This window comes from Sphingomonas sp., assembly GCF_019746665.1.
GTDB lineage: Bacteria > Pseudomonadota > Alphaproteobacteria > Sphingomonadales > Sphingomonadaceae > Sphingomonas.
Window position 1 is genome coordinate 1 of the sequence record NZ_JAIERS010000016.1, and the last position, 48,455, is coordinate 48,455.

At 67.8% G+C, this 48,455-nt stretch carries 53 protein-coding genes; 31 read left to right on the forward strand and 22 right to left on the reverse strand.

Annotated elements, in window-relative coordinates; genetic code table 11:
* Positions 1 to 41 precede the first annotated feature (41 nt).
* From K2X73_RS10895 to flgB, 10 genes are read right to left on the reverse strand one after another with little or no spacing between them, the layout of a single operon-like run.
* Positions 42 to 407 (reverse strand): flagellar basal body protein, encoded by a 366-nt coding sequence (locus tag K2X73_RS10895; RefSeq protein ID WP_294110781.1) that lies wholly within the window; start codon positions 405 to 407, stop codon positions 42 to 44.
* Positions 404 to 739, reverse strand: coding sequence for a rod-binding protein (locus tag K2X73_RS10900; protein ID WP_294110783.1), 336 nt, complete (start codon positions 737 to 739; stop codon positions 404 to 406). Before K2X73_RS10900 ends, K2X73_RS10895 begins: the two co-directional genes overlap by 4 nt.
* A complete protein-coding gene (locus tag K2X73_RS10905; protein WP_294110785.1) occupies positions 736 to 1,842 on the reverse strand; it encodes a flagellar basal body P-ring protein FlgI in 1,107 nt (368 codons plus the stop codon). The genes K2X73_RS10900 and K2X73_RS10905 overlap by 4 nt, the downstream gene beginning before the upstream one ends.
* A 14-nt stretch (positions 1,843 to 1,856) precedes the next feature.
* Positions 1,857 to 2,720 carry a flagellar basal body L-ring protein FlgH gene (locus tag K2X73_RS10910; RefSeq protein WP_294110786.1) on the reverse strand — a complete coding sequence of 288 codons (864 nt, stop codon included), beginning with the start codon at positions 2,718 to 2,720 and terminating at the stop codon, positions 1,857 to 1,859.
* Positions 2,701 to 3,489 (reverse strand): flagellar basal-body rod protein FlgG, encoded by a 789-nt coding sequence (flgG, locus tag K2X73_RS10915; protein ID WP_294110788.1) that lies wholly within the window; start codon positions 3,487 to 3,489, stop codon positions 2,701 to 2,703. The genes K2X73_RS10910 and flgG overlap by 20 nt, the downstream gene beginning before the upstream one ends.
* Positions 3,490 to 3,501: 12 nt before the next feature.
* Positions 3,502 to 4,251, reverse strand: a complete 750-nt coding sequence (gene flgF, locus K2X73_RS10920) for a flagellar basal-body rod protein FlgF (protein ID WP_294110790.1) — start codon at positions 4,249 to 4,251, stop codon at positions 3,502 to 3,504.
* Positions 4,252 to 4,277: 26 nt separating this feature from the next.
* Positions 4,278 to 5,528 (reverse strand): flagellar hook protein FlgE, encoded by a 1,251-nt coding sequence (locus K2X73_RS10925; protein ID WP_294110792.1) that lies wholly within the window; start codon positions 5,526 to 5,528, stop codon positions 4,278 to 4,280.
* Positions 5,529 to 5,554: 26 nt separating this feature from the next.
* Positions 5,555 to 6,253, reverse strand: coding sequence for a flagellar hook assembly protein FlgD (locus tag K2X73_RS10930; protein WP_294110794.1), 699 nt, complete (start codon positions 6,251 to 6,253; stop codon positions 5,555 to 5,557).
* A gap of 2 nt (positions 6,254 to 6,255) precedes the next feature.
* Complete coding sequence (gene flgC, locus K2X73_RS10935; protein ID WP_294110796.1) at positions 6,256 to 6,666, reverse strand: flagellar basal body rod protein FlgC; 411 nt, start codon at positions 6,664 to 6,666, stop codon at positions 6,256 to 6,258.
* Between the two features lies 1 nt (position 6,667).
* Positions 6,668 to 7,018 carry a flagellar basal body rod protein FlgB gene (gene flgB, locus K2X73_RS10940; protein WP_294110882.1) on the reverse strand — a complete coding sequence of 117 codons (351 nt, stop codon included), beginning with the start codon at positions 7,016 to 7,018 and terminating at the stop codon, positions 6,668 to 6,670.
* Positions 7,019 to 7,251: 233 nt separating this feature from the next.
* Between flgB and K2X73_RS10945 the strand changes: the two genes are divergently transcribed.
* The 10 genes from K2X73_RS10945 to K2X73_RS10990 all read left to right on the forward strand — a co-directional run bounded on the left by K2X73_RS10945 (position 7,252) and on the right by K2X73_RS10990 (position 15,653).
* On the forward strand, positions 7,252 to 7,917 hold the full coding sequence (locus tag K2X73_RS10945) for a MotA/TolQ/ExbB proton channel family protein (RefSeq protein ID WP_294110798.1): 666 nt from the start codon (positions 7,252 to 7,254) through the stop codon (positions 7,915 to 7,917).
* Positions 7,914 to 8,450 carry a hypothetical protein gene (locus K2X73_RS10950; protein WP_294110800.1) on the forward strand — a complete coding sequence of 179 codons (537 nt, stop codon included), beginning with the start codon at positions 7,914 to 7,916 and terminating at the stop codon, positions 8,448 to 8,450. The genes K2X73_RS10945 and K2X73_RS10950 overlap by 4 nt, the downstream gene beginning before the upstream one ends.
* A gap of 35 nt (positions 8,451 to 8,485) precedes the next feature.
* On the forward strand, positions 8,486 to 9,004 hold the full coding sequence (locus K2X73_RS10955) for a flagella basal body P-ring formation protein FlgA (RefSeq protein ID WP_294110802.1): 519 nt from the start codon (positions 8,486 to 8,488) through the stop codon (positions 9,002 to 9,004).
* 160 nt (positions 9,005 to 9,164) lie between these two features.
* Positions 9,165 to 9,458 carry a flagellar biosynthesis anti-sigma factor FlgM gene (locus K2X73_RS10960; RefSeq protein WP_294110804.1) on the forward strand — a complete coding sequence of 98 codons (294 nt, stop codon included), beginning with the start codon at positions 9,165 to 9,167 and terminating at the stop codon, positions 9,456 to 9,458.
* Entirely contained in the window at positions 9,455 to 9,781 is a 327-nt protein-coding gene (locus tag K2X73_RS10965; RefSeq protein WP_294110806.1) for a flagellar protein FlgN, read from the forward strand. The genes K2X73_RS10960 and K2X73_RS10965 overlap by 4 nt, the downstream gene beginning before the upstream one ends.
* Before the next feature lie 114 nt (positions 9,782 to 9,895).
* Entirely contained in the window at positions 9,896 to 10,744 is an 849-nt protein-coding gene (locus tag K2X73_RS10970; RefSeq protein ID WP_294110808.1) for a lytic transglycosylase domain-containing protein, read from the forward strand.
* The gene (gene flhA / locus K2X73_RS10975; RefSeq protein WP_294110810.1) at positions 10,744 to 12,822 is read left to right on the forward strand and encodes a flagellar biosynthesis protein FlhA; all 2,079 of its coding nucleotides are present in this window, start codon (positions 10,744 to 10,746) and stop codon (positions 12,820 to 12,822) included. The genes K2X73_RS10970 and flhA overlap by 1 nt, the downstream gene beginning before the upstream one ends.
* Entirely contained in the window at positions 12,819 to 13,556 is a 738-nt protein-coding gene (locus K2X73_RS10980) for a sigma-70 family RNA polymerase sigma factor (protein ID WP_294110812.1), read from the forward strand. The genes flhA and K2X73_RS10980 overlap by 4 nt, the downstream gene beginning before the upstream one ends.
* A gap of 315 nt (positions 13,557 to 13,871) precedes the next feature.
* Positions 13,872 to 14,735, forward strand: coding sequence for a flagellar motor stator protein MotA (gene motA, locus K2X73_RS10985; RefSeq protein ID WP_294110815.1), 864 nt, complete (start codon positions 13,872 to 13,874; stop codon positions 14,733 to 14,735).
* Positions 14,736 to 14,750: 15 nt separating this feature from the next.
* Positions 14,751 to 15,653, forward strand: coding sequence for a flagellar motor protein MotB (locus K2X73_RS10990; RefSeq protein ID WP_294110818.1), 903 nt, complete (start codon positions 14,751 to 14,753; stop codon positions 15,651 to 15,653).
* Here the strand turns inward: K2X73_RS10990 and K2X73_RS10995 are convergent, their stop codons facing one another.
* The 3 genes from K2X73_RS10995 to K2X73_RS11005 form a co-directional block, all read right to left on the reverse strand.
* Positions 15,654 to 16,967 (reverse strand): NAD(P)/FAD-dependent oxidoreductase, encoded by a 1,314-nt coding sequence (locus K2X73_RS10995; protein WP_294110820.1) that lies wholly within the window; start codon positions 16,965 to 16,967, stop codon positions 15,654 to 15,656.
* A gap of 74 nt (positions 16,968 to 17,041) precedes the next feature.
* Entirely contained in the window at positions 17,042 to 17,674 is a 633-nt protein-coding gene (locus K2X73_RS11000) for a TetR/AcrR family transcriptional regulator (protein ID WP_294110822.1), read from the reverse strand.
* A gap of 184 nt (positions 17,675 to 17,858) precedes the next feature.
* Positions 17,859 to 18,326 carry a DUF2721 domain-containing protein gene (locus K2X73_RS11005; protein WP_294110824.1) on the reverse strand — a complete coding sequence of 156 codons (468 nt, stop codon included), beginning with the start codon at positions 18,324 to 18,326 and terminating at the stop codon, positions 17,859 to 17,861.
* A 67-nt stretch (positions 18,327 to 18,393) separates the two neighbouring features.
* On the opposite strand from K2X73_RS11005, the gene K2X73_RS11010 reads away from it, so the two are divergent.
* The 3 genes from K2X73_RS11010 (at position 18,394) to K2X73_RS11020 (ending at position 20,291) form a co-directional block, all read left to right on the forward strand.
* The gene (locus tag K2X73_RS11010) at positions 18,394 to 19,128 is read left to right on the forward strand and encodes a hypothetical protein (RefSeq protein ID WP_294110826.1); all 735 of its coding nucleotides are present in this window, start codon (positions 18,394 to 18,396) and stop codon (positions 19,126 to 19,128) included.
* The gene (locus tag K2X73_RS11015; RefSeq protein WP_365980598.1) at positions 19,125 to 19,502 is read left to right on the forward strand and encodes a GNAT family N-acetyltransferase; all 378 of its coding nucleotides are present in this window, start codon (positions 19,125 to 19,127) and stop codon (positions 19,500 to 19,502) included. Before K2X73_RS11010 ends, K2X73_RS11015 begins: the two co-directional genes overlap by 4 nt.
* A 90-nt stretch (positions 19,503 to 19,592) precedes the next feature.
* Positions 19,593 to 20,291 carry a 2OG-Fe(II) oxygenase gene (locus tag K2X73_RS11020; protein WP_294110830.1) on the forward strand — a complete coding sequence of 233 codons (699 nt, stop codon included), beginning with the start codon at positions 19,593 to 19,595 and terminating at the stop codon, positions 20,289 to 20,291.
* A 7-nt stretch (positions 20,292 to 20,298) separates the two neighbouring features.
* Here K2X73_RS11020 and trmB read toward each other — a convergent pair whose 3' ends face one another.
* The 6 genes from trmB to K2X73_RS11050 all read right to left on the reverse strand — a co-directional run bounded on the left by trmB (position 20,299) and on the right by K2X73_RS11050 (position 27,553).
* Positions 20,299 to 20,979: a tRNA (guanosine(46)-N7)-methyltransferase TrmB gene (gene trmB / locus K2X73_RS11025; RefSeq protein ID WP_294110831.1), complete on the reverse strand. Its 681-nt coding sequence runs from the start codon at positions 20,977 to 20,979 to the stop codon at positions 20,299 to 20,301.
* 145 nt (positions 20,980 to 21,124) lie between these two features.
* A complete protein-coding gene (locus K2X73_RS11030) occupies positions 21,125 to 22,192 on the reverse strand; it encodes a hypothetical protein (RefSeq protein ID WP_294110832.1) in 1,068 nt (355 codons plus the stop codon).
* Positions 22,193 to 22,251: 59 nt separating this feature from the next.
* Complete coding sequence (metK, locus tag K2X73_RS11035) at positions 22,252 to 23,472, reverse strand: methionine adenosyltransferase (protein ID WP_294110834.1); 1,221 nt, start codon at positions 23,470 to 23,472, stop codon at positions 22,252 to 22,254.
* Positions 23,473 to 23,553: 81 nt separating this feature from the next.
* Positions 23,554 to 25,110 (reverse strand): apolipoprotein N-acyltransferase, encoded by a 1,557-nt coding sequence (gene lnt, locus K2X73_RS11040; RefSeq protein WP_294110837.1) that lies wholly within the window; start codon positions 25,108 to 25,110, stop codon positions 23,554 to 23,556.
* 324 nt (positions 25,111 to 25,434) lie between these two features.
* Entirely contained in the window at positions 25,435 to 27,102 is a 1,668-nt protein-coding gene (locus K2X73_RS11045) for a thiamine pyrophosphate-binding protein (RefSeq protein WP_294110839.1), read from the reverse strand.
* Between the two features lie 40 nt (positions 27,103 to 27,142).
* Complete coding sequence (locus K2X73_RS11050; RefSeq protein WP_294110841.1) at positions 27,143 to 27,553, reverse strand: hypothetical protein; 411 nt, start codon at positions 27,551 to 27,553, stop codon at positions 27,143 to 27,145.
* An 82-nt stretch (positions 27,554 to 27,635) separates the two neighbouring features.
* On the opposite strand from K2X73_RS11050, the gene K2X73_RS11055 reads away from it, so the two are divergent.
* The 8 genes from K2X73_RS11055 (at position 27,636) to K2X73_RS11090 (ending at position 35,884) form a co-directional block, all read left to right on the forward strand.
* Positions 27,636 to 28,544: an SMP-30/gluconolactonase/LRE family protein gene (locus K2X73_RS11055; RefSeq protein WP_294110885.1), complete on the forward strand. Its 909-nt coding sequence runs from the start codon at positions 27,636 to 27,638 to the stop codon at positions 28,542 to 28,544.
* 107 nt (positions 28,545 to 28,651) lie between these two features.
* Positions 28,652 to 29,359, forward strand: a complete 708-nt coding sequence (locus K2X73_RS11060; RefSeq protein WP_294110843.1) for a CoA transferase subunit A — start codon at positions 28,652 to 28,654, stop codon at positions 29,357 to 29,359.
* Between the two features lie 32 nt (positions 29,360 to 29,391).
* The gene (locus tag K2X73_RS11065) at positions 29,392 to 29,676 is read left to right on the forward strand and encodes a type II toxin-antitoxin system prevent-host-death family antitoxin (protein WP_294110845.1); all 285 of its coding nucleotides are present in this window, start codon (positions 29,392 to 29,394) and stop codon (positions 29,674 to 29,676) included.
* Positions 29,673 to 30,056, forward strand: a complete 384-nt coding sequence (locus tag K2X73_RS11070) for a type II toxin-antitoxin system VapC family toxin (protein WP_294110847.1) — start codon at positions 29,673 to 29,675, stop codon at positions 30,054 to 30,056. Before K2X73_RS11065 ends, K2X73_RS11070 begins: the two co-directional genes overlap by 4 nt.
* Before the next feature lie 13 nt (positions 30,057 to 30,069).
* On the forward strand, positions 30,070 to 30,738 hold the full coding sequence (locus tag K2X73_RS11075) for a CoA transferase subunit B (protein WP_294110848.1): 669 nt from the start codon (positions 30,070 to 30,072) through the stop codon (positions 30,736 to 30,738).
* A gap of 49 nt (positions 30,739 to 30,787) precedes the next feature.
* Positions 30,788 to 31,702, forward strand: coding sequence for an NAD(P)-dependent oxidoreductase (locus K2X73_RS11080; protein WP_294110850.1), 915 nt, complete (start codon positions 30,788 to 30,790; stop codon positions 31,700 to 31,702).
* 162 nt (positions 31,703 to 31,864) lie between these two features.
* The gene (locus K2X73_RS11085; protein WP_294110851.1) at positions 31,865 to 32,488 is read left to right on the forward strand and encodes a response regulator; all 624 of its coding nucleotides are present in this window, start codon (positions 31,865 to 31,867) and stop codon (positions 32,486 to 32,488) included.
* Between the two features lie 306 nt (positions 32,489 to 32,794).
* Entirely contained in the window at positions 32,795 to 35,884 is a 3,090-nt protein-coding gene (locus K2X73_RS11090) for a PAS domain S-box protein (RefSeq protein ID WP_294110854.1), read from the forward strand.
* A 138-nt stretch (positions 35,885 to 36,022) separates the two neighbouring features.
* Here K2X73_RS11090 and K2X73_RS11095 read toward each other — a convergent pair whose 3' ends face one another.
* Together K2X73_RS11095 and K2X73_RS11100 are read right to left on the reverse strand one after the other, a co-directional pair.
* Positions 36,023 to 37,354, reverse strand: coding sequence for an ATP-binding protein (locus K2X73_RS11095; protein WP_294110858.1), 1,332 nt, complete (start codon positions 37,352 to 37,354; stop codon positions 36,023 to 36,025).
* Positions 37,344 to 38,753, reverse strand: coding sequence for a sigma-54 dependent transcriptional regulator (locus K2X73_RS11100; protein ID WP_294110860.1), 1,410 nt, complete (start codon positions 38,751 to 38,753; stop codon positions 37,344 to 37,346). The genes K2X73_RS11095 and K2X73_RS11100 overlap by 11 nt, the downstream gene beginning before the upstream one ends.
* Positions 38,754 to 39,042: 289 nt before the next feature.
* On the opposite strand from K2X73_RS11100, the gene K2X73_RS11105 reads away from it, so the two are divergent.
* The 9 genes from K2X73_RS11105 (at position 39,043) to K2X73_RS11145 (ending at position 46,913) form a co-directional block, all read left to right on the forward strand.
* Positions 39,043 to 39,177 carry a hypothetical protein gene (locus tag K2X73_RS11105; protein ID WP_294110863.1) on the forward strand — a complete coding sequence of 45 codons (135 nt, stop codon included), beginning with the start codon at positions 39,043 to 39,045 and terminating at the stop codon, positions 39,175 to 39,177.
* Positions 39,178 to 39,204: 27 nt separating this feature from the next.
* Positions 39,205 to 39,336, forward strand: a complete 132-nt coding sequence (locus tag K2X73_RS11110; RefSeq protein ID WP_294110865.1) for a hypothetical protein — start codon at positions 39,205 to 39,207, stop codon at positions 39,334 to 39,336.
* 26 nt (positions 39,337 to 39,362) lie between these two features.
* Complete coding sequence (locus tag K2X73_RS11115) at positions 39,363 to 39,491, forward strand: hypothetical protein (protein ID WP_294110867.1); 129 nt, start codon at positions 39,363 to 39,365, stop codon at positions 39,489 to 39,491.
* Between the two features lie 26 nt (positions 39,492 to 39,517).
* Positions 39,518 to 40,822, forward strand: a complete 1,305-nt coding sequence (locus tag K2X73_RS11120; protein ID WP_294110869.1) for an efflux RND transporter periplasmic adaptor subunit — start codon at positions 39,518 to 39,520, stop codon at positions 40,820 to 40,822.
* 25 nt (positions 40,823 to 40,847) lie between these two features.
* Positions 40,848 to 41,528, forward strand: a complete 681-nt coding sequence (locus tag K2X73_RS11125; protein ID WP_294110870.1) for an ABC transporter ATP-binding protein — start codon at positions 40,848 to 40,850, stop codon at positions 41,526 to 41,528.
* A 29-nt stretch (positions 41,529 to 41,557) separates the two neighbouring features.
* A complete protein-coding gene (locus K2X73_RS11130) occupies positions 41,558 to 44,056 on the forward strand; it encodes an FtsX-like permease family protein (RefSeq protein WP_294110871.1) in 2,499 nt (832 codons plus the stop codon).
* Between the two features lie 159 nt (positions 44,057 to 44,215).
* Complete coding sequence (locus K2X73_RS11135; RefSeq protein WP_294110873.1) at positions 44,216 to 44,770, forward strand: carboxymuconolactone decarboxylase family protein; 555 nt, start codon at positions 44,216 to 44,218, stop codon at positions 44,768 to 44,770.
* A gap of 72 nt (positions 44,771 to 44,842) precedes the next feature.
* Positions 44,843 to 45,808, forward strand: coding sequence for a DMT family transporter (locus K2X73_RS11140; protein ID WP_294110875.1), 966 nt, complete (start codon positions 44,843 to 44,845; stop codon positions 45,806 to 45,808).
* Positions 45,809 to 45,812: 4 nt separating this feature from the next.
* Positions 45,813 to 46,913 carry an alkene reductase gene (locus K2X73_RS11145; RefSeq protein ID WP_294110878.1) on the forward strand — a complete coding sequence of 367 codons (1,101 nt, stop codon included), beginning with the start codon at positions 45,813 to 45,815 and terminating at the stop codon, positions 46,911 to 46,913.
* Between the two features lie 14 nt (positions 46,914 to 46,927).
* On the opposite strand, the gene K2X73_RS11150 is transcribed toward K2X73_RS11145, so the two are convergent.
* Complete coding sequence (locus K2X73_RS11150) at positions 46,928 to 47,815, reverse strand: LysR family transcriptional regulator (protein WP_294110879.1); 888 nt, start codon at positions 47,813 to 47,815, stop codon at positions 46,928 to 46,930.
* A gap of 32 nt (positions 47,816 to 47,847) precedes the next feature.
* Between K2X73_RS11150 and K2X73_RS11155 the strand changes: the two genes are divergently transcribed.
* On the forward strand, positions 47,848 to 48,455 hold a 608-nt coding region (locus K2X73_RS11155; protein ID WP_294110880.1), incomplete at its 3' end, for a peroxiredoxin-like family protein.

Genomic DNA, 48,455 nt, shown 5'->3' on the forward strand with positions numbered 1-48,455 from the left:
ACCTCCGACCGGCAATGGCGGCGGAGACGACAATGCACTAACTATATACCCGGACCACCCGGTGGGGGCTGCTCACGCGAGCCGAGCTGGTTGCCGGTCAACGCGTCCTGGATGCGCGACAGCCAGGTGATGCCCGACTGCGTCTTGGCGAGGTCGGCGCCCGTCGAGCGCACCGCGCTGTTGCGCAGATCCTCCGACAGGCGCTGCACGCCGATAACGGCGACGCCGTTGCCCACGGTCGAGCGTTCCTGCGCCAGCGCGCCGTTGGTGGAAGCGTTTTCAGACAGCTCGACCCGCCGCCGCGCATAGCCCGGCGTCGATGCGTTGGCGATGTTATCGGACACGGTGGTGAGCGCCGATTGATAGGCGCGCAATCCACTCGCTCCGATGGCCAGCAGGTCGCTCATGGCACCGCTTTGTCCCCGGTATCGTTAAGATCGGGTTGCGCTTTCGCCAAAAAATCGACCACCGCCTTGCCGATACCCAGCGGCTTGGCCGAAGTTATTGCAGCGGAAAGCTTTTCATCCTGCATGTCACGGAAAGTGTCGAGCGCCTTGCTGCCGAAAATATCCTCGGCGAGGTGGGTCTGGCGCATCGATTTGACCATCATCTGGACGAAAACCTGCTCGAACTGGCGGCCCGCGCCCTCCAGGTTCGCGCGGTTCGCCAGCCGGCGCGAATCGGGGCCGGTGACGGCGTCGATGGCGGCGCCGGCGCGGGGGGCGACCGGGCTCGTCACAGGATCACCAGTTCGGCCTTGAGCGCGCCGGCTTCCTTCAGCGCCTCCAGGATCGCGACAAGGTCGGCCGGCGAGGCGCCGATCGCGTTCATCGCCTTCACCACATCGGCGAGCTTCGGTCCGGGCGCGAGCAGGAACACCGGCTTCACTTCCTCGCCCACCGAGACGCCCGAGCGCTGCTCGACCGCGGTCTGGCCCTGGCTGAACGGCGCGGGCTGGCTGATCCGCTGCGATTCATCGACGCGCACGGTGAGCTTGCCCTGCGTCACCGCCGCCGGCCCCAGCCGCACCGCTGAATTGATCACGACGGTGCCGGTGCGCGCGTTCACGATCACCCGCGCGGCGGGCTCCGCCGGCGTCACGACCAGATTTTCGATCGCGCTCATCAGCTGCGCGCGGACATCGGCGCCGCCCGGTGCGCTGATCGCGATCGACACCGCGTCCACCGCCTGCGCGCGCCCCGGCCCGAGCCGGGCGTTGATCGCCGCCGCTACGCTTTGCGCGGTCGTGAAATCGGCGCGCATCAGGTTGAAGGTCATCACCGGGCTGGTATCGAAACCCGTATCGACCGCGCGTTCGACGCTCGCTCCTTCCGGGATGCGGCCCGAGGAGGGGATGTTGACGACGATCTTGGAACCGTCCGCCCCGTCGGCGCCTAAACCCCCGACCGCGAGATTGCCCTGCGCCATCGCGTAAATCTGGCCATCGGCGCCTTGCAGCGGGGTGAGGATCAGCGCGCCGCCGCGCAGCGACTTGGCGCGGCCGAGCGCGGCGACGGTCACGTCGATCCGCTGGCCAGGCTTGGCGAAGGCCGGCAGTTCGGCGGTGACGAGCACGGCGGCGGCGTTCTTCAGCGCCGGGTTTATCCCCGCCGGCAGCTGAAGGCCAAAGCGCGAGGCGACCGCCTTCATCGACTGGACGGTATATTCGAGATTGTCGTCGCCCGTGCCCGGCAGGCCGACGACGATGCCATAGCCGGTCAGCTGGTTGCTGCGGATGCCCTGGAAGCTGCCGAGGTCCTTCACCCGCTCCGCCCAGGCGGGGCCGGCGGTGGCGGTCAGGCTCATCAGCGCGAGCAGCAAGGCGATCAAGCGGCGGATCATGGTTCGGCCCCCACTCAGAACGGACTGATTACGGAGAAGAAGCGGCTGAGCCAGCCCTGGCGCGCCGCGCGCGCGACATCGCCCTTGCCGGTATATTCGATCTGCGCGTCGGCCACCCGGGTGGAGGGGACGCGATTGTCCTGATCGACATCGGCCATGCGGACGAGCCCGCGAATCTGCATGAATTCGTCGCCGCGGTTGAGCACGACGCGCTTGGTGCCCTGCACTAGCATCGTGCCGTTGGGATAGACGGCGGCGACGGTGACGCTCATCTCCCCCGAGAGCGAGTTCGATTGGTCGGCGGTGCCTTGGCCCTTGAAACCGCGATTACCCCCCAGCTTCGCCGCGCCCGGATCGAAGGCGAGCGGCCCCGAGCTTGGCGGGGTGATCGCCATATTGCCCTGGCTGTCGAGCTGCGAGCTCGACGATTTGGTCGCGAGCGTGCGCTCGACCAGCACGATCGTCAGCGGATCGCCGACGCGCTTGGCGCGCCACCCCTCGTAAAGCGGGGCATAGCCGTTCACCGCCTGGAAAATCGCGCCGTTCGCCTGAGGCGGCGGCGGGGTGAACACCGGCGGCGGGGGTGGTGGCAGCGGCTGCGCGCTTGGCATGGTGGTGGTGAAGTCGGTCTTGGGCTTCTTTTTGCCAAACAGGCTGGCCTCGGCCGGCGCCGGCAACGCGATCGCGGCAGCGAGCGCGGCCAGGCCGAGCAGCGCGGCGATCCGCTCGGCGAGCGTCCATGATGGGGTCGCGGCGGGCACGCTCGCCAGGAACGGCGGCACGAACGCTTCCTCGGCGCCGGCGAAGGCGATCGGATCGCGGCTTTCGGCCGGATGGCGGCAGGCGGCGCGGCCGGGCTTAGATGTTCTGGTTGACATATTTCAGCATCTCGTCGGTCGCGGCGATCATCTTGGAATTGACCTCATAGGCGCGCTGCGTCTCGATCATGTCGACCAGTTCCTCGACGACATTGACGTTCGAGCCCTCGAGCATCCCCTGGCGGACATTGCCGCGCCCCTGGTCGCCCGGCACGCCGAGCACCGCCGCGCCCGAGGCGGCGCTCTCGAGCATGTAATTGTCGCCGCGCGCCTGCAGGCCGGCGGGGTTGGGGAAGGTCGCGACCTGCAACTGCCCCAGCTGCTGTAGCTCGGCCTGGTTGGGGATCGCGGCCGAGACGGTGCCGTCGGTGCCGATCGTGATCGAGGTCGCGTTCTCCGGGATGGTGATCCCGGGCTGCACCTGATAGCCGTCCGCCGTCACCAGCAACCCTTGCGCGGAGCGGCTGAAATTGCCGGCGCGGGTATAGCCAAGCTGCCCGCCCGGCAGCTGCACCTGGAAGAAGCCCTGCCCATCGAGCGCCAGATCGAGCGAATTGCCGGTCTGCGCGAGCGAGCCCTGGGTATCGATCCGCGCGGTGCCTTGGATGCGCACGCCGGTGCCGAGGTTGAGCCCGGTCGCATATTGCGTTTGCTGGGTGCTCGCGGCCCCCGGCGCGGTCACCGTCTGGTAGGCGAGCGTCGCGAAGGCGGCACGGTCGCGCTTGTAGGCGGTGGTGTTGACGTTCGCCAGGTTGTTCGAAATCACCCGCATGCGCATGTCCTGCGCGTCGAGTCCGGTACGGGCGATGTGAAGCGCGGCGCTGCTCATCGGGTGGCTCCTTTAGCTGGGCATGCGCATCAGGGATGCGCTGCTTTCGTCGAGTTGCTTGGCCTCTTTCATCAGATTGGCCTGGACTTCGTAGCTGCGCTGGTTCTGGATCATGTCCACCAGCGCCTCGGTAAGGTTGACGTTGGACCCTTCGAGCGCGCCCGATTGCACGCTCGCGGTCAAATCCTGGGGCAGGGCGCCGCCGCCCTTCACATAGAGCAGATTGTCGAGCCCCTTGATCGTCTTGCTGCCCTGGGTGTTCACCAGCTTGATCGTCTCGATCGCTTGCGGCGCCGTGCCGGGCGGTGACCCCTGCGGCACGAACTCCACCTGTCCGTCGGTGCCGATCGTCACGCTATCGGCCGGGGGCACGGTGATCGGCGCTCCCCCAGCGCCGATCACCGGGAAACCGTCGCCGGTTTCCAGCACCCCCGTCGTGGCGACGCGAAGATCGCCGCGGCGGGTATAGGCTTCCTGGCCGTCGCTCGCCTGCACCGCGATCCAGGCGTCTCCCTGAACCGCGATGTCGAGCGACCGGCCGGTCTGCACCACCGTGCCCGAGCGCCGATCGATATCGGTGATCTCCTCGGACGCCGGCTGGCGCGATTGCAGGCCGGGGCCTTTGACATTGAGCTGATCGAACACCACCCGGTCGGCGCGAAAGCCGATGGTCGAGGCATTGGCCATGTTGTTCGCGATCGCGGCCTGCGCCGAAAGATGCGCCTTGAGGCCCGATGCCGCGGTGTAAACCAGCTTATCCATTCAAACGCCCCCGATTTCCCTTGCGATCAGCGGATGTTGAAGATCGTCTGGCTGATCGAATTGTCGGTCTCGAGCGCCTTGGCATTCGCCTGGAAGTTGCGCTGCGCGGCGATCAGGCCGACCAGCTCTTCCGTGATGTCGACGTTCGAGCGTTCGATCGTGCCCGACAGCAGGTTGCCGAAGCCGTTCGAGCCCGCCTCGCCCGTGATCGCCGCGCCCGACAGGCCGGTCGACGCCCAGGTCGAGTTGCCGAGCTGGCGCAGGCCGGTGGGGTTCGAGAAGTTCGCGAGCAGCACCTTGCCCAGCACCTGCGACGTGCCGTTCGAGAAGCTGACCGAGATCAGGCCTTCGGAGTCCACCGTCACGCCCTGCAGCTGGCCCACGGCCTCGCCGTCCTGGCTGCGCTGCGGAATGTCGAACGGCGACGAGCTCTGCTTGGTGAGGCTGCCGAAATCGATCGAAATCTGCTGCTGGTTCGGGCTGCCCGAGGGCGTGAACGCCGGCAGCGTGGTCGGCGTCGTCGGCGAGGTGAGCGCGCCGGTCGGGTCGAAGGTCAGCTGGAAGCCCGAGCCGACCTGCTGATTGCCGACATAGGAAAAGACGCTCCACTGGCTGTTGCCGGTGGTGCCGCCCACCGTATCGCGGCGGAAATAGTTGGTCAGCGTCTGGGCGTTGCCTTCCGCGTCATAGATCGTCGTCTGGGTCGAATAGTTGAAGCTGTTCGGGTTGAAGCGGTCGAAGGTCGTAACCGACGGCACCGCCGCGCCCGAGGGCAAGTTGGCGGTCAGTTGCACATTCGCGGTCGGCACCGGGGTGCCGCTGGTCGCGGGCAGGCGCAGCGGCGTCGCCGAGTTGATGCCCGCGGCGACCACCGCGCCCGAACCGTCCGCCGGATAAGCGAGCAGGTGCGCGCCCTGGCCATCGACCACATAGCGATCGGCATCGACCAGGAAGGCGCCGTTGCGGGTATAGTTGATGGTGTTGCCGTCAAGCTTGGGCTTCACCGCGAAGAAGCCGTCACCCGAGATCGCGATGTCGAGCGAGCTCTGCGACTGCACCAGGTTGCCCTGGCTGAACTGCTGGCGGTTCGCCTTGACGACAGTGCCCGAGCCGACCGCCGAAGTCGGGTTGCGCGACACCGACGAGGCGATGACGTCGGCGAATTCCGAACGGCTCTTCTTGAAGCCGTTGGTGGTGACGTTCGCAAGGTTGTGCGAAATCACCGAAAGATCGGTCTGGGCCGCTTGCAGGCCGCTCAAGGAAGTGAAGAACGACATGGCTTATACTCCTCTATTCAAATGACTCAGCTTGCCTTGCGCACTTGACTGGGGTCGATCTGACCCAGGCCAACCAGGTTGAGCTTCGGCGCCCCGCCCGAAGGCAGCGACACCGATTCAACCGGCGCCCAGACAAGCCCGGTCGTGCCCACCGACTTGCCGTTGTTGCTTGCGGTAACCGCGATCTTGTACGGCCCGGCCGGCGCGGGATCGCCCGCCGCGGTCTTGCCGTCCCATTTCCAATCGACGCTGCCCTTCTTCTGCGCGCCCAGGTCGACGACCTTCAGCAGCTCGCCCGAGGGTGCCTGGATCGCGACCCGGACCGCGCCCGCGTCCGCCGCCAGCTCGACGGTGCCGTTCAGCGTACCGTCGGTATTCGGCGAGGCGGTGTTACCGGGGGCGAGCACGGCGCGGCCGACATAGCCCATCGCGTCGGTGCTGCTGGTGCCGTTCAGGCGATCGGCGACGGTCTTCAGCGTCTTGTTCATCTCCGCGATGCCGCTCACCTGGGTGAACTGGGCGAGCTGGGTGATCTGCTGCATCGGATCCTGCGGCGCGGTCGGGTCCTGGTTCTTCAGCTGCGCGGTGAGCAGCGTCAGAAAATCCTTCTGCGTCAGCTGATTGGCTTCCTCGGGCGTCTGCACCTTGGCCGCCGTCTTGTTGGCGGTGCGGGTGATGCCGAGGTTCTTCAGCGTGCTATCGAAGGCGGTGGTCGTCGCGGTCATGATCAGCGTCCCAGCTTCAGGGTGTCGATGATCAGCGACTTGGCGGTCTGCATCACTTCGACATTGTTTTGGTAGGTCCGCGCGCTCTCGAGCATGTCGACGAGTTCGCGGGTTTCATCGACCGCCGCTTCGAAGACGTTGCCGTCCTTGTCGGCCATCGGGTTCGACGGGTCGTAGCGCTTCACCGGCGCGTTGCCGGCGCGGACGATATTCTCGACATGCACCGAGGACAGGCCGCTGGCCTTGTCGAACTCGCTGCGGAACACCGGCTTCATCGTCTTGTAGGCGCCCGCCTCGGTCGAGGAGACGACGCCGACATTGGCGAGGTTGGACGCGGTGGTGTTCATCCGCACCAGCTGCGCGGTCATCGCGCGGCCGGCGACTTGGAAGATGGTCATGGGACGGTCGGCCATCTCACTCCCCCTTCAGCGCGCGAGTGATCTGGCCGATGCGGCCGTTGAGGAACGACAGCGTCGTCTGATAGGCGACGGCGTTCTCGGCGAAAGCGGTCTGCTCGGTGGCGAGCTCGACGGTGTTGCCATCGAGCGAGGGCTGCACCGGCACGCGGAATTTGGTGGCGGCGTCGATCGCGCCGTCGCTCAGGCTGCCATCGCTCGCCTGGCGCATCGCGGCGTCAAAATCGATGTCGCGCGCCTTGTAGCCGGGGGTGGAGGCATTGGCGATGTTCGACGCCAGCATACCCAGGCGCCGCGAGCGCACTTCCAGCGCCGCGCCATGTACCCCGAAAAGCTGTTCACCAGACATCATGGGCATTCCCCACAATCGACATTGCTCCGCCAGCAAAGAAGCAAGGGGCGTGCCAATTCTGTGGGGGTGGTTCTCGGGCTTGTACGGAGGCTCGGCGCCGAAGCGAAAGGCGGGTCGCCAGGATGGCCGGCGCGGCGAGAGGAGCGTGCTTCCCCTGATATAATAGAGCGTCGCGGCCTTATGCGCGGCGGTCGCCGCCGACTTGGCCCGCGCCTTGCTTAAAGTGGGGCATGGACCTGGTTTCGCTGCAGCCCTTGTTCGATCCCACCGCGTTCGTGCTCGTCGCTGGCGGCACGCTGCTCGCGGTGGCCCTGCGCACCCCGCTTGGCGATCTCGCCCGCGCGGGTGGCGCGTTGCGCCTGTTGTGGCGCAAGCCGTTCAGCGCCGATCCCTTGCTCGCGCAGATTTCGGCGTTCGGCCGCATCGCCGCGCGCCACGGCGTCGTCGCGCTCGAACGCTCGGTGATCGAGGATAAGGAGCTTGCCGGTGTCGTCGCGATGATCGTCGACGGTGGTGACGGGGTGGCGGTGAGCGAGACGCTCGCCACGCTGCGCCGCGCCCGCACCGAGCGCCACCTGAACGCCGCCGACACCTGGGCCAGCGCCGCCGACCTGGCGCCCGGCATCGGCATGATCGGTACGCTGCTCGGCCTGGCCGGCATGTTCCGCGCGATGGATGATCCGATGGCGATCGGCGGGGCGATGGCGGTGGCTTTGTTATCAACGCTTTACGGCGCGGTGATCGCCAATCTCGTTGCCCTGCCCGTGGCCAATCGGTTGCGCCAGGCGGCGCGGCGCGAGGCGATCGAGCGGCTGCGGCTCGACGCGCCGCTGATCGCGCTCGCCGAGCGCGAGGCGCCCCGGATGCGGCGATCCAATACGGCGGAGGCGGCATGAACGAACTGTTCGCCGAAGCGCGCCCGACGCGGCCGATCTGGCTGGTGACGCTCGCCGATCTCGCGCTGCTGTTGCTCGGCTTCATCGTGCTCGTGCTGTCGCACCAGGGCAATCAGCGCGCGCTGGCGGCGGGGTTGCGCGATCGTTTCGGCGGCCACGCGCAGGCCGGAGCTCCCGCCGCGGTCGCGACCGAGCCCGGCGTACTGCCGCTCGCCGCCGCGAGTATGCTCGATTTCGCGCCCGCGAGCGCCGCGCTGCCCGACGATCCCGCCGCGCTCATCACCTGGGCCAAGCGCCAGGCGGGCGATCCGCGCGTGCGGTTGACGATCACCGGCCTCACCGACGGCAGCGCCGCCGATCTCGACCCGCTGTCGCGTAGCGCGCCGCTGCTCGCCGCCGATCGCGCGCGGATGATCGCCGCCCGACTGGTCGCGGCGGGCATCGCCGGGCGCCAGATCGCGATCACCACCGCCGTCAGCCCCGGCAAGCGCGGCGCGATGGTGACGGCAGGCTTTGCCGGAGACCGGCAATGATTTGCCGGCAATCGAATTTCGTAAGGGAGTTCAACATGTTGCGCTTTGCCGCTTTGCCGCTGCTGCTTGCCGCCGCGCCGGCGAGCTTTCAGGATACCGCGCTGATCGACCAGGCGGTGCAGAATTTCACCGGCCATCCGGTCGGCGTGGAGGGCGGGGCACGGACCCCGGTCGATGCGCGGCTGCGGCTGGCGGCGTGCCCGATGGTCTCGCTCAACTGGATGAGCGACACGCACGATGCGGTGGTCGTCAGCTGCACCGCGCCCGCCTGGAAAATCTATGTGCCCGTCATCAGCGTACCGCGCGCGATGCCGGCGGCCGGCGCCCCGGTGCGCGCCGCTGCCCCGGTCGCGGCCGCGCCGGTGATCAAGCGCGGCGATCCCGTGACCGTGTCGGCCAACGCCGCCGGCTTCGCGATCACGCGGGAGGGCGTGGCGATGGGCGACGCCGCGCCCGGCGCGCGCTTCCTGGTCGACATGGACGGCAGCCGCAAAGGTGTTCAGGCGGTGGCGATTGCCGCCGGCCAGGCGATCTTGCCGGGTTACGAGCCCTGATTGCCGTTTCATGTTCGTACTTGAATCAATAGCTTATCCCGCCACCCGGCAGCTTGCCGGCAAAAAACTGCCGCCCGGCAAAATTTTTTTGAACAAACCCCTAAAGTCCGCCGCGCGCCGGTCGTTGCTTCAATCGTGGCAGCAGCGAATAGGTGGCGACATGGTTGATCCCATCGGGACTTCCACGGTGACAAGGCGGACGACGCAGGCGGCAGCGCCGGTGCAGGGCGGTGTGCCCGCGGCGGTTGCGAGCACCGAACCGGCGGCCGATACCGCGGCCGCGCCCGAACTCGGGCTGCAGAGCCTTGCCCGTACCCTGGCGACGAAGGCGCCGGTCGATGACGACCGAGTGGCGCGCATTCGCGCGGCGATCGCCAACCGCACTTATCCGATCCTCCCCGAGACGATCGCCGACCGGCTGATCGCGCTCAAGCTCAACTGGAGGCCCGAATGACCCGGCGGGACGCACTGGTCAGCGTGATCGAGGCGCTCCATGCCGAGATCGCCGCGCTGAAGAGCAACGACGTTGCCGCGCTCGAGCGGGCGACGCAGGAGAAGCTCGGCTATCTCGATACGGTCGCGGCGCATGACCATGAGCCGGTGACCCCCGAGCTGCGTGGCCTGGCCGAGGAAGCGCACCGGCTGAACGAGACCTGTCGCATCTACGTGAACCTGATGAGCGCCAATGTCCGCCGTCGCCTGCAAGCGCTTGCCGGCGAACCGGCAGGCGGTTACCGCGCCGCCGCCAGTGGCTTCGGGGGTTACGCACTCGCGTAACACCCTGAAGACATTGCGCTAACCCGGCGGCCTGCGCGGCCGTTCCTGTTAGTTTCAAATTGGCACGGGCCTTGCTGATGTTCCCGGGAACAGGGGAAAGTCAGTGGGCCGGCAATGAGCATTACGCCAATCGCCAATCGCCAGGGGGCCGTGCAATTCGCGATCGCGCAGGCGTCCGCGAAGACCGGGATCGATTTCAACTATCTGCTCGGCCAGGCGCAGGTCGAAAGCGGGATGCGCCCCGGCGCGCGCGCGGCCACCTCCAGCGCGAGCGGGCTTTATCAGTTCGTTGAGCAAAGCTGGCTCGCGGTCGTCAAGAAGCACGGCGCCGAACATGGCCTCGGCTGGGCGGCGGAGGCGATCGAGCCCGGTCGTGGCGGGCGGATGACGGTGAGCGATCCTGCCACCCGCCGCGCGATCCTGAACCTGCGCGGCGATCCGCAATATGCCTCGCTGATGGCGGCCGAACATGCCGCCGACAACAAGACGCATCTCGAAGGCGCGCTCGGCCGCCCGGCGACCGGCACCGATCTTTACATGGCGCATTTCCTGGGGCTGGGTGGCGCGCGGCGCTTCCTGCAGGCGCTGCAAAACAATCCCGATCGCAGCGCGGCGGCAATGTTCCCGGCGGCGGCGCACGCCAATCGCGGCGTCTTCTACGGCGCCGATGGCCAGCCGCGTAGCGTGAGCGAAATTTATCAGCGCTTCGCCACTAAGCTGGACAAGGGCGCCGATGTCGCGGGCGGCACCGGCCGCGCTTCCGCCGTGCTCGGCTTGAGCGTGGGCGACAATGAAGTGATCGCCGGCAATGGCGAGGATCAGGGCGACGCGCTCGCCTGGGCGCGCAGCACGCTCGATCAGCTCGGCGGGCGCGGCGCCGCCAAGGCGGGCAATCTGCTCCGCCCGACGCCGGACAATGCCCGGCTGGCCTATCTGATGCTCGCGCGGCTGGGGGGTAATTGATGGCGGGTCTCGCTCTGCCGCGTCCCGCCGTATGGGCGCGGGGTGCCGCGCTGCCGGTCGCGATCCTGCTGCTGGTGCTGCTGATGGTCGTGCCGATTCCGGCGGCGATGCTCGACCTGTTTTTCGTGATGAACATCACCATCAGCCTCGCCGTGCTGATGGTGTCGCTCAACACTCAGAAGCCGCTCGATTTCTCGGCCTTTCCCAGCGTGCTGCTGTTCGCGACGCTGTTCCGCCTGGCACTGAACGTCGCCTCCACCCGCGTCGTGCTGGTGCATGGGCACGAGGGCGAAAGCGCCGCCGGCCATGTGATCGAGGCGTTCGGCACCTTCCTGATCGGTGGCGACTATGTCGTCGGCCTGTTCGTGTTCGCGATCCTCGTGATCATCAACATGATCGTGGTGACCAAGGGCGCGGGCCGCGTTTCCGAAGTCTCGGCCCGTTTCACCCTCGATGCCTTGCCCGGCAAGCAGATGGCGATCGACGCCGATTTGAACGCGGGGCTGATCACGCCCGAGGAAGCCAAGGCGCGCCGGATCGAAGTCGGCACCGAGGCCGATTTCTACGGTTCGATGGACGGTTCGTCCAAATTCGTGAAGGGCGACGCGATCGCCGGCCTGTTGATTCTAGCCGCCAACGTGATTGGCGGTTTGATTCTGGGGCCGCTCAGCCACGGCCTCACCATTCAAGACGCGGCGCAGAAATATGTGCTGCTCGCGATCGGCGACGCGCTCGTCGCGCAGCTGCCCTCGCTGATGCTGTCGATCGCGGCGGCGACGATCGTGACGCGCGTCAGCTCGTCGATGGACCTGGCGGGCCAGATCGGCAGCCAGTTCGGCTCGGCCAAGACCTGGACGCCGGTCGCCGCGATCCTGACGTTGCTCGGCGTGCTGCCGGGGATGCCGCATCTGGTGATCCTGCCGGCCGCCGCCGGCTGCGGTTACCTCGCTTATGCGGCCCACAAGGCGGCGCAGCGCCCGAAGCCCTTGCCCGAGGCGCCCGCCGCGCCGCCGGTCGATCCCAGCCGGATCAGCTGGGAGGAAGTGGCCGACACGATCCAGGTCAATCTCGATATCGGCTATGGCCTGGTGCCGCTGGTCGACGAGCGCCGTGGCGCGCCGCTGATGGGGCGGATCACCGGCGTGCGGCGCCAGCTGTCGAAGGAGCTGGGCTTCGTCGTGCCGCAGGTGCGGGTGCGCGACGACATCAATCTGGGGCCGTACAGCTACCGGATCATCGTTGGCGGCGTCGTGCTGGGCGAGGATCTGGCGAGCCCCGACGAGATGCTCGCGCTCAACACCGGCCAGGCCTATGGCGAGCTGCGTGGCAAGCCCGCGAAAGACCCGACCTTCGGGCTCGACGCGACCTGGATCTCGCCCGGCGACGCCGATGCCGCGACCGGCATGGGCTATCTGGTGGTCGATGCGAGCACCGTGATCGCGACGCATCTCAACAATCTGCTGAGCGCCAACGCCGCCGAACTGCTCGGCCCGGACGAGGTGCAGAGCCTGCTCGATGGACTGAAGGAGCGCGCGGCGAATCTGGTCGCGTCGCTCTCGCCCAACCCGGTGCCGCTCACCACGCTGACGACGGTGCTGAAGGGCCTGCTGAGCGAGGGCATTTCGCTCAAGGAATTCCGCCGTATCGCCAGCGCCATCGCGGTGAACGCGCAGCGCTCGCTCGATCCCGAGGAACTGGGCGAACTGATCCGCCCCGAGCTCGGCGCGCTGATCATCCAGAAGCTCGCCGGGGTGCGCGATCCGCTGCGGGTGATGACGCTCGAAGGCCAGCTCGAAGGGCTGCTTGCCCAGGCCGTGCGCAGCGATCCGGCGCGGCGCCATGTGATCGATCCCGATCTCGGCCGCCGCATCCTGGAGGCGCTGCAACGCGCCGCGCAACCGCTGATCGCTGAAGGGAAACCCTTCGCGCTGGTGGTGCAGCCCGTGATCCGCCTGGCGATCCGCAAGCTGGTGAAGACCGCGATGCCCGACACGCCGGTAATGAGCTTCTTCGAGGTGCCCGAGGACAAGGCGGTCGAAGTGGTCGCGGTGATCGGCGCGCCGGGAGCCTTGCAATGAGCGCGCCCGCCCGCTTCCCCGGCGCCCAGCCGCTCACCTATGGCAAGGCCGGGGCGCCGCTCGATCTGAACGCGCTCGCGCGGCGCCACGCGCCACTGGTGCGCCGGCTCGCCTGGCACGTCCACGGCATGGCGAGCGCGATCGAGGTCGAGGATCTGGTGCAGATCGGCCTGGTCGCGCTGGTCGAGGCGGCGACGAGTTTCGAGGATCGCGGCACCGCGACGTTCGAGAATTATCTCGTCACCCGCGTGCGCGGGGCGATGATCGACGCGCTGCGCCGCCAGGCGACGCTCACGCGCGGCGCGATGCGCCGGCGCAAGGCCTATCAGGAAACCCTCGCCAGCTTGACCGCGCAAGGCGGCAAGCGCCCCAGCGAAGCCGCCATCGCCGATCGGCTGGGGGTGAGCATCGAGAAACTGCGCACCGACTATGCGACCGCGGAGCCCGTGATGATGGAATCGATCGACGAGGTATATGCCGACGACCTGCCGCTGTTCGCGAGCGATGATCCGAGCGCGTTCGACCAGCTCGCCGAGGCCGACCAGCGCCGCGCGCTGATCGAGGCGATCGCCGCGCTGCCCGAGCGCGAGGCGCAGGTGATCCAGCTTTATTATGTCGAGGAAATGAACCTGGAGGAGATCGGCCAGGTGCTCGGCGTCGGCAGCGCGCGGGTGTGCCAGATCAAGAAGGCGGCGCATGATCGGCTGAAAAAGGCGCTGGGACGGCTGGGGTAGGGGCGCCGCCGTTACGCTGCCACGTGCTCGCCATTTCTACGATCGCCCAGATCATAGCGTCCGCCCGATCCCCTGCTTCCTCGGCCAGGGCGGGGGGCCAGCATCCCGCCCGCATCCACCGAAGAGCCCGACACCGCAGCGTCGCGCGGCTCTATCCGGGCCTTCGGCGGGCAAGGTGTTTGGCGCCGGATCATCGCATTTCTACCGCCTGATTGCCGCGTGGTAACCGAATGGCGAGGAAATTGGGTGAATAAGGGCCGGAAGAGGTCGTTTCTCCCCATCGGGGGTCAGCGGCCAGGCTTTTAAGGGATCACCATGTTTCCAGCGATCGGTCTCGTCATCCTTCTCGCGATGGTGTTCGGCGGCTTCGCCATCACCGGCGGTGCGCTGGGCCCGGTGATGGAAGCGATTCCGCACGAAATGCTCATCATCGGCGGCGCCGCGATCGGCGCGCTCGTCATCGGCAATTCGATGAACGAGCTGAAGGCGATGGGCGGCGGCCTAGTGAAAGTGCTGAAAGGCCCCAAATATAAGAAGCAGGATTATCTCGACACCATCTTCCTGGTGTCGAAGCTGATGAAGATGCTGCGCACCGAGGGGCCGATCGCGCTCGAACCGCATGTCGAAGACCCGAAGTCGAGCGCGGTCTTCGCCGAATATCCGCGCCTCGTCGCCGACCATACGCTGGTGAACCTGATCGCCGATACGCTGCGCCTTGTCGTGGTGTCTTCGGGCACGCTCGACGTTCACGCGGTCGAGGAAGTGATGGATAACGCGATCAAGACGCACCATCACGAGGTTCAGGGCCCGCAGACGACGCTGCAGAATCTCGCCGACGCGCTGCCCGCTTTGGGTATCGTCGCCGCGGTGCTCGGCGTGGTGAAGACGATGGGCGCGATCGACAAGCCGCCGTCGATCCTGGGCGCGATGATCGGCTCGGCGCTGGTCGGCACCTTCATGGGCGTGCTGCTGGCCTACGGGATCGTCGCGCCGCTCGCCGGGCGGTTGCAGCAGATCATCGACGCCGACGCCGCGATCTATCACACCGTCAAGCAGATCATCATCGCCTCGCTCCACGGCCATCCGCAGCCGCTGGTGATCGAGGCGGCGCGCTCGGGGATCGCGCACCACAACCAGCCGGGCTTCGCCGAAGTGTTCGACGGTCTGCGCGGCCGTTAAGGGGGGACCGACACCATGGCCGCCCGCGCGCCGCACGGCAACAATCAGCCGCCGAAGATCATCGTCAAGAAAATCTATGTCGAAGGGCATGGCGGCCATCATGGCGGCGCGTGGAAGGTCGCTTACGCCGATTTCGTGACGGCGATGATGGCGTTCTTCCTGCTGATGTGGCTGCTGGGGGCGACCAACGAAAAGCAGCGCAAGGCACTCGCCGACTATTTCGCGCCGACCCTGGTGGACTTCAAGCAGAGCAGCGCCGGCTCGACCGGGCTGTTCGGCGGCGCGTCGATCACCGATCTCGATAATTATCCGCACAAGGCGCAGCAGACCGGCACCAAATCGATGACGGTGCCGATCGACTCGGTCGGCGGCGCGCAGGTCGGTTCGGGCCAGAAGGGGACGCTCAAGGAAAAGTCCCAGATGGCCGAGGACAAGAAGAATTTCGACAAGATCGCCAAGCAGGTGAGCAAGGCGATGGCCAGCAACGCCAAGCTGCAGAAGCTCGCCACGCACGTTCGCTTCGTGCCGACGCGCGACGGGTTGCGGATCGATCTGGTCGACAATGCCGATTATTCGATGTTCAAGCTCGGCACGACCACCTTCGAGAGCGAGGCCGACAAGCTGATGGGCTTGATCGCCCAATCGATCCGCGACCTGCCCAACCCGCTGATGATCCGCGGCCATACCGACAGCCTGGCGTTCCAGAGCCCGACAGGGATGAACAACTGGCTGCTCAGCTCGGGCCGCGCCGAGGCGACGCGCCAGCGGCTGGCCGAGGGCGGCATCCCCAATGATCGCTTCGAGCGGATCGAGGGCGTCGCCGAGCGCGAGCCAATGATCACCAAGGACCCGGCCGATCCGCGCAACCGGCGCGTGGCGATCACCTTGCTCTACCGCTCGTCGATGCTCAATCGCTGATCAATGCAGCTTCAGCCGCGGACGCACGATGCGGTTGACGTGGCCGACGAGCACAAGCCCCAGGCCCTTCAGCCAGCCATGGATCGCGATCAGGTGCATCCGGTAGAGCGAGGCATAAACGAAGCGCGCCAGCCGGCCCTCGATCGCCATGCGCCCGCCGACCAGATTGCCCATCAGGCTGCCGACGGTCGAATAGCGGCTCAAGGACACCAGCGAGCCGTGGTCGTGATAGACGAAGGGCTTGAGCGGCTTGCCTGCCATCGCGCGCAGCAGATTGTCATAAACGGTCGCCGCCATCTGGTGCGCCGCCTGCGCGCGCGGCGGGATTGGGCGTTCGGCGCCCGGTAGCTTGCACGAAGCGCAATCGCCGATCGCGTAGATGCGCTCGTCGGCGGTCGTCTGGAGCGTGGGGAGGACGACGAGTTGGTGATTGGGCGTGGTCTCCAGCCCGCCGATGCCCGCCATCCGCTCGGCGCCGCGCACCCCGGCGGCCCACACGCGCAAATCCGCCTCGATCGCCCCGCCATCGGCGGTCATCACCGCGTTCGGCGTCACTTCGCTCACCTTGGTCGCAGTGAGCACAGTCACGCCGAGCGCCTCCAGCTCCTCGTGCGCGGCCTGGGCGAGTTTTTCGGGGAGCGCGGGCAGGATGCGCGGGCCGGCCTCGATCAGCGTCACTTTCAGGCGGCGCTCGTCGAACACCTCCAGCCCGTAATAGCTGAGCGCGGCGGCGGCGTTGAACAGCTCGGCGGCGAGTTCCACCCCGGTCGCGCCCGCGCCGACAATCGCGATGCGGACATATTCATCGGCATGGGGGTCCGCGATCATCGCCCGCGACACCCGCAGGCAATGATCGAGCAGGCGTGACCGGAACCGATCGGCCGCCGCGCGATCATCAAGGAACAGGCAATTATCGCGCACGCCCTTGGTGCCGAAATCGTTGGTGACCGATCCGGTCGCGATCACCAGATAGTCATAGCGGATGCGGTGGCGGCCGATCAGCTCGGTGCCGTCTTCGTCGATCAGCGGGGCGAGGATGATCTCGCGGGCGTCGCGGTCGATCCCCTCCAGCGTGCCCTGGAAATAGCGATAGCCCCAACGGTGGCAGTGGCTGCGATAGCCGACCTCGTCCAGATTGGCGTCGAGCGAGCCGGCGGCGACCTCGTGCAGCAGCGGCTTCCAGATATGGGTGCGGTTGCGCTCGACCAGAATGATGTCGTGCCGCTCGCGCCCGAAGCGTTTGCCGAGGCGAGTCACCAGCTCCAACCCCGCGGCGCCGCCCCCGATCACGACGATCTGCGTCTTCTTCGTCACGCGCGCGGCTCCCCAGCAGGAGGATGTACCGCCCGCGATACGGAAAAATCGACGCGAGCGGAAGCCGCCCGTCGCTAACCCTCGATCCGCGCCAGCATCGCTTCGACAAGCGCCAAGATCGCCGCGCGGGCCGGCGCGATCGCCAGCCCCTGATCGTGGCGCAAGCGGCGCCAGCATTGGAAGCTGGTCGCGACCTCGATCGCGCTCGCGGTCGCGGAATCGTCGATCACCGCCTGCGGCAGGATCGCGTGGAGCGAGGTTCGCTCCAGTTCCAGCTGGCGCTGATAGCCCTGCATCAGAAAGGCACTCTGGAAGCGCTTGATGCTGGCGGAGATGCGATAGGGCATGATCGCTTCGTAGATTTCGATGCGACGGTCGACCAGCTCGCGCAGCCGGTCGCGCCAGGTTTCGGTGACGAACGGCTTTAGCATCAGCGGCATCACCTGCCGCTCGATCGCCTCGGCCATCGCGCGGTAGAGCGTGTCCATCTCGTCGAAATGGCGGAATACCGTGCGCAGGCCGACGCCCGCGGTTTCGGCGACGCGCGCGGCGCTGGGCGACACATCGCCATCGCGCACCAGATCGAGCAGCGCGCCGACGATCTTGTCGCGCGTCGCGCGGCTGCGGGCGAAGCGACCGTCACTATTCGGGTCGATCGGCCGGCGAGGGCGGGCCGTTTTAACGGTTTTTTGTACGGTGACAGTCATAGCAAGCGCGCGCCCTTATCGACTGGCTCCGCTCAAGTCGAGCGGGTGGCGAGAGGTTTGCGATCAAAAGAGCAAGCACTGCTGCTGCCCATTTCTTGCTTGCGCGCCAATTCCTGAAGGGAAGCTCGCCGAGCGCGCTCAACCCTTAATTTACCTTAATCGCGGCGCGCGGCCGCGTTAGGCGTTAACCATGCTCGGCACGCTCGCGTTCGAGCAGTTCGACCCGTACCCGAGTCGCGCTCAGCGACAGCCGCACCTCGATCAGAAAGAACACCAGCCCCAGCGTCAGCAGCGCCATCGCCACGATGAACAGCAGCGCCACGACATTGCCGATGCGCAGATCGGCGAGCTCCGCCAGGAAGAGCAGCGCGACAACGACGCAGATCGCGATCGCGCTGGTGACGCACAGCAGCAACGCGGCGTTGATGATCGCCATGCGCCGGTCGAGCAGCCGCAGCTCGCGGACATGGCGATCGTGTTCCGGACCGCTCGAGCGCGGGTGAAGCGCTTCGAGCGCCCGCGCGCGATCGACCACCCGCGCCAGCCGCCCGGCGATCAGGTTCAGGATCGCGCCGAGCCCGGCGAGCAGGAACACCGGACTGACCGAGGCCGAGATGGTCTGCGCGATGGCGTTGACGGCGGGCATGGACATGGCCGCACCAAGCGCGTCGGGAGGGCGGGCGTCAAGCCGCGATGCCAACCGCTTGGTAAGGCGACGGATGCTATGGTCGCCGGCGATGAACAAGCCCGTCACCCCGGGCGAGCTGCGCGCCGCGCCCGCCGCGTGCTGGGTCGCCGGCCTGCCTCAGGCGATCGATGCCGTCGCGGCGGCGGCGCCGGCGAGCCATGGCTTTCTGCGGCGCCAGTGGTTCGCGGCGGCGGTCGCGACCTATGGCGGCGCGGCGGAGACGCTGGTCGTGATGCAAGGCGATACGCCCATCGCGGCGCTGCCGGTCGTGTCGATGGGGCCGGCGCCGCTCCGCGCGGTGGCGGTTCCGGGCTGCTATTGGCCGTTCCGAAGCTTCCCCGCGGCGCACGGCGCGGCGCCATTCGATGCATTGGTCTTGGCGCTTGGCCAGCGCGCGCGGGCGCTGCGCATCGGCCCGGTCTATGATGGCGACCCCGCGCTCGGCGGGCTGCTCGGCGCTGCCCGGGCGCGCGGCTGGGTGGCGTTATCGCGCGATATCGCGCGAAGTTACCTGCTCGACATTGCCGCGGAGAGCGCGGGCGGGGCGTGGCCGCGCACCTCGACGCTCAAGAAGAACCGCTTCCATGAAAAGCACCTGGCCAGCCATGGCGTGCCCGACTGGCGCTTCCTCGACGGCGCGGCGCTCGCGACCGGCGGGTTCGACGCCCTGGCCGAGGTCGAGGAGAAAAGCTGGATCGCCGAGCGTACCGACGGCCGCGACGCGAAGTTCACCGCGCGCGGCCACGGCGCGTTTTGGCGGGGGTGACGGAAGACCCGGCGCTCGCCGCGATGTGCCACGCCGCGCTGCTGACGATCGACGGCGCGCCGGCGGCGTTCAGCTTCGATCTCGATTGCGGCACGCTCAAATATGCGATCGCCAACAGTTATGATCCGGCCTTCGCCAAGCATTCGCCGGGCAAATTGCTCTATTGGCGCAACCTGGCCGAGGCCAAGGCGCGCGGGATCGAGCGGGTCGATTGGGGCGCGGGGGACAGCGGCTATAAGCGCGTGATCGGCGCGGCGCCGGGGCCGATGATCCGCGACTGGCTGCTGCTCGCCCCGGGGCCGGCGGCGCTGGTCGGGCGGATCGCGGGCGTGCTGTGGCGGCGCAGCGGCCAGACCGCGCAGGCCGCCGCATAGCCGGCGGCGCCACCTTCATCGCAAACTCCGGGAGGCCCCGCTCGAGGCGAAGCGCTAGCGCATGACGGACCGTTCCGTGGAGTCCCGGAAATGCCCGACCTGTTCGATCCTATCATTGTCGATACCGCCGCGCTCGACCGTGATGGCCATGCGCTGTTGCCCGGGCTGCTCGATGCCGAGGATTGTGCCGCGCTGATCGCCGCTTATGACGATCCGGACGTCGCCTACCGTTCGACGGTAATGATGGCGCGCCACGGGTTCGGACGGGGCGAATATCGCTATTTCGCGCGGCCCCTGCCGGCGATCGTCGCGCGGCTGCGGCGCGATCTGTACCCGCCGCTCGCGGCGGTCGCCAATCGCTGGGCCGAGCAGCTCGGCACCGCCGCCATTTGGCCATTGGATCATGCCGCGCTAGAGGCGCGCTGCCATGCCGCCGGGCAAACGCGCCCCACGCCACTCCTGCTGCGCTACGGGCCGGGCGATTACAACCGGCTGCACCAGGATGTGTATGGCGCGCTCGTCTTCCCGTTGCAGCTGCTGGTGCTGCTGAACGAGCCGGGGCGCGACTTTGACGGGGGCGAGGTGGTGCTGGTCGAGAACCGGCCGCGCATGCAATCGCGGGCGAGCGTGCTGCCGCTGCGCGCGGGTGACGCGGCGATCTTCCCGGTGCGCGAACGCCCCATCGCGAGCGCGCGGGGTTATGCGCGGGCGGGGATGCGCCACGGGGTGAGCGCGATCCGATCGGGCCAGCGCCACGTGCTCGGGATCATCTTCCACGACGCAGCCTAAGGCCGCGTCAGCCGCGCACGTAGCGGAAGTACCACACCTCATGCTCCTGGCGTCTTGCCTTGGCTTCGTAGCGGGTCTGCGGCCAGTCGGCGGGGCGGGTGAGGAAGTCGGCGGCGCTCTCCGCCAGCCAGCGAAAATCGCGGCGCTGGCGCATTACCATCATCGACCAGCGGCAATAAGTGGGGTCGTCGGTGCCGAGGCGGAATTCGCCGCCGGGCATCAGCTTGGCGGCGATCAGGTCGAGCGGGCCGGGGTTCATCATCCGTCGCTTGGCGTGGCGCGCCTTGGGCCAGGGATCGGGGTGGAGCAGATAAACGCGGCTGAGCGACGCGTCGGGCAGCCGCTCGATCACCTCGAGCGCGTCGCCCATGTGCAGACGGACATTGGCGATCGCGCCATCGCGCAAATGGTTGAGCGCGCTCACCACGCCGTTGAGGAACGGCTCGCAGCCGATGAAACCGTGCGCGGGGTGCGCCGCCGCCTGCGCCGCGAGATGCTCGCCGCCGCCAAAGCCGATTTCGAGCTGAAGCGGGCGCGTATCGCCGAACAGTTCCTCGCTCGTCAGCGGCCCCGTGTCGGGCACCGCGAGCCGCGGCAGCCATTCCTCGACGAGCGCGGCCTGGCCGACCCGCAGCTTATGCCCCTGGCGCCGGCCATAGAGGCGGCGGATGGTGGTGGGATCGTTCATGGCGTGTGCCCTAGCCCCACTGGCTGGCTGGAGCAAAGCGGGTGCTTAAGGATCGAGGCGACATCGCTTAATCAGGATCGGCGGCCCGTCCTGTTCGCCCTGCTCGCCCACCCCCATTCGGTTACGAGGTACGGGGCGAGAAGGGCTAGCGCACCGCCTTGGCATCGATCGTCACATCGCCTTTGCCTCCCCAGGTCGTCACGCTGCTGGTCGGGCGTTCGCTCTTGACGATCGCCAACGCCTGTTCGGGCTTTGGCAAGCCGTCGCGCGGGGCGAAGATGAAGCTTTGCGCGACATTGTAGAGCGAGATGCTGTAATTTTTCTGGTCCTTGCTGTTGAGCAGCGCGCCGAGCGAGTCCACGCTCACGTAAATGCCGCGCCCGGCGTCACCCAGCGCGATCAGATAGCCGTCGCGCTCGCCATCGGCGCGATACACGCCGGCATTGCCGAGTTCAGGATGCGCCGCCGGATCGCGGCAAAACGTGGCCACATGAGCCGTCTTTTCGGGCTTCACCTCCCCCTTGGCGATCGCGCCGAGCAGCGCACCCTGCAGCAGGCTCGATCCCAGCGCATCGCCGCGCGGCTTGGCGTCGTCCTTGGCGCGCAAGGTGGTGGTGCAATCGGCGATCGGCCTCGCGGCGGGGACCGGCGCAATTGTCTTCGGCCAGGCCAGCGCGCCGAGCACCGCCTGCATCCGCGCGCCCAATTCCTCCGGCGCCAGCGTGGTGGAGCTGTAGCGCAGCTTGACCAACCAGTCCTCGCCCAGCGGCACCAGTGCGACGCCGGTGCTGCGGTAAGGCGGCTTGCTGACGCGAAACACCTGCATCAGCCCGCTCGCGTTGCTCTGCCCCGGTGGGGTGAAGGCGGCGGGCGGGGCAAGCGGTGCCGGTCCGCCATAGATGTCGCGAGCGAGCACTTGCCGCGCGGCACGATCTAACCACACGGGGATGTCGCCGGTCGCGCGACGGAAGATGTAGAGCGTCACCGACTCCTCGGCGTCCGCCGTCTTATATTCGATGAACTCGTCGAGATCGGGAACGAGCACCGCGATCCGCGCCCGCGGCGGGAGCCCGGGCAACGCCGCCGGGATCTCGAGCCCGGTCGGTCCGTGGCGATACGCGGCGTCCGCCGCGAGGGTACGCTCCTGCGGACCTTGCGCGGTGGCGGGGGGCACGATCAGGAACGCTGCCGCCACAATCCATTGGAACCGCATAAAAAACTCCCCGGGAATCGCTTCCCGGGGAGGCTAGTCGAGCTACAAATCAATGCAAGTTACGCGACGGCGGCTTTCAGCGCGTCGACCAGATCGGTCTTTTCCCAGGTGAAATAATCACCTTCCGCCTGGCGGCCGAAATGGCCGTAAGCCGCCGTCTTCTGATAGATCGGCTTGTTGAGCTTCAGATGTTCGCGAATGCCCTTGGGGGTCAGCCGCACCAGCTGCGGCAGCACGCGCTCCAGCGTCGCTTCGGGCACGGTGCCGGTGCCGTGGGTGTCGACATAGACCGACAGCGGCTCGGCGATGCCGATCGCATAGGAAAGCTGGATCGTCACCCGGCGGGCGAGGCCGGCGGCGACGACGTTCTTCGCCAGATAGCGCGCGACATAGGCCGCCGAGCGATCGACCTTGGTCGGGTCCTTGCCGCTGAACGCGCCGCCACCGTGCGGGCTGGCGCCGCCATAGGTGTCGACGATGATCTTGCGGCCGGTCAGGCCCGCGTCACCGTCCGGCCCGCCGATTTCAAAGCGGCCGGTGGGGTTGACGTAAATCTTGGTCTCGTCGGTGATGAAGCCTTCGGGCAGAACGTCGCGGAACACGCCCATCACATAGTCGTGGAGCTGCTGGTACTTGGCCGGATCGCCCTCGCCGCCGTGGAAGAAATAGCCCGGGGCGTGCTGGGTGGAGACGACGAGCGCGGTCGCGCGCACCGGCGCCTCATCCCGATATTCCAGCGTCACCTGGCTCTTGGCGTCGGGCTCCAGGAAATCGACGACCTTGTTGTGGCGGTCGGCGGCCATCCGCTCGAGGATGCGGTGCGCGTAATAGAGCGTCGCGGGCAGCAGATCGGGGGTCTCGTCGGTCGCATAGCCGAACATGATGCCCTGGTCGCCGGCGCCTTCGTCCTTGTTGCCGGCTTCGTCCACGCCCTGCGCGATGTGCGCCGACTGGCCGTGCAGGTGGTTGGCGAATTCGAATTCGTTCCAGTGGAAGCCGGCCTGCTCATAGCCGATGCGCTTCACCGTTTCGCGCACCACACGCTCGACCTCTTCCGGCACGCCGGGCGCCCAGCCGGTCGCTTCGTCATAGATGCCGCGGCCGCGAATTTCGCCGGCGAGCACCACGCGCTGGGTCGTGGTCAGGGTTTCGCAGGCGATGCGCGCTTCGGGATCCTTCCCCAGGAACAGATCGACGACCGCGTCCGAAATCTGGTCGGCGACCTTGTCGGGATGGCCTTCGGAGACCGATTCGGAGGTGAACAGGAACGACGAGCGCATGAATTTCCCTCTTGTTTGGAACGCCAGGCGTCATAGCCGCTGTCGCGACGATGACATATAAAGTTTTCCTTATATGAGCCCCTAGCGGCCCCACCGGCGGAAGGCAACAGCGCTTGCGGCGAGCACCGCGCCGACGATCAGCGCGAGCCAGTTACCGAAGCGCGCGAAGGGGGTGGGCGCGGCGGCGGGGGGGATGACGGCTTCCACCGCCCCGCCGCGCTGCGGCGGCACGGTGCCGACCAGGTGGCCATCGGCGGCGATGATCGCCGAGATGCCGGTGGGCGTCGCGCGGACGATCGGCAGCCCCTCCTCGATCGCTCGTAGTCGCGCCATCGCCAGATGTTGCGCTGGACCCCAGGCGCCGTACCAGCTGTCGTTCGAAGGGTTGAAGATGAAGCGCGGGCGGCGCGCCGGGTCGACGATTTGGCCGGAAAAGATCACCTCGTAGCAGATCAGCATTCCGACCGGCCCGAAGCCCGGCAGTTTCAGGCTGCGCGGCCCCGGGCCGGGGGCGAAATCATAGCTCCCGGGGACCAGCCGGGCGAAACCGATCTGGCTCAGCAGCGGCCGCCAGGGAAGATACTCGCCCCACGGCACCAGATGCGCCTTGTCGTAGCGGCCGCGCAGGCGCCCCCGCGCGTCGATCGCGAAGATGGAGTTGGTGACGGTGCTGATCTCGCCGGCGGGCGTGAACTGTACGGCGGTGCCGCCGGTCAGCACCAGATCGCGCGGGCCGAGCAATCGGGCGATGCGCGCCCGCACCCGCGCCGGGCTTTCCTGCCGCCAATAATAGGCGGTCGGGTAGCCGTCCTCAATCAGATAGCGCAATGCGCCCTCGGGCCAGAGGATCAGGCGCGGGGCGGGGCCGGGGCGGCCGCTTAGGCGCTCCAGCGCGCGCAGGTTGTTCTCGGCATAGGCGTCGGTGGGGCGTTCCTCCTCGGGCAGATCGGGCTGCACCGCGCGAACGCGGGGGGCCGCGTCGGGCATCGGCGCCTGAGAAATACGAGCCGGGGTGAGCGCGAACAGCGCGACGAGTGGCAGCGCGACCGCGCTCGTCCGCCAACGGCCGTGCACCAGCAGCAGCAATGCGCCGGCGAGCACCACCGTGAGCCCCGAAAGCGCATAGGTTCCGATCCAAGCCGCCAGCTGCGCGACGCCAAGCAGCGGCACCCAAATGCTGCCAAGCGGCGGCCAGGGATAGCCGGTGAGCGCCCAGCCGCGCAGCCACTCGGTCAACAGCCAGGCCGCGCCCGACATCAGCACGAAGCCGAGGCCCGGCGCCTCGCCGGCCACGTGCCGCTTGCCCCAGCGCCAGGCGAGCCCGGCGGCCATCATCGGGAAGATCGCGAGGTAAAGGCACAGCAGCGCGACCGCCGGAAGCCCAAGCCAATGCGGCATCGCGTCCTGCAGGGTGAAGGCCTTGGCGATCCAGTTGTTCGCGATCGACAGATGCGCCCAGCCGAACAGCCACCCGCGCCCGAGCGCCGCGCGAACGGTGGGCGCGCGGTGGACGAGCGCGAGCCACGCGGCGAAGGCGGCGAGCGTCAGCGGCCAGAGATCGAGCGGCGCATAGCCGCACGCCGCGACCGCGCCGAGGAGCAGCGCGGCGAGCCGGGGATGGCGATCGAGCAGGGTCATGCCCCGGCTATGGGGCGGGCAGGGCGGGGGCTCAAGGGGTGGCGTTCAGCCGGTCGTATCCCGTGCGGCAGGCCAATTTGGTCCTTGGGATAAGCTGGCGTTTCGCCCGTTCCTCGTATCTGCCTTCCCCGGCGAAGGCCGGGGCCCAGTTGCCCCCCGTTGCAAGCGCTGAGCCGGACCTATTGCCCGCCGGATTCTGGGCCCCGGCCTTCGCCGGGGAAGTGGCAATGGAGGAAATAAACATTCATCGAGGCGTGAGGGAGATTAACTCGAACCGAATTGTTACTTCTGCAGAAGGCGTGCGCGACTGCGTGGTTTCGTGACTCAGGCGCCTTCCGCCTTCGCCCTCAGCGCGCTGATCGTGATCGAATTGGTGATCGCTTCGATGTCGGTCTTGAGATGCAGCAGTCGCACGCCGCCTTGCGCCAGCGCCCGATCAAGCGCTGGCCCGAAATCGGCGGTGCGCTCTACCGTCTCGGCCCAGCCGCCATAGGCGCGGGCGAGCGCCGCGAAATCGGGGTTGCGGAGCGCGGTGCCGCTCACCCGGCGCGGATAGTCGCGCTCCTGGTGCATCCGGATCGTGCCATAGCCGCCATTATCGACCAGGATCACGAGCACGTTCGCGCCGTGCTGGATCGCGGTCGCGAGTTCCTGACCGTTCATCAGGAAGTCGCCGTCGCCCGCCACCGCGACCACGGTCTTGTCCGGGCAGCGCAAGGCGCCCGCGACCGCCGCCGGCACGCCATAGCCCATCGCCCCCGCCGTCGGCGCGAGCTGGGTGCCCGGGCCGCCATAACGCCAGTAACGATGCCACCAGCCCGAAAAATTGCCCGCGCCGTTGCAGATGATCGTTTCTTCGGGCGCAAGCCGCTCACGCATCGTGGCGACGCACAAGCCGAGATCAAGCGTCACGCCCTCGCGGGGTTGAGGTGTCGACCAGCCAAGATACTCGGCATGGGCCTCGGCGGCGCCGGGCGACGGTTGCTCAGGAAACTCCGCCGTCACGATCTCGATCGCGAAAGCACAAGGATCGGCGCAGATGGCAAGGTCGGCGCGATAGACTCGATTGAGCTCATTTGCGTCGGGATGGACATGGATCAGCGTCTGCCCGGGATGATCGGGCGTGATCAGCGTATAGCCGTCGGTCGTCGCTTCGCCCAGCCGCGCGCCAACGGAGAGGATGACGTCCGCGCACTTGACCCGCTCAACCAGTTTGGGGTTGGGTCCGTAGCCAAGGTTGCCGGCCCAGGCCTTGTGACGATTGAACAGGGCATCTTGCCGGCGAAAGGCACCAATCACCGGAACCCCCCAGTGGTTCGCGAAGTGCCCGAAGGCGGCGGAAGTCGCGAGGTCCCAGCCGGCACCCCCGACAATCGCGACCGGACGTTCCGCCCGGCGCAACGCATTGACTACCGGCTCCAGATAGTCGCCCGCGATCCAGGGCCGCTCGCGCCCAATTCGCGGCCGGTCGACCGCCGCCACCTCATCGCGCAGCATGTCCTCGGGCAGCGCCACCACCACCGGCCCCGGCCGCCCGCTGATCGCGGTGCTCCACGCCCGTGCGACATATTCCGGCAGCCGCCGCGCGTCATCCACCCGCAGCGCCAGCTTGGCGAGCGGGGCGAACATCGCCACCAAGTCGATTTCCTGAAACCCCTCACGGTCGCGCATCCCGCGATCGACATCGCCGATGAACAGCAGCATCGGCACCGAATCCTGCATCGCGACATGCACGCCGATGCTGGCGTTGGTCGCCCCGGGTCCGCGCGTGACGAAGCAGACGCCGGGTCGCCCGGTGAGCACGCCATCCGCGCACGCCATAAACGCCGCGCCGCCTTCCTGCCGGCACGTCACCACATCGATCTGGGGCGTGTCGTGCAGCGCGTCGAGCACCGCGAGAAAGCTTTCGCCCGGCACCTGGAACAGCCGGTCGCAGCCTTGCGCGACCAGATTATCGACCAGGATCCGGCCGCCCGAGCGAATTTGCGTCATGCGCGCGGGTCTAATCCCCGGCGCGGGGCGAGGGAAGTGGTTAGCGCGCCGCCGCGAGCACCGGGCGCAGCGGCATCACCGGCTCGTCCTCGAACAGCCAGCGCTGGGCTTCTTCCGGGTCGGTGAACATCCGCGCGGTGCGGCTCTCCGCCGCGCGCAGCAACTGCATCCGCGCGAGCGACGAGGCGGTGATGAACGCGATCTTGCGCGAATGGTGGCGCTTGTTCGACAGTAGGGCCTGGAAGGCGTGCACCGTATCCTGCGGCTGGATCTTCATTTCGCGCACATCGGTGAGCGTGAGATGCTGGTTCGGTGCGCAGCGCAGCCGTGCATGGGCACGGTCGCGATCAACCTCGAACGCGATCACATCGGCAGGGGTGAAAAAGCCGCGCAAAGTGATGCGGACAACGCTGAGCGCGGTATCAACGTCGATCGACCAAGTGGCTTGCATGGCGCCAGGATAAGGGCGAGTTTCTTGCCGAGCGGTAAAATCGCCGCTTTGGTAGTTTCACGAGGGGCTCAAAGTGGGTGAGCTGTCGATCGTCGCCGAAGGATTGCGCTTTCCCGAAGGGCCGGTCGCCATGCCCGACGGCAGCGTGGTGCTGGTGGAGATCGCCGCCGGGCGCGTCACCCGCGTTCACCCCGATGGCCGCCAGCAGATCGTCGCGGCGCCCGGTGGCGGCCCGAACGGGCTCGCCTTGGGGCCGGATGGCAAGCTCTATTGCTGCAACAATGGCGGGTTCAACTGGCGCGAGGCGAACGGCTATCTGATCCCGCACGGCCAGGCCGATGACTATTCGCGCGGCCGAATCGAGCGGATCGATCCCGACAGCGGTAAAGTGGAAGTGCTCTACCGCGACGGCGATTTCGGCTGCCGGTTGCGCGGGCCGAACGACTTGGTGTTCGATGCCCATGGCGGCTTCTGGTTCACCGACCACGGCAAGAATCGCGAGCGCGAGCGCGACATTACCGGCATCTTCTACGCCAAGGCCGATGGCAGCCTGTTGAAGGAAGTGATCTTCCCCAGCGAAAACCCCAACGGGATCGGCCTCTCGCCCGATGGCGCGATGCTCTATGCGGCGGAGACCTATACCTGCCGGCTGATGGCGTTCCGCGTCACCGCGCCGGGGGAAGTCGCGGCCGACGCTGGGCCGGGCGGCCCCGGCATCCCGCTCTACCGCCCGGCGGGATACAAGTTTTTCGACTCGCTGGGGGTGGAGGAAAGCGGCAATATCTGCGTCGCGACGATCGGCGAGGCAGGGATTTCGGTGATCTCTCCGCTGGGCGAGCTGGTCGAATTCGTGCCGACGCCCGATATCTTCACCACCAATATCTGCTGGGGCGGGGAGGGACGGCGGACGGCCTATATCACTCTGTCGGGCTCCGGGCGGCTGGCGGCGATGTCCTGGCCGCGCGCGGGGCTGGCGCTCCATCATGGCTGAACCTGCCTTTTGACGAAGCTTGCGCCAATCGCGTGCGTGCCGCTCGCCCGCCGTTGACCATCCCGTCACGGGCGGATTATCGCCCTGGCAACCAAGGAGAGTCCGCGATGAACAAGCGCTTCCCCAATGCCGCCGCCGCGCTCGATGGAGTGCTGAAGGACGGGATGCTGATCTGCGCGGGCGGATTTGGCCTGTGCGGCATCCCCGAACGGCTGATCGACGCGATCCGCGATTCAGGCGTGAAGGACCTCACTTTCGTGTCGAACAATGCCGGCATCGATAATGAAGGGCTCGGCAAGCTGCTGCGCACGCGGCAGGTGAAGAAGATGATCTCCTCCTATGTCGGCGAGAACAAGGAGTTCGAGCGGCAATATCTGTCGGGCGAGCTGGAGGTGGAATTCTGCCCGCAAGGGACGCTCGCCGAGCGCTGCCGCGCCGGCGGGGCGGGCATCCCTGGTTTCTATACCAAGACGGGCGTGGGCACCCAGGTCGCCGAGGGCAAGGAAGTGAAGATCTTCGACGGCGAGGAATATATCCTCGAGCGCGGCATCTTCGCCGATCTGTCGATCATCAAGGGCTGGAAAGCCGACGAGGCGGGCAATCTGATCTTCCGCAAGACCGCGCGCAACTTCAACCAGCCGATGGCGACCGCCGGCAAGCTGTGCGTCGCCGAGGTGGAGGAGATCGTGCCGGTCGGCAGCCTAGACCCCGATCAGGTCCACCTGCCCGGTATCTACGTCAACCGCCTGATCCTGGGCGCGCCCTATGACAAGAAGATCGAGTTTGTGACGACCCGCGAGCGGGTCGCGGCTTGAGTTAGCTAAGCCGGTTAGCTAAATAAGGGGCCATGGCGACGGTTACGATCCACGAGGCGAAAACGCACCTGTCCCGCCTGCTTGCGCGCGTCGAAGCGGGCGAGGAGATCGTGATCGCGCGCGGCTCGACCGAGATCGCCAAGCTCGTTCCGCTGACGCAGCCGTCGCGGCCACCGCGCATCCCCGGGCGGCTGGCGCATGAGCGCCCCCCTGGCAGTCCGGGTATCACCGACGCCGGATTTTGGGAGCCGCTCACCGACGAAGAGATGGGACTCGGCCCTGATCCGCTGCTCGATCCGCCCATCACGCGGCCGTGAAATATCTGCTCGACACCCATGCGCTGCTTTGGTGGTTCAATGAGCCCGAGCGGCTCAGTTCCGCCGCGCACGCCGCGATCTTGAATGGTGAAGAGGTGGTCGTCAGTGCGGTGTCGGCAATGGAAATCGCGATCAAATACCGTAAAGGCCGCCTTCCCTATCCCAGCTCGCTTGCGGTGCGGTTCGCAGCGACAGTCGCGACGGAAGACTTTGTAACGCTCGCCATCAATGTCGATCATGCCCAGCGGGCTGGCGCTTATCCGGCGGCGCATGCCGATCCGTGGGATCGCCTGCTTGCGGCGCAGGCGGAAGTTGATGGCTTGCAGCTGATCAGCTGCGATAAGCAGATCGCCGCGCTCGGCGTGACCACACTCTGGTGAGGGAAGGATGACCATGCAAGACACCGCCACCAAAGGCTGGACCCGCGACCAGATGGCCGCGCGTGCCGCGCAGGAGCTGCAGGACGGCTTCTACGTGAACCTTGGCATCGGCATCCCGACGCTGGTCGCCAACCACATCCCCGCGGGCATGGATGTAACGCTCCAGTCCGAGAACGGGATGCTCGGCATCGGGCCGTTCCCTTACCCGGATGAGGTCGACGCCGACCTGATCAACGCCGGCAAGCAGACGATCAGCGAGCTGCCGCAATCGGTGTACTTCAGCAGCGCGGACAGCTTCGCGATGATCCGTGGCGGCCATATCGACCTGACCGTGCTCGGCGCGATGGAAGTCTCCGAAGGTGGCGACATCGCCAACTGGATGATCCCCGGCAAGCTGATCAAGGGCATGGGCGGGGCGATGGATTTGGTCGCCGGTGTCAAACGGATCATCGTCGTGATGGAGCATGTCTCCAAGAATGGCGAGGCCAAGTTCATGCCCGAGTGCAACCTGCCGCTCACCGGCAGGAATGTGGTCGACATGATCATCACCGATCTCGCGGTGTTTCACCGCCCCGATCACCAGAGCCCGTTCGCGCTGACCGAGCTGGCGCCCGGGGTGACGCTGGACGAAGTGCGTGCCAAGACCAGCGCGCATTATGTGCTCGGCGCGGGGCTGGCCTGACGATCGCGGATTGCGCCAAATCGTCATCTTGCGCGGCTAGGGCTCGCCCATGAAATTGCTGCTTACCGGATCGTCGGGCTGGCTTGGCCGCCATGTGGTGCAGGCGCTCGCCGGCGCAGGGCATGAGGTCATCGGGCTCGATCCGGTGCCGGGGCCAGCGACCGAGGTGCTGGGCTCGGTCGCCGACCGCGACCTGATCGACCGGCTGTTCGCCGAGCACCGTTTCGATGGCGTCGTCCATACCGGGGCGCTGCACCAACCCGACATCGCCCGCCATCCAGCGCAGGCGTTCGTCGATGTGAACGTCACCGGCACGCTCAACCTGCTCGAAGCGGCGCTCCGCCACGGCGTGCGGCGCCTGGTGATGACCTCCACCACGTCGCTGATGATCTCCGCCGAAATCGCGGCCGGCCAGGGCGAGCGCGCGGCGTGGCTCGACGAGAGCCACGCGCCGCTCAACCCGCGCAACATCTATGGCATCACCAAGCTCGCCGCCGAGCAATTGTGCCGGCTCTATAATCAACGCCATGCCTTGGCCTGCATCGTCCTGCGCACCGCGCGCTTCTTTCCCGAACGCGACGAGGATTGGCAGGGCGATAGCGACAATGCCCGCGCCAATGAGTTTCTCAACCGGCGGCTGACGGTGCGCGACGCCGCCGAGGCGCATCGCATCGCCATCGAACGCGTCGATCAGCTGGGGTATGACCTGTTCCTGATCGCGGCGCCCACGCCCTTCGCGCCAAGCGACGCGCTGCCGCTGAAAGTGAACGCGGCGACCGTGATCGCGCGCTATTTCCCGCACGCGCCGGCACTCTACGCGGCGCGGGGTTGGCAGCTGCCGGCCGCGCTCGACCGGATTTATGACGCCCGTCGAGCGGAGCGCGTGCTCGGCTTTCGCGCCGCCACCAGCTTCGCGACGGTGCTCGATGCGCTCGCCGAAGGGGCGCCGCTGCCCGGCAAGTGATCCAATATTACCCGCCGTACCATGTAGTGATGCCGAAAGTGCCATTTGATACAATCACTTGCCGATTCGACTTGGCAGCGCGACCCAGTAGTTTTACCTAGTGCCGCCGGGGAAGGCCGCTACTACGCATGGTGGCCGATCGAGTAGCTTGAAGGGCAAGGGGTGGAACGGCGCGTCTATATTGTCGACGATGATCCGCTATCGCGCGATGCGCTGGAAGAGATCATCGCACTTCTTCCCGATGTCCGTTGCGAGCAGATTGAATCAGGGATCGATCTGCTGGCTCGCCTGCCTCATCTAGCGCCGGGCGTCGTGTTGATCGATTTGAAAATGCCCGATCTTTCCGGGCTTGACGTGCTCGCCCGGTTTGGCGAGGCGCGCGATCGGCTTCCGACGATCATGATGTCGGTCGCCGGAGACATTCCCGCCGCGGTCGAGGCGATGCGGCTCGGGGCGCTCGATTTTCTGGAAAAGCCGTGCACGCCGCGTGCCCTGCTCGAAAAGCTCAACCGTGGGTTCGCAGCACTCGACGCCTATTGCCGCAGCACGGCGGCGCATGCGGCGCTGCATGCGCGTTTCGCCTCGCTCAGCGAGCGTGAGTCGGAGGTGCTGCGCTACCTGATCGACGGCAAGGTGAACCGCGAGATCGCCGAGCTGCTCCGTCTGAGCGTGCGCACGGTGGAAGTGTATCGCGCCAAGCTGATGATGAAGCTGGGCGTGGAGTCGCTCGCCGAGGCGGTCCGGCTCGCGATCACCAGCGGCTTTGTTCAAGCTGAAGCGGCTTAGCGCGCCTTAACCACTCCCTAAGCTGAACATCTTACGTAGGAATACAACTCCGGTCGACCGGCAGGAGTGCAGCGCGCGCCGCCGTCCGACACCCCTTGGCGGCATCGTGCTTCCGGTCGCGCGCGCGCGTTTTCCAGCAACGCGCGCGAATCAGCGCGGCCGACCCCATCGGCCGGTGCGCGTTGGCTTGCCCGCGCGCACCGGCCGAACGGCCTCGCTTGGCGATCGCGCGATGCGCCCGTACACTCGCTGGCGGGTGCCAGGGGCGGAGCGGTGATGCGCGGGGGGCGGTTGATCGGAGATGGCGTGCGGCTGCTGGCGGTCGCGCTGCTGTTCGCCACGCTTGCCTATCTGGGGATCGAGGGAACGCGCGGCGAAGGCCATGTTCCCCTGCTCTGGCTGCCCAATGGCCTGATCGCCGGCTGGCTGCTGCGCGACGGTGCGCGGCTGACCCCGCCCGCGCTCGTTGCCTGCGGCTTGGCGAGCTTGGCGCTGAGCCTGACGTTGGGCGACGCCCCCACGGTCGCGACCGGGCTGATGCTCGCCAATCTTATGGAGATCGCTGGCACGGTCGCCATATTGCGGGCCGGGTGCGGGCCACGTCCCGACATGGAACGCCCGCGCACGCTCGGCTGGCTGCTCGCTGCCGCGCTGTTCGGCGCGAGCCTGTCGGCCGCGATCGCGCAGATCGGCTATTGGCTGCAATTCGGGGCGAAGGCGCCGGCCGTCTGGCGCACCTGGCTCACCGCCGACGGGCTGAGCCTGGTGATCCTGCTGCCGATCACCCTGATCGCGAGCGACCAGTGGCGCGCGCGCCGCTGGCCTACCGCACGCGAGGCGCGCGACTGGTTCGGGACCACCACGCTCGCCGCCGCGGGGACTTGGTTGATCTTCAACCAAAGTCATGCGCCGCTGATGTTCCTGGTCGGCCCGATCGTGCTTTATGCGGCGTTCCGCACCGGGCTGTGGGGGACGGCGGTCGCAATGGCGATCGTCACGCTCATCGCCTCGATCGCGACGCTGCGGGGGGTGGGGCCGATCATGCTCGTGCGCGGCGGGCTGGGCGATCGGGTGCTGACCTTCCAGTTGTTCCTGATCGCCAATTTCACCATGGGTATTCCCGTCGCCGCGCTGCTCGCCGCGCGCGCGCGCGATCGGGCGGCGCTCGCCGCGAGCGGGGCGGCGATGCAGGAAATCCTCGACAATGTGCGCGACGTGATTTTCCGCACCGACAAGCGCGGCTGCTGGACCTCGCTCAACCCCGCCTGGGAAACGTTGACCGGCTATCCGGCGGAGACCAGCCTTGGCTGGCCGGTCGATGCCCTGTTGCCGGCGGACGAGCGCGATGAGGCGCGCGCGCTCCACCCGCAGCTGGTGTCCGGCGCGTTGCAGACGTGCAATCGCGTGCAGCGCTTTCGCCACGCCGATGGCAGCTGGCGCCATGTCGAGCTGCGCTTCCGCCGGCTGGCGGGGCCGGATGGCGGCTTTGCCGGCACGATCGGCTCGATCCGCGACATCAGCGCGCAGGTGCGGCAGGCGAACGCGCTTGCCGATAGCGAGGCACGCTTCCGGCGGCTGGCGGAGACCGCGCCGGTCGCGATCTTCCGCGCCGACGCGCAGGGCCAACCGCTGTTTGCCAACGCCGCCTGGCGCACGCTTGCCGGCACCGATCTGGAGGCGCCGGGGGCGCTCAGCTGGCTCGATCGGGTCCATCCCGAGGATCGCGCGCCGATCGCCGCGACCTGGGCGGCGATGCTCGCCACACCACAGCCGGCGCGGCGCACCTTCCGCTGGCAGCGCGCAGGGGGCGCCGTGGTGTGGGTCGATACCATCGCCCATCCCGAATATGATGGCGATGGGCGCTGCAACGGCTTCATCGGCGTGTCGTTCGACGTGACCGAGCTGATCGAGGCGCGCGCCCGTGCGGAGGTGGCGATGCGCGCCAAGAGCGTGTTCCTGGCCAATATGAGCCACGAAATCCGCACCCCGATGAACGGGGTGATCGGCTTCACCGATCTGCTCCAGCGCACCGCGCTCGATCCCGTACAGCGCGATTATGTACGGCTGATCGCCGATTCGGGCCGCGCGATGATGCGGCTGCTCAACGATGTGCTCGATTTGTCGAAGGTCGAAGGCGGGCATTTGCGGCTGGTGGCGGAGCCGGTCGATCCGCGCGCGGCGCTCGACCATGTCGTCGCGCTGATCGCGCCGCTCGCCCGCGAGAAGGGATTGGCGCTGACGAGCATGGTCGCCGCCGACGTGCCCGCGCGGGTGATGGGCGACATGCTGCGGCTGCGCCAGATCCTGCTCAACCTGGTGGGGAACGCGGTAAAGTTCACCGCCGAGGGCGGGGTCGCGGTGACGATTGGCCTTGCCGGGGACGATCGCTTGCGCATCAGCGTGCGCGACAGCGGCATCGGTATCGCCGCCGATCAGTTGCAAACCGTGTTCCTGCCCTTCGCCCAAGCCGATGCGAGCATCGCCCGGCGCTATGGCGGCACTGGGCTGGGGCTGGCGATCACCGCCGAACTCGTCCGGCTGATGGGCGGCGAGATCGATGTCGACAGCACGCCGGGAGTGGGATCGTGCTTCACCGTCGAGCTGCCGTTGATCGCGGCCCCCGCCGAGCTGCCGGCGCCGACGTCGCCCGCGGAGACGCTGGCCTACCCCCGCCCGAGCGCGCGGCTGCTGATCGTCGAGGATCACGACATCAACCGCCAGTTGATGCTCGCCATGGCGCGCGCCGGCGGTCTCGAGCCCGATTTCGCGACCGATGGCGCGGCGGCGATCGATCGTGTCGCGGCGGCCGAGGCGGCGGGTGCGCCCTATGACCTGGTGTTCATGGACGTCCAGCTGCCGCAGCTCGACGGGCTCGCCGCGACCCGGGCGTTGCGCCAGCGGGGCATCGCCACCCCGGTGATCGCACTCACCGCCCATGCCGAGCCGGAGGATATCGCCCGGGCGAAAGCGGCGGGGATGCAGGACCATCTGGCGAAGCCGGTGCAGCTGCCATCGTTCTTCGCCGCGATCGCCCGGCACCTGCCCGAAGTCCCGCTGATGGAGGTCGCCGACGCGGTCGATCCGTCGCCGGGACTGCGCGCCCGCTACGCCGCGCGCAAGGCTGAGATCGCGACCGCGCTCGCCGCCCTGCCCAGCGCGCCCGGCGCCGATGACGTGGCGGCGCTCGCGGATGCGCTGCACAAGTTGGCGGGGACGGCGGCGCTGTTCGGGGAGGCGGCCCTTGGCGCGGCAGCCGGGGGCGCCGAGCGGCAACTGCGCGCCACGCCGCTCGACGCCGAGGCGCGCGCCGCCTTGACGGCGCTGCGCGCCGCGCTCGGCGAGCGCGAGGCGGCGGAGGCGGGCGGGCACATTCCGACATCCGGCGCGAGCGCTTGAGTTCGACTGCCCGGCGCGCGGTGCCGCCCATGCCTGTCGGATTTTGTGGCTATGCCACGGGCGCCCTCAAGCACGCCGCGCTGCTCGGGCGTCATCCGCGGGCCATGGACGTGCGCACCGCGATCACGGACCGACCGATCAGATCCTGATATCGAAGCGCGCGCCCACGCTGCCGTTGCTCGCTTCGATCGTGCCGTTATGCGCGAGCACGATCTGCCGCGCGAGGCTGAGGCCGATGCCGGTGCCCTGCGGCTTCGTGGTGAAGAAGGGCAGGAACAGGTCCGCCAGCACCGCCTCGGGGATGCCGGGGCCATTGTCGGTCACGGTGATCCGGTCGCGCTGATGGCCGGCGGCGATGTCCAGCGCCAGTGCGATTTCGTGGTCGTCCCCCCGCGCGGCGGCGGCTTCGGCGCCGTTGCGCAGCAGGTTGATCAGCACCTGCGCGAGCAGATCGGGATCGGCGTTCAGCGTGAGGTCGGCGGGGGAGACGCTCACCGCCAGCCGGGTGCGCGGCGGCGGCCAGTCGGCGGCGAACAGCCGTGCGATCTCATCGGCGAAGGGCTGCGCGGCGAAGCGCTGGCGGTGGATGTCGGGCGGCCGGCTGACGAGGCGATAGCTGCGCACGAACCCCATCACCCCGTCCGCCCGCCGCGCGAGCGTCGCCACCGCCGCGCGCGCATCGGCGGCCGCCGCCGGATCGTCCTCCGCCAGCAGCGCCGCCGCCGAATGGGCGAGCGAGGTGATCGGGGTGAGCGAATTCATGATCTCATGCGTCAGCACGCGAACAAGATCGCTCTGCGCGGCGATCTCGGCGGCGTTGAGCGCGGCCTGCACCGGTTCGATGGTGACGATGCGGGTCGCCCCCTCGGGCCGGGCGAGCGTCGCGCTGTTCACCATCGCCCGCTGCGCGCCGTCGGGCAGGTTGAGCAGTACCAGCTGCCGCCCGCTCGTGCCGCGCTGCTCGAGCTGTTGGGCAAGCCCTGAACTCACCCGCGCGAACTGGGCCAGATCATGCGCCGGCAGATGCGCGAAGAGATGGCGCGCGGCGGTGTTGGCGAGGGTGACATGCCCGGCCGGATCGACCGTGAGGATCGGCACCGGCACCTGTTCGATCATCGCTTCGTAAAAGGTGAGCACCTCGCCCTGGCGCCCGCGTTCGGCGCGCAGCTGGGTGATCGCGTGGGACAGTGCCGTGCCGAGCCGATCGAACCCGCTTCCTTGGCGCGTCCCTGAAAAGGCGGCGGAGAGATCGCCGAAGCGCACGCTGTCGATGAAGCGGGCAAGCTCTCGGTTCGTGCGGCTGACATGCTGCCACAGCAGGAAGCCCGCGAGCAGTGTCGCCGCCGCGAGCGTCGCGCGGGTGGCGGGCAGGCCAGGGGCGGCGATGCTGAACGCGAGCGCGGTCGCGCAGCCGGTGAACAGCGCCAGCCAGGCGATCAGCCGCAGCGCGAACCAGCCCTTAAAGGCCATGGCGCTCCATCCGGCGATAGAGCGCGGCGCGCGTCAGCCCCAGCGCCTGGGCGGCGCGCGAGATGTTGTAGCTGTGCAGCTTCAACGCGCGTTCGATCATCTGCCGCTCCGCGCGATCGAGGTTTAGATCGTCGCTGCCGTCGTCGAGCGCCGCCGGCGCGTGCGGCGGCGCCGGGGGCGGGGCGACGCGGATCACCGGGGGCGGCGCCGCACTCGCGGTCAGCGCAAAATCGTCGAGCGTGAAGGCGGCCTCGGTCGCCAGGATCGTCGCGCGCTCGGCGGCGTGGCGCAGCGCGCGGACATTGCCGGGCCAGTCGTGCCGCGTCAGCACCGCCATCACCGCCTCGGGCACCGCGCGGCGCGGACGATCATATTTGGCGGCATAATGATCGAGGAAATGATCGAGCAGGATCGGCACATCCTCGGGCCGATCGCGCAACGCGGGCAGGCGGATCTCCACGGTGTTCAGGCGGAACAGGAGATCCTGGCGGAAGCGGTTCTCGTCGGCGAGCTGGGCGGGGCTCAGGTTGGTCGCGGCGACGACCCGCACGTCGACACCGCGCGGGGCGTTGGCGCCGACGGGCGTTACCTTGCGCTGTTCGAGCGCGGTGAGCAGCTTGGGCTGGAGATAGAGCGGCAGATTGCCGACCTCGTCCAGGAACAGCGTGCCGCCATTCGCCGACTCGATCCGCCCGACGCGGTCGGCGCGGGCATCGGTGAAGGCGCCCTTCACATGGCCGAACAGCTCGCTGTCGAACAGGTTTTCGGCGACCGCCCCCAGATCGACCGACACCAAGGGCCGCTCGGCGCGGCGTGACAGGCGGTGCAGCTCACGCGCGACCAGTTCCTTGCCGGTGCCATTCTCGCCCAGCACCAGCACATTGGCGTCGGTGGGGGCGGCGCGGGCGATGATCGAGTGGACCCGCGCCATCAGCGGCGATTGGCCGATCAGCGGCGATCCCGCCGCCGCCCGCGGGGTGTCCAGCGCCGCCGGGGCGTTGTTCGCCTGCGAGTGGCGCAGCCTCGCCGCGGTGCGTACCGAGGTGACGAGCGCATCGTTGCTCCACGGCTTGGAGACGAAGTCGATCGCGCCGCGCTTCATCGCCTCGACCGCGATCTGCACGCCGCCATGCGCGGTGATCATCACCACCGCGGCGTGCGGATCGCGCTTTAGGAGCCGGTCGAGCCAAACGAACCCCTCGCGCCCGTCGGTCGCGCCGCGGGTGAAGTTGGCGTCGAGCAGGATCACGTCGGGGGCGCGATCGGCGCTGGCGGCGAAGCCCTGTTCGGGGGAACCGAAGGTCATCACCTCGGCGAATAGGGCGCGCAACGCGAGCCGTGCGGCGAGCTGGATGTCGACATCATCGTCGATCACCAGACAACGATCGAACTCCGCCATCAGCGATGCCGCTCCGGGGCCACGCACTGGGCCGGGGTTGCGCCGTCGATCATCGCTTTCTCCCTTCAGAACCAGCCAACGCGCACCATGCCAAGCGGCGTTCGCGGCCCGGGTGGGCGGAAACGTACAACAGCTGTTCGAATTCGGACAATCGGGTGACCGATAAATTTCGCTGTTCTGGACAGTGAAATAATAAAACAAAGCAAAATCAGGCGCTTACAAGTTTGGCACGGCATCTGCAATGCTGTTGGCATCCGGCAACCACGCTGGACCGCCACGGAGACCCGCCATGACCAAGACCCTCACCAGCCGCCTGCAAGCCGCCACCTTCGCCCTGGTTTTCGGCCTGACCCTGATGACCGCCGCGACCACCACCCAGGACCAGCCCGCTTTCGCCCGCACCGTCGCCGCCGTCTCGCTCTGATCCTCTCGCTCCCCAAGGAGACCCGCCATGACCAAGACCTTCGCCCGCCTGCAAGCCGCCACCTTCGCCCTGGTTTTCGGCCTGACCCTGATGACCGCCGCGACCACGACCCAGAGCCAGCCCGCTTTCGCCCGCACCGCCGCCGCCGTCACGCTCTAACCCCAGCTTTCGCAAGGATCGCCGCCATGACCCGCACCAGCCGCCTGCTCGCGCTCTGCACCGCCCTTCTCGCCACACTGCTTCTGGTCGACGCGACCACCGCCCGCGCCGACAACGCCATGGTGAGCGTCAACGCCGCGAGCATCCGCGCCTGATCCTGCCCCCAAGGAGCCGCCATACCATGACCGTGACCGCGATCGACCGAGAGCTTCGACCCCACGCCAGTGGCGCCGGTATGGACCGGGTGATTACCCGCCGCCGGCTGCCGCGCTGGGTGCTCGCGAGCGCCGGGGCGATCGGGATCGGTGGCGCGGCGCTGGGCCTCTACGCGGTTGCCCCGCGCGCCGACAGTCAGCAGGTCGAGCGCGCCAAGCTCCAGATTTCGCCGGTCACCTCCGGCATTTTCGAGGATTTCCTGCCGCTGCGCGCGCGCGTGACGCCGCTCGTCACCGTCTATCTCGATTCGGTCGAGGGCGGGCGCGTCGAGAAGGTGCTGGTGGAAGACGGCGCGACCGTCGCCAAGGGCCAGCTGCTCGCGGTGCTTTCCAATCCCGAATTGCAATTGTCGTTCCTCGCGCGCCAGACCGAGGTGACGCAGCAGCTCAACTCGATGCGCAGCCAGGAACTCGCGCTCGAACAGAGCCGGTTGCGCAACGCGCGCGACCTCGCCGAGGCCGATCTCGGCCTGCAGCGCGCCGAACGCGACCTCGATCGCCAGGCGCCGCTCGCCCAGCGCGGCTTCATCGCCGGCCGAGCGTTCGACGAAACGCGCGACAATCTTGGCTATCAGCGCCGCCGCCGCGCGCTGATCGCGCAGACGATGGCGAGCGACGATCGGCTCCAGACCAGCCAGCTCGCCGAGCTGCGCCGCGCCGCCGGCTCGATCCAGGCGAGCCTCGCTTATGCCCGCGCGAGTCTGGAGGGGTTGAACCTGCGCGCGCCGGTGGCGGGCACGCTTTCGTCCTTCTCGATCCAGGTCGGCCAGTCGATGGGGCGGAGCGAACGGCTCGGCCAGATCGACAGCCCCGGGCGCAACAAGCTGATCGCCGATGTCGATGAATTCTATCTGGGCCGGGTCCAGCTCGGCCAGCACGGCACCGTTTCGATCAACGGCCGCGACGTGGGCGTGCGCGTCACCAAGCTCTATCCGCAGGTTAAGAACGGCCAGTTCCAGATCGACCTGCAATTCGACGCCGCCGAACCCGCCGGGCTCCAGCGCGGCCAGACACTGCAGGCCAAGGTGACTCTGGGCGACGCCAAGCCCGCGCGGCTGATCCCCAACGGCGCTTTTTACAACGATACCGGCGGCAACTGGGTGTTCGTCGTCACCGCCGATGGCGGCGCGGCGGTGAAGCGCGCGGTGCGGCTCGGCCGGCGCAACGCCGATTACATCGAAGTGCTCGACGGGCTCGACCCCGGCGAGCGCGTGCTCACCTCGCCCTATACCGGCTTCGCGGACAAGAACCGGCTCGATCTCTCCAACTAATCCTTCAGCAGAGGAACCTACGCGCATGATCACGCTTCACGGCATCGCCAAATCATACCGAACCGATACGGTGGAAACGCTCGCGCTGGGGGCGATCGATCTCGAGATCGCGCAGGGCGAATTCCTGGCGATCATGGGGCCGTCGGGCTGCGGCAAATCGACACTGCTCAACCTGCTGGGGATGCTCGATAGCCCCAGCGAAGGCTCCTATCGGTTCGACGGGCGCGAGATCGCGACGCTCTCCGAGGCGCAGCTCGCCGATGTCCGCAAGCGCAACATCGGCTTCATCTTCCAGAGCTTCAATCTGGTCGACGAGCTGACGGTGGAGGAGAATATCGCGCTCGCCCTGCTGTATCACGGCATCCCTGCGCGTGAGCGCCAGGAACGGGTGGCGGCGGCGATGGACCGCGTGGGCATCGGCCACCGCGCCAAGCACCGGCCCAACCAGCTTTCGGGCGGGCAGCAACAGCGCGTCGCGGTCGCCCGCGCGGTCGTCGCCGAGCCGCGGCTGATCCTGGCCGACGAGCCGACCGGCAATCTCGACACCCAGCATGGCGAGGATGTGATGCGGATGCTGCGCGCGCTCAACGCCGATGGCGCGACGATCGTGATGGTCACCCACTCACCGAGCCATGCCGATTATGCCAGCCGGGTGATCCAGATGCTCGACGGTCACATCGTCACCGCGCACCTGCTCGCCGCCTGATCCGCCGCCCTTCGCTTGGGAGACCGACCATGTTCACCCATTACGCCACGGTGGCCGCGCGCGCGATCGCCAAGAACCCGTTCTACGCGCTGATCAACATTGGTGGCCTCGCGGTCGCCATCGCCGCGTGCCTGCTGATCGCGACCTATGTGCGGTTCGAAACCAGCTATGATCGCTGGATGCCGCACCATGACGAGATCGTGCAGGTGCAGAATTACTTCCGCGATCCGACGACCGGCGATCATTATGATGTCCAAGGGTCGCCATTCATCGCGCGGCGCGCGATCGCCAAGGACTTTCCGCAAGTCTTGAGTTCGGTGTGGATCGGCTGGACCAACGCCAACCGGATTCGCGACGGCCGCGCCGAGAACGTGGAGAATTTCCATTTCGTCGATGGCGATCTGCTCGGCACTTTCCCGCTGGCGATGCGGCGCGGCGATGCCCATGCGCTCGATCGGATCGGGCAGGTGATCCTGAGCGAGGCCGAGGCGATCAAGCAATTCGGCGGCACCGATGTGATCGGCAAGACCATCACCCTGTCCGACGGGGGTATCGTCAAGGATTATCAGGTCACCGGCGTGTTCGCCGATCTGCCCAAGAACAGCGCGCTCGATTTCCGGATGCTCGCGCGCTTCGACGCGGTGGCGCATTTCGCCAAGACGACGCCGGGCCAGACCAGTAACTGGGGCTGGCGGTCCGGCCTGAATTTCTTCCGCCTGAAGCCGGGGAGCGACGTGGCGGCGATGAACGCCGCGCTGCCCGCGTGGAAGCAGCGCAACATCACCGGCAATGCCGACGAACTGCGGATGTCGCGCGACTATACGACCTATGCGTTCGTGCCGCTGGCCGACGTTCATCTCAGCCGGCCGCGCGGCTCGGGGCTTACGCCGGGCAATGACTGGCGCAGCATCATCACCTTGGCGGTGGTCGCGCTGCTGGTGCTGGCGATGGCGTGCATCAACTTCACCAATCTGGCGACCGCGCAGGCCGGCGGGCGGGCGCGCGAAGTGGCGCTGCGCAAGGTGCTGGGTGCCCGGCGCGGCCAGCTGATCGCGCAGTTCCTGGGCGAGTCGTTGATGATCGCCGGCGTCGCGACGCTGCTGGGCCTGGCCATCGCCGAGCTCGCCATGCCGTGGTTCGCGCGCTTCATGCGCGTGCCGCTGACGCTGAGTTATCTCGGCGCGAACGGCGTGCTGCTGCCGGCGGTGGCTTTGGTGCTGCTGGTCGGGCTGCTCGGCGGGCTCTATCCGGCCTTCTACCTCTCGCGCTTCCAGCCGGCGCGCATCCTGAAGGCCAATAAATCGGCCGCCGAAACCGAGGGATCGGGGCGGTTGCGCACCGCGCTGGTGATCGTGCAATTCGCCGTCTCGATCGGGCTGATCGCCTGCACCGCGATCGTCTATTCGCAGATCGTCTATCTGCGCTCGCTCGATCCCGGCTTCACCCGCGAAGGGCTGATGCAGCTGGAAGGGATTGGCGACCCCGCGCTCGACACGGTGTCGGACACGCTGGTCGATCAGATCGCCCATCTGCCCGGCGTCACCGCTGTCGGTCGAACGGGGATCGGCCTCAACACCGGCAATACCTCGACCAGCACGGTGTTCCTTGGTGGCGGTTCGACGCCGATCACGCTCGGCACCTATAATGTCGATTCCGGCTATTTCCGCACGCTGGGCGTGCCGCTGCTCGCCGGGCGCTCGTTCGATCCGACGCGCGTCGCCGACGATACGACCATGCCGCGCGACACTCCGGAGCGGGAGGTCTATGCCAGGCTGCGCCAGGGCTTCCCGGTGGTGCTGAACGAATCCGCGTTGAAGCGTTTGGGCATCGCCTCGCCGCGGGCCGCGATCGGCCAGCAGCTGACGTCGCCGATCGACGCGGCGCAGGGCGGCGGCGTGATCCGCCAGACGATCGTCGGCGTGGTCGGCGATGCGCGGCAGCGCGGCCCGAATGCCGAGGTCGAGCCGATCGTCTATGCGATGGATCGCCACGCGCCCTTCTGGCTGCTGGTGCGCTATTCGGGCGATCCGGTCGCGATCCGGGGGCGCATCGAAACCTTGTGGAAGCGCCTGGCGCCGCAGGTTCCGTTCGACGCCGATCTGGCCGAGGACATCGACGCGCGCAGCTACCACGTGGACAATGCCCGTGGCCAGATGTTCGCCGCCGCCTCCTTGCTCGCGGTCGCGATCGGGTGCCTGGGGCTGTTCGCGCTCGCCTCGTTCACGGCGGCGCGGCGGACCAAGGAGATCGGCATCCGCAAGGTGCTCGGCGCGCGGACAAGCGATATCGTCCGCCTGCTGATCTGGCAGTTCACGCGGCCCGTGCTCGCCGCCAACCTGATCGCCTGGCCGCTCGCCTGGTGGGTGATGCGCGATTGGCTGAACAGCTTTCCGGCGCGGATCACGCTCTCGCCGCTGCCGTTCCTGGCGGCCGGTACGCTCGCGCTGCTGATCGCGGTGGCGACGATCACCGGCCAGGCGGTGCGGGTGGCGCGCGCCAAGCCGATCAAGGCGCTGCGCTACGAATGAGGGGAGGGGGAGGCGATCGCGACATGGCGCGGTCGCCTCTCCATCTATTCCATCATGGCATAAGGGTTATTGCCACGCGCGGTCTGCCGCTTGTTACGGGAATGGCGCATCTCAGGGCCACGGCATCGAGCCGGCCCATCGAGAACGAGGATTTCCGCCATGACCGCTTTCACCGTTCCCACCCGCGACACCGTCAGCACTGGCAACCAGGCCCTGTTCGACGCGCTGAGCGGCCAGCTCGGCTTCGTGCCCAATCTCTACGCGACGCTCGCCCATTCGGATAACGCGCTGGGAACCTATCTCGCGCTGCAATCGGCCAAATCGTCGCTGAGCGCCAAGGCGCGCGAAGTCGTCAATCTCGTCGTCAGCCAGGTCAATGAGTGCGTCTATTGCCTCGCCGCGCACACCGCGCTCGGCAAGATGAACGGCTTCAGCGACGCGCAGATCCTCGAAATCCGCAGCGGCAGCCTGGCGAGCGACGCCAAGCTCGACGCGCTCGCCCGCCTCACCCAGTCGATCGCGGTCAATCGCGGCCATGCCGATCCCGCGCTGGTCGAGGCGTTCTTCGCCGCCGGCTGGACCAAGGAAAATCTGGTCGATGCGATCGTGACGATCGGCGACAAGATGATCACCAACTATCTCCACGCGGTCACCGCCGTGCCGGTCGATTTCCCCGCCGCTCCGGCGCTCGTCGGCGCGCTCGAACTGGCCTGAGCGCCAGCGTCCGCCCCCTCGTCCCCTGGCCCGGCGGTCCCCCTTGCGCCGGGCCACCCTAGGAACCCCGCCATGACCTCGACCGCTTCCTCCTCCGTCGCGCGTCATGGCGGGGTTCGTTTTGTCCCCTCCCGCATGGTGACCGGCCTCGCCGCCGGCGTCTTCGCGGCGCTGGTGTGGGCGACCTATCTGATCGCCGCCAAGACCGGCACCGCCCAGGGCCTGATGCCGCAGGACATCGTGCTGCTGCGCTTCACGACCGCGGCGCTGGTGATGCTGCCGTGGCTGTCGCGCCACGATCCGGCGCGGCTCGCCGGGATCGGCTGGCGGCGCGCGGCGATCCTCGCGACGCTTGCCGGCCCACCGTTCATCGCGCTCAGCACCGGCGCCTATCTGTTCGCGCCGCTCGCGCATGGCGCGGTGATCCAACCCTCGACCGTGACGCTCGCCTCGATGGGCGCGGCGGCGGTGCTGCTCAAGGAACGGCTGACGCGCGACAAGCTGGTCGGCGTCGCGCTGATCGTCGCCGGCTTGGCGGTGATCGCCAGCCACGCCCAGGTGATGGGCAACCCGCGCGTCTGGATCGGCGACTTGCTGTTCGTCGCCGCCGGGCTCAGCTGGGCGGCGTTCACCGTGCTGCTCAAGCGCTGGAGCCTCGACGCGCTGGCGATGACGGCGGCGGTTTCGGTCGTCTCGGCGCTGGTGGTGGTGCCGCTGTTCCTGCTCGGCGGCGATTTCAGCCGGATCGCGGCGCTGCCGATGGGGGCGCTGGTCGCGCAGATCGTCGTGCAGGGCGTGCTTTCCGGGGTGCTGGCGTTCGTCGCCTTCGGGGTGGCGGTGCGTCACTTGGGCGCGGCCAAGGCCGGCCTGTTCCCCGCGATCGTGCCGGTGGCGACGCTGCTGCTGGGTATCCCCGTTACCGGTAACATACCGGTTGGTTTCGAAATGATCGGTGCGGCATTGGCGACATTCGGTCTCGTCACCGCGATCGGTCTGGTCCGCGCGTTGTTTTCCTCATCCCCTCGAACCAAAGGATGATGCCATGACGAACGATCCCCTGTTCCAGCCCATCCGCTATGGCGCGATCGAGGCGCCCAACCGCATCGTGATGGCGCCGCTCACCCGCACCCGCGCCAACGCCGATGACGCGCCGCACGCACTGCAGCAAACCTATTACCGCCAGCGCGCGACCGCCGGTCTGATCATTTCCGAAGCCACCCATATCTCGCCGCAGGGCAAGGGCTATGCCGGCGCGCCGGGCATCCATAGCGACAAGCAGGTCGAGGGCTGGCGCGGGGTGACGCAGGCGGTCCACGCGGCTGGCGGGCGGATGATGCTGCAACTCTGGCATGTCGGGCGGCTGTCGCATCCTTCGCTGCAGCCGGGCGGCGGCCTGCCGGTCGCGCCGAGCGCGATCGGACTCACCGGCCACGCCTTCACTTATGAAGGGCCGCAGGATTTCGTCGTGCCGCGCGCGCTCGAGATCGACGAAATTCCCGGCATTATCGACGATTATCGCCGCGCCGCGATCAACGCCAAGGCGGCGGGGTTCGACGGGGTCGAGATCCACAGCGCCAACGCCTATCTGCTCGATCAATTCCTGCGCGACGGCACCAACCACCGCACCGATCGCTATGGCGGCAGCATCGAGAACCGCACCCGGCTGACGCTCGAAGTCACCGACGCGGTGGTGGATGTGTGGGGCGCCGATCGCGTCGGCATCCGCTTGTCGCCCTCGCTCACGATCAACGGGATGAGCGACAGCAATCCGGCGCCGCTGTTCGGCTATCTGGCGGAGCAGCTCGGCAAGCGCGGCCTGGCTTATCTCCATTGTGTCGAGCCGAGCGACCCGCGCGGCGATCCGTTCGATCGGATCGTCGATCCCCAGATCGTGCGCCGTGCGTTCGGCGGCAACTATATCGCCAATGGCAGCTATACCGGCGCCCGCGCTCGCGCGGCGCTGAGCGCGGGGGAGATCGACGCGGCCTCGTTCGGGCGGCTGTTCATCGCCAACCCCGATCTGCCGCGCCGCCTGAGGGAATGCCTGCCGACCAACCCGCTCAACGCCGCGCGCATCTATGGCGGCGGGGCGGACGGCTATACCGACTATCCCTTCTACGAGCAGGTGCCCCAGGACGCGTAAATCCCCGTCGCGGTTCAACCCGCTTTCATCGCCCCGACCATGAAGGCGGCGAAGGCGCGGGCCTTGGCGGTGGGCAGCCGGCCCGGCGGAAACAGCGCCCAGAGATCGAGCGGCGGCAGGTGCCAATCGTCGAGCAGGCGCACCACCGCGCCGCTCGCCAGCTCGGGCGTGAACATCCAGTCCGAGGCGACCGCGAGCCCCATATCGGCGAGCACCGCCGCGCGCAGCCCCTCCGCGGCGCTCACCCGAACCCGCCCGCCGACGCGCACCGAAGCCTCGCTGCCGGAGACATGGCGAAAGGTCCAGCTCGGCGTGTCGAAGCGGGTATAGACGATCGCCTCATGCCCGGCGAGTTCGGCCGGGGTGCGGGGCGCGCCGGCGCGTTCGAGATAAGCCGGCGTCGCGACCACCGATCGCCGCCCCTCGGCGAGCTTGCGCGCGGTGGCGGTCGAATCGCTCAGCGCCCCCATCCGCAGCGAGAGATCGATATTCTCCTCGATCATGTCGATCACCCGATCGTCGAGGATCACTTCCAGCTCCAGCTCGGCATGGGCGGCCAGGAACGCCGGCAGGCGCGGGATAACGTGGAGCCGGGCGAACGTCGTCGCGGCGGAGATGCGCAGTCGCCCGCTGAGGCCGCGTCCCGCGCCGCGCGCGGCGAGCTCGGCCTCGTCGGCTTCCTCCAAAGCGCGGCGCGCGCGCTCATAATAATGCTGGCCCGCCTCGGTTGGCGCGAGGCCACGGGTGGTGCGCGTGAGAAGCCGCACCCCCAGCCGATCCTCGAGCTGCGCGATGAGCTTGGAAACCGCCGGCTGCCCGACGTTCAGCTGGCGCGCGGCGGCGGTGAACGAGCCGCTGTCGACCACGCGCGTGAACGTGGCCATCGCCTGGAAACGGTCCATCGTCATTCCCCCCTGGAATGAGAATTAGTGCTGTGAGCAGTCTGCCCTGCCTCGCGGCGATCGTCCATCACGTCCTTGTCGCGCCAAGCCATGCCGGCGCCCGCGCGGGAAAGGGCCGAACCATGACGCTCCAGCAACGCCTCGATGCCTTCAAGGCCGATTTCAGGGCCGGCAAGCCGCCGTTCAACGCGCCGGCGTTCATCCACCGGATCATGGCGCGCGGCACCGAAGAGCTGATCGCCTCGGGCGCCGCGAGCCGGGCGCTGAAAGCGGGCGATCGTGCCCCCGATTTCGCGTTGCAGGCGCCCGACGGCGGCGTCGTGACTTCCGCCGCGCTGCTCGCGCGCGGGCCGCTGATCGTCAGCTTCTATCGCGGCGTGTGGTGTCCCTATTGCAACATGGAATTGCAGGCGTTGCAGGAAGCGCTGCCGGCCTTCACGGCGGCGGGGGCGCAGCTGGTCGCGATCTCGCCGCAGAACCGCGTCAACAGCCGCAAGTCGGTGCGCGAGAACGCGCTCGACTTTCCGATTCTCTCCGACCCCGGCAACATGGTCGCCGCGCAATTGAGCTGCCCCCTTCTGAGTGGTCCATCGACTATGAGAGTCTGGATCAAGGAAGGGACGACGAATGCCTGCCAAGA

Bases quoted from the DNA above. Each gene is read 5' to 3' on its own strand.
- metK (WP_294110834.1), bottom strand. From the start codon at position 23,472: ATGCGCTCGTCGTTCCTGTTCACCTCCGAATCGGTCTCCGAAGGCCAT.
- K2X73_RS11115 (WP_294110867.1), top strand. From the start codon at position 39,363: ATGACCCGCACCAGCCGCCTGCTCGCGCTCTGCACCGCCCTTCTCGCC.
- K2X73_RS11130 (WP_294110871.1), top strand. From the start codon at position 41,558: ATGTTCACCCATTACGCCACGGTGGCCGCGCGCGCGATCGCCAAGAAC.
- K2X73_RS11005 (WP_294110824.1), bottom strand. From the start codon at position 18,326: ATGTCCATGCCCGCCGTCAACGCCATCGCGCAGACCATCTCGGCCTCG.
- K2X73_RS10970 (WP_294110808.1), top strand. From the start codon at position 9,896: ATGAGCATTACGCCAATCGCCAATCGCCAGGGGGCCGTGCAATTCGCG.
- K2X73_RS11135 (WP_294110873.1), top strand. From the start codon at position 44,216: ATGACCGCTTTCACCGTTCCCACCCGCGACACCGTCAGCACTGGCAAC.
- K2X73_RS10965 (WP_294110806.1), top strand. From the start codon at position 9,455: ATGACCCGGCGGGACGCACTGGTCAGCGTGATCGAGGCGCTCCATGCC.
- K2X73_RS10895 (WP_294110781.1), bottom strand. From the start codon at position 407: ATGAGCGACCTGCTGGCCATCGGAGCGAGTGGATTGCGCGCCTATCAA.
- K2X73_RS11000 (WP_294110822.1), bottom strand. From the start codon at position 17,674: ATGACTGTCACCGTACAAAAAACCGTTAAAACGGCCCGCCCTCGCCGG.
- K2X73_RS10945 (WP_294110798.1), top strand. From the start codon at position 7,252: ATGGACCTGGTTTCGCTGCAGCCCTTGTTCGATCCCACCGCGTTCGTG.
- K2X73_RS11150 (WP_294110879.1), bottom strand. From the start codon at position 47,815: ATGGACCGTTTCCAGGCGATGGCCACGTTCACGCGCGTGGTCGACAGC.
- K2X73_RS11030 (WP_294110832.1), bottom strand. From the start codon at position 22,192: ATGCGGTTCCAATGGATTGTGGCGGCAGCGTTCCTGATCGTGCCCCCC.
- K2X73_RS11010 (WP_294110826.1), top strand. From the start codon at position 18,394: ATGCTATGGTCGCCGGCGATGAACAAGCCCGTCACCCCGGGCGAGCTG.
- K2X73_RS11095 (WP_294110858.1), bottom strand. From the start codon at position 37,354: ATGGCCTTTAAGGGCTGGTTCGCGCTGCGGCTGATCGCCTGGCTGGCG.
- K2X73_RS11060 (WP_294110843.1), top strand. From the start codon at position 28,652: ATGAACAAGCGCTTCCCCAATGCCGCCGCCGCGCTCGATGGAGTGCTG.
- K2X73_RS11050 (WP_294110841.1), bottom strand. From the start codon at position 27,553: ATGCAAGCCACTTGGTCGATCGACGTTGATACCGCGCTCAGCGTTGTC.
- K2X73_RS11100 (WP_294110860.1), bottom strand. From the start codon at position 38,753: ATGGCGGAGTTCGATCGTTGTCTGGTGATCGACGATGATGTCGACATC.
- K2X73_RS11145 (WP_294110878.1), top strand. From the start codon at position 45,813: ATGACGAACGATCCCCTGTTCCAGCCCATCCGCTATGGCGCGATCGAG.
- K2X73_RS11140 (WP_294110875.1), top strand. From the start codon at position 44,843: ATGACCTCGACCGCTTCCTCCTCCGTCGCGCGTCATGGCGGGGTTCGT.
- K2X73_RS11105 (WP_294110863.1), top strand. From the start codon at position 39,043: ATGACCAAGACCCTCACCAGCCGCCTGCAAGCCGCCACCTTCGCCCTG.
- K2X73_RS11080 (WP_294110850.1), top strand. From the start codon at position 30,788: ATGAAATTGCTGCTTACCGGATCGTCGGGCTGGCTTGGCCGCCATGTG.
- K2X73_RS10950 (WP_294110800.1), top strand. From the start codon at position 7,914: ATGAACGAACTGTTCGCCGAAGCGCGCCCGACGCGGCCGATCTGGCTG.
- trmB (WP_294110831.1), bottom strand. From the start codon at position 20,979: ATGAACGATCCCACCACCATCCGCCGCCTCTATGGCCGGCGCCAGGGG.
- flgB (WP_294110882.1), bottom strand. From the start codon at position 7,018: ATGTCTGGTGAACAGCTTTTCGGGGTACATGGCGCGGCGCTGGAAGTG.
- flgC (WP_294110796.1), bottom strand. From the start codon at position 6,666: ATGGCCGACCGTCCCATGACCATCTTCCAAGTCGCCGGCCGCGCGATG.
- K2X73_RS10960 (WP_294110804.1), top strand. From the start codon at position 9,165: ATGGTTGATCCCATCGGGACTTCCACGGTGACAAGGCGGACGACGCAG.
- flhA (WP_294110810.1), top strand. From the start codon at position 10,744: ATGGCGGGTCTCGCTCTGCCGCGTCCCGCCGTATGGGCGCGGGGTGCC.
- K2X73_RS10990 (WP_294110818.1), top strand. From the start codon at position 14,751: ATGGCCGCCCGCGCGCCGCACGGCAACAATCAGCCGCCGAAGATCATC.
- K2X73_RS11125 (WP_294110870.1), top strand. From the start codon at position 40,848: ATGATCACGCTTCACGGCATCGCCAAATCATACCGAACCGATACGGTG.
- K2X73_RS11110 (WP_294110865.1), top strand. From the start codon at position 39,205: ATGACCAAGACCTTCGCCCGCCTGCAAGCCGCCACCTTCGCCCTGGTT.
- K2X73_RS11020 (WP_294110830.1), top strand. From the start codon at position 19,593: ATGCCCGACCTGTTCGATCCTATCATTGTCGATACCGCCGCGCTCGAC.
- K2X73_RS11075 (WP_294110848.1), top strand. From the start codon at position 30,070: ATGCAAGACACCGCCACCAAAGGCTGGACCCGCGACCAGATGGCCGCG.
- K2X73_RS11045 (WP_294110839.1), bottom strand. From the start codon at position 27,102: ATGACGCAAATTCGCTCGGGCGGCCGGATCCTGGTCGATAATCTGGTC.
- K2X73_RS10955 (WP_294110802.1), top strand. From the start codon at position 8,486: ATGTTGCGCTTTGCCGCTTTGCCGCTGCTGCTTGCCGCCGCGCCGGCG.
- K2X73_RS11120 (WP_294110869.1), top strand. From the start codon at position 39,518: ATGACCGTGACCGCGATCGACCGAGAGCTTCGACCCCACGCCAGTGGC.
- K2X73_RS10910 (WP_294110786.1), bottom strand. From the start codon at position 2,720: ATGTCAACCAGAACATCTAAGCCCGGCCGCGCCGCCTGCCGCCATCCG.
- K2X73_RS10925 (WP_294110792.1), bottom strand. From the start codon at position 5,528: ATGTCGTTCTTCACTTCCTTGAGCGGCCTGCAAGCGGCCCAGACCGAT.
- flgF (WP_294110790.1), bottom strand. From the start codon at position 4,251: ATGGATAAGCTGGTTTACACCGCGGCATCGGGCCTCAAGGCGCATCTT.
- K2X73_RS10905 (WP_294110785.1), bottom strand. From the start codon at position 1,842: ATGATCCGCCGCTTGATCGCCTTGCTGCTCGCGCTGATGAGCCTGACC.
- flgG (WP_294110788.1), bottom strand. From the start codon at position 3,489: ATGAGCAGCGCCGCGCTTCACATCGCCCGTACCGGACTCGACGCGCAG.
- K2X73_RS11065 (WP_294110845.1), top strand. From the start codon at position 29,392: ATGGCGACGGTTACGATCCACGAGGCGAAAACGCACCTGTCCCGCCTG.
- K2X73_RS10930 (WP_294110794.1), bottom strand. From the start codon at position 6,253: ATGACCGCGACGACCACCGCCTTCGATAGCACGCTGAAGAACCTCGGC.
- K2X73_RS10980 (WP_294110812.1), top strand. From the start codon at position 12,819: ATGAGCGCGCCCGCCCGCTTCCCCGGCGCCCAGCCGCTCACCTATGGC.
- lnt (WP_294110837.1), bottom strand. From the start codon at position 25,110: ATGACCCTGCTCGATCGCCATCCCCGGCTCGCCGCGCTGCTCCTCGGC.
- motA (WP_294110815.1), top strand. From the start codon at position 13,872: ATGTTTCCAGCGATCGGTCTCGTCATCCTTCTCGCGATGGTGTTCGGC.